Source organism: Qipengyuania sp. HL-TH1 (assembly GCF_036365825.1).
Lineage (GTDB): Bacteria > Pseudomonadota > Alphaproteobacteria > Sphingomonadales > Sphingomonadaceae > Qipengyuania > Qipengyuania profunda.
In genome coordinates this window covers 1-54,982 of the sequence record NZ_CP142674.1, presented here as the reverse complement: position 1 = coordinate 54,982, position 54,982 = coordinate 1, and the positions used below count along the sequence as shown (strand labels likewise).

Here is a 54,982-nt window from a genome sequence, read left to right as displayed (position 1 = left end):
CGGGCCACAGGTTGAGGCGGGCCCGGTTCAGTTCTATCGGATGCTTGGTTTCGTCGAGCTGTTCCACCATCCACTGCAAGGCAATATCGGAAAGCCGCGACTCGTCTTCTGGATGGCTACCCCCAACGTCCGAGTGGTTGCCGGCAAACCAGACCTGGCGAAGCCAGGGCGGATCGAGGTGATCCATGCGCTGAACGTCGGAGGAATAGCCCCAGCCTGCGATGGGGAAATGCTTGCGGTCTTCATCGATCGAGCATGCATGGCGCGCAAAGCGCACGTTCGTGTCGAGGAACCTGTCTGCGTTCTTCATGTTCCACTTGGCGCTGTGCGATCGCTTTTGGCCAGGTTTTGGCCAGTCGGTAATGGTCTTCCATTGCCGCTTCGCCATGCCGAGCCCCTTGTAGAGCAACCAGAGAGCGGGGATCGCCAGAAGAGCTGCAGCCCATGCAGACTTGATCCAGAACCCCGCGATCAGGGCGGCGCCGAGGGAAAGAAAGAAGCTGGCGAAAATGAAGGTCCGTGCGCGCGCCGTCCCGAGTGAGGCCACCGTATCGAAAACGCCGATAAAGTACGGCGCGACATTGCCCTGCTCCTCGCCATCCAGTCCTTCGCCGCAGCAATTGTATTTCGCTCGAAATCGGCGCGCCTTCTCCTCGCGCTCTTCTTCGTAGTCGCCGCGTGGTTTGCCGGCACCGTGCTCATAGACTTCGAACACGGCTTCCTCGGCGATGTCGCGCAGCGCTTTCCCGCCGCGCGGGATAGGGCCACCTTCGCGCGTTTGCGGGACCCCGCACAGGTTCAGCACATTCGCCACGCACCGCGCGGTGTAGGCGCCGCGACTGAACCCGAAGAGATAGATACGATCGCCCGGCTCGTAGTGCTTGAGGATCGCCTCGTAGCAGTCGGCAATATTGTCGCTGATACCGGTACCGAAGGCCAAACCGAATATACGCGAAAGGCGCTGACCCCATCCGCCCCCATCTTCTCCTGTGCCAAGGCCCGAATCGTAGAATGCGACCTGGTCGGCAGGGTCGATGCAATTGTCGATGGAAGGGCGCGCCGCGGCGTAGAGCTTGTAGATGTTCGACAGGCGCTGGTCGGGTTTCAGCCCACCGTATTGACCGGTGCCATCGGAAAATATCAAAATGTTCTTCGACACGGTGGTCTGCCTCGTTTGCACGTCCGACTGCACTTGCAATCGGACCTCATATGATATAGATATCTCTATCATAAGAGGTGAAGCATGACAAGCGTCCAGGACTTAGAGCGCCCACAGGTCGCCCCGATCGCCGATCGCGAGCAGGTCTCCGTGATCGTGAAAGCTGTGGTTCGTGCCGCCCAGCACTGGGATCTATCCGGTCAGGAAGGTGCGGCGCTGTTCGATGTTCCCCAAGCTACTTGGGACCGGATGAAGCAGGATGCGTTCAAGGGTCGCCTTGATCGCGACAAGGTCACGCGCGCAAGCCTCATCATCGGCATCTTCAAGGGGTTGCGGCTCTTGTTCAACGGGCCGCTTACCACCGAGTGGCCGACGCTGGCCAACAAAGGCGCGCCCTACAATGGCAGGCGGCCGGTCGATATGATGATCGCCGGCGGTATTCCCGCGATGGCGGCGGTCCGCCAGCATATCGACGCGCTGCGCGGCGGCTTGTGAGGCGGCCGTGCAGCTTGTCGAAAACACGGTCCCACGAGGATTACCGCTTGTTGAGATCGTCGAACCGGCGACAATCCGGCTGATAAGCACAGCCTATATCGAAGAGCCCGCGATGGCTCCGCTGGCGGACACGGACGCCGCACTCGCCTTTCTGGAGGAGATCGAGCGAAAGACTTCACTCCGGCAAAACGAGAATATGCCGCTGCCTTCCGAGGTGCGGCAGGACGAACTGCTGACATCTGCCTACGGTTATGGTTGGACCTATGTGAACGCGGCATTCTGTTACACGCGTCCTCAAGGCAGCCGCTTCAACGACGGCAATCGCGGTGCATGGTACGCGGCGTTCGGTGATGCGCCGAACGAGACCGCTGTGGCGGAAGTCGGTCACCATCTGACCCGCGAACTGCACAACGTCGGCCGCTATGAGAACGTCACGCGGTACCGTGAACTGATCGCAGGGTTTCTGGGACCTTTCGTGGATCTGCGCGACCAGGACGGAGCGGACTACCTCGATCCCGTTGAGGAAAGTGGCCATGCAGCGGGGCAAAAACTGGCGCGGGAACTGCGAGGCGCCGATTTCGGTGGTGTTGTCTATCCGTCGTCACGCCGGGCCGGTGGAAGCTGCCTGGCGACATTCCGCACGACACTTGTCCAGAACATCCGACAAGGAGCGACTTGGGAGCTTACCTGGGCAGGCTCGCCCGAATTCGCTGTAGCTGAGGTTTGATGAAAGCCAACCAGCGGATCGCCTCGCTCGGTCGTGACCCCCGGCTAGCTTGCTAGGTGAATTAGAAGCCGCACGATCGCATAAAGGAGCACCGGCAAAATCAGACAGCCAACCCAGTAATCGTGCAGGTTTCTCCGTTTCCGGTCATCCACTGTTGTTATCCGAAAATTTGCGGTTTGCTCGATTGGCAAAAAAATGTCGGTCGGAACGCGCGTGCCCGTTAAAGTATTGTTTTGCTGTGCAGATTGGGCTTGCTGCCAGCCACACGAAATGAGAATCTCGCTCTATCTGGCGCGGAATCCCGTTTTCCGAGGCTTTTGACAGATTGAGTCCTAGCTGCGAACCATCTGACCCTGCCGTGAGTGCCGCTAGCTTGCTAGGTGAACCAGAAGTCGCACGATCGCATAAAGGAGCACGGGCAGGACCAGGCAGCCGAGCCAGTAGTTGTGCTGGTTTCTCCGTTGACGGTTGTCCACTGTAGCTATCTGAGAACTCGTGTCTGGCTCGATTGGTAAAAAAATATCCGTCGGTGCGTGATTTATTGGTATAGCATTGATATACATAGTTTATCGTGCGCTTCCATAGCCAGAGGAACTGAGACTCTCGCGCTATCTGACGCGGAATCGCGTTTTCCAAGGCTTTTGACACTGTTCGCTCTCCGTTTGCTGGTCCTCAGCCACGCGCGAGGCGGTGACAGCCTCCCCCGGAGAGATCTCGATAATGCCAAGGGGATGGCCAAGCGTGAGGTCCGTTGCGACCTGCAGGCTCTCGGCCGTTCCCGAAGTGACGATGGTATGCCATCGGCCGGCAGGTACCGTCAGCGCGCTTTCTTCGTCTTTCCGGACGAATCCGACGAACACTTCGCGGTCGTGGGCGTCCAGCAGATGCAGCGCGATATCCTCGTCCGGCGCGGCGATCTTGAGCAACCCTGTTGGCTCCGCGCGTAGTTTCGCGAGCACGCGAAACTCGCCGGTCTTCGGCAGCCCGCTGAAATCGAGGACATCGCCGAAAGGCTGTGCGGCGAGGACATAGACGATCGCGGCAAACCCGAGCGCAGCCGCGGCGAGCATGTTCTTTCTCGAACCGGTTGCGGAGCTGGTAGGACCCAGGCGAAGCATCGAGCCGGCTTGTGCGCGATAACGGCCGGCGACCATGTCCGCCTCGTCATATTCCATGCGAGCGTGGCGATCGCGCCAGATAGGTATACCGACGGCTCCCCCGCGCCTGCGGTATCGTTCCTTCATGTATTCACGATCGTCGATGCCCATCGTCAGCTCGCCATCAGCAGGCCAAGCCCGCCCAGGATGGTCGACGACAGCCCGAAGATGGTCTTGGCGATCGACATCTTGCGCGCGGCGGCGCCGCGGCGGATCTGCTTCTTCACCTTGTCGATGCCCGTCTTCAGCCCTGCCGTTCCGTCCCAGACATCGATCATCCCCCAGGCGAGGAGGCTGGCAGCGACGATCTGCGCGAAGCCGTCGATGCCAAGGCGACCGAACCCGAACGAAATGGTCGCGCCGACCATGACCGGCAGCATGATGACTTTGGCGACGTCGAGGGCGCTCAGAATCGAGCGGTGTCGAACGGACGATGCAGAAGGAACGAGAAGGAGGGGCCGCTCACAGAGCGTGCAGGCCTTGCCGGGATAGCGCGATAGCCAGCCCGGCATGAAACCCCGGCAAAAGGGGCATTGCACTTGCGGCTCGTCGACGATCACGACCCCTCCGTTCATTCTCATGCCTTGCCTTGGCATTTCGCTTTCTTGCACTTCGCCGCGTCGTCGCACTTGGCGTCGTCGCACTTATGGTGTTTTTCCTCCTCGCAGTCGGCGCAGCGGACCGCGTCGTTGAGCGAGATGAGACGCTTCTTGGCCGCCCCGCTCTGATCGATCGCGGCCCGCACCTTCGCTTCCTTTGCGACCATGTCGAGCATCTGCCTGGCGACGTTGCTCGCTGCCGTGTTGGTGCCGTCGGCCACGGCCGACGTAACGGCTGCCTGGTGCTTCGCATGGACATCATTGCCAGCGTCTTGGGCGGCCGCGGGTACGGCCATGAATGCGCCTGCGAATGCGGCGGCGATCATCATCTTCTTCAACATCTGTCGTTTCCCTTTTCTTCTTCCGGTCGCCCGGACTGGTTGGTGCGCCGACGGCGCGTTAGGCCCCTCGCGGGGTGGTTTTTCCGAAGGGCTGTGCCTTGCGGAAAGGTTCGGGCGCGCGTGCGCCCGTCCGGCGTCAGCGCCAGAATCCGTCCCGCCGTTCGCCGTGGCGGTTGTCGTATTTCTCCTTGTCGTCGTAACCGCTCTTGCGGATGCCGACCTCGACCCGGTCGCCACCGGCGTTGCGGATGTGCAGGTCGCGCAGGTCCACCCTGTTTCGGTGAGCCCAGTCTTCGGCCGCGCGTTTGCTGCCGAATGTGCCTACGTCTTCGTAATCGAATGCCATCGTGGTCCTCCTTCAGGTTTGGGTGGCTTGCCAGGGTGATTGCGCCGGGTGCGGCAAGGCTGGTCCGAGCGCGGCTTCGATATGCCTTTCGACACTCGTTTGCGTGGGGCGTTCGCCTGCGGGAAGGCGCACGGTCGTGTATCCGGCGTGACGCGTAAGGGCGTCGCGATCGGTGTCGCTGCGGCGGTCGTGGCTGCGATCGTCGAGCTCGACGAGCAGGATGATCCGACCGGAATGCGGATCCTCGACCACGAAGTCGACGCGTTTGGAGCTGAATTTGTTGAAGGTGGTCCACCATTCCGACTTGGACAGCCCTTTGGCCGGGTTCATGATGGCGCCCATCGAGACCTGCGAATGCACCCGTGCGCCGGGCATCGCCCGTTCGATCATCAGGCAGACCCTGCGCTCGGCGGGCGTCATCAGCGGCTTTGGGCGAACCTTAAGTCGTGAAAGCTGGCGCTTCGGCAGGCCGTTCAGGATCGCGAAGGTCGCGATCACCACGCCCGCGATCACGAGGATCAGGAGAGATTGGCCGTCCATGTTCAGTCCTCGCCCGACCAGCGCGGAATGTTCCAGTAGATCATCACCGTCAGGGCGACCGCGACACCGATCATCACGCCGATTTCGATCAGCTCCCGTGGCGAGACCGTGAAGAGGCCCCACGGCCCGGTTAGGACGTTGGTCATGTCATGCTGCCTTTCCAGAATTCGTTCAGGCGCCGCGGAAAGAGCGCGTAGACGCGGTTCCTTCCGATCGGCGCGGCGAACTTCGTTGCGAGGTTTACGAAAGCGACGGCGATCGACCCGACGATGACTGCGACGAGGATGGCGAGGCCGATGGCGACGCACTCGGCCACCATCTGCTGGTTCGCGATCATCTCGCGCATGTCGGCGCACCCCTGGACCCCGTGCAGGTCCAGATCGCACACCACAAAATTGTCCCCCTCCACCATTTCGGCGACTTCCTGCAGCCCGGCCTGCTTCACGAAGTTGGTAAGGGTCGGCTGCTGCTCGAGGACGGCCATCAGGCTGTCGCTCTTCGGGTCGTTGGCGATCAGGCCATGCTGCGTCTTGTTCATTGCCAGTCTCCTATCGGGCACGTTCGATATTGCGTTCGGGAAGGTCGATCTGCGGTACCGCGCGCAGGCTTTCCTTGCCGACCGGTGGCAGGCGGTCCGCGCTTGCCTCGCCGTTCTTCAGGTGTTCGGGAACTCTCGGATTGAAGTCGGTAGCGGCGCGGTCGCTGCGCGCATTCTCGACCTGTTTCTCGCCGAGCGTTTCGAGGGCGCTGGTCTTGTCGCCGGGATTGCGGCCGATCTGTGCGAGGAGCTGGTCGCGATCGTTGGTGACGATGGTGATGTCGTCGCGCACGCGGGTCATCATCACCAGCGCCAGGCGTTGGTTCGAGAGATGCCGCGCCGACGAGTGCATCTCGCCGATCGCCATGTCGCGCGTATCACCCTGCGCCTGATGCATGTTGATCGCGTAGGCGAGACCCATGCGTTCCAGCATCTTGTCGTTTTGCTTGAGCTCGACCGTTTCGCCGTACCGGTTCTCGACCGTCACGACGCCGTCCTTGATGCCGAGGATCTTCGCCTCCTCGGATTTCATCAGCTTGCGCGCGTCGTCCTTTTCGGTCCAGCGGACCTTGTCGCCTTCGTGGATGATCTCTTTGGTCTTTTCAGAGAGACGCAAGGCGTCGCGTTTGTCGGCAGGGTCGATGCGCGTGGGATCGAAGCGCTTCAGCTTGCCGTTCTCGTCACGCAGGAGCACCCTGCCCTTCTCGTCGAGACCCTCGACATCGTATCGGCCGCGAGAAAGCCCGCCAGGCGCGTTCTGGCGTATGACTTCGAGCAGCTGCCCCTTGGCATAGGTCGATGCGTAGCGAAGTTCCTCACGGGTCGCGTGGGCCGGTCTGAGCGTATCGAGCACCATCCCCTCGCCCTTAATCGAGCCTTCGGCTCTCAGTCCGTCCTGAACCAACCTGTTGAGGGTCGCGCGCGCGTCTCTGCCGGACGAGTAGATGGCGGTGCGTTCCCGGTCCTCGCGCGAGAGATCGAGCCAGGTCTTGGCTGCTACCGCCAAGTGGTCCTTGCCCGCTTCGACCACCTTGTCGCCGAGCGAGGCGAAGCTCTCTCGGAACTTGCCCGCTCGGGCCAGGCCCGCGGCGTCCTTCATGTGTTCGGTCCGTTGGCGAAGGCTGGTGTCGAGCCTCGCCAGTGCGGGGCCGTCGGACTGGATGAGCGAGAAGCTCTTGCCCGCCTCGATCGGTTGCAACTGCGCTCTGTCGCCGATCATCACCAGCTTCTCGACGCCCAACCGATTGGCGATCGTGAGAAGATCGTTCATCGGTTTGTTGGCGACCAGCGAAGCTTCGTCGAGAACGAGGACCTTGCCCGTGAGCGCGGCTTTCGAGGCTTCGAAAGTGGGTCCGCTGCCGTGAAGCGCGGCCCGCAAATGCTGATTGACGAAGGAAGAGACGGTTTTGGCCTCGATACCCTCCTCTACCGGCTCGCCGCTCGAGGAGCGTATTTCGGTTTCGTTCCGGAGGTCGTTCACCATCTTGTTCGCGAAGGCGAGGCCGATTACGTCCCTGCCCTCCTCGCGTGCCACGCTGGCGATCGCGGAGATGAGGGTCGTCTTGCCGGCGCCGGCGACGCCTTGGATCACGACCGTGCGGTCGTCGCTCGACAATGCGAGCGTTCCGGCAGCGATCTGCTCGGCGTTGAGATCGTGCTCGCCCGATACCGCGCGCAGACGTTCCGGGGCTGCACCAGCCTCGATCATTCCCTGGCTCGCATCTCTCCCGGCCGTCACGTTTGCGAGGGTCGCCCGTTCGATCGCTGCATGTTCGGGCGTGGTGAACTTCTCGATCGCACCGTCGAGCCGTGTACTTTTGCCGGGCAGCATCTGCCCCTTATCGATCAGCACCTCCATGCGGGCTTCCACACCCTCGGCGGTCACGCCCTTGACGCCGAGATCGAGCGCCGTCTTGACCAGTTCGCCGCGTGTCCATGAAGTTTCCCGCTCTCCGATCACGCGGACGGCCGAAGCGGTCGCGAGCTCGGTGCGCAGCTGGGTGGGTGTTAGGCCCATGCGCTGCAGGCCGTTCGTGGTCAGCTCGTCGGCAGGTCTCGTATAAAGCTGGGTGGCTTCCTGTACCGCAGCGATGACGCCGCGCACCCGATCCACCGTCCCCAACGGTCCTTCTCGGGTATTCTCCGTGCGCGCGCGAGCCTGTTCCACATGCGCCTTCGCATCGAAACCCAGTCCTTCCGCGCGCTTGGCCCATTCCTGGCGGAGCGCCTGCTTGTCGTCGGGATTGAGCTTGGGATCGCGGGTGTTCTTGGTAACGCCCCGCAGGAACTCTGTTTCGCTCGCGCTTCGGCCGAGCTTATCGGCGGTCGCGAGGATATCCAGCCTTCGCTGGCTGAACGCTTCGATGACCTCGCGCGACACGCCCTGGATTTCGAACTGGCCGTGTTTGCCGGTAAGCTCGGTTCGGTAGCCGATCTTTTCGAGATTGGAGCGCAGCGCCGCGTTGTAGATCGATCCGAGGACGGAGTTGTTCTTCCAGACCTCGCCGTTCCAGAGCGCCTTCCAGTTGCCCGTCTTGTCCTGTGTCATAGCCGCGATGACGGCGTGGGTATGGTTCTGGGGGTCTAGTTTGCGACTCGTGTCGTGCTGGAAGAGCGCGTAAAGCAGCTTGCCGGTCTGGACCGCTTCGCCGTTGGAATTGCGTGAATAGTCTCGCGCTTCGGCGAAATGTTTTTCGAGATAGGCCATCGTGGCCTTCACCGCCGCCTCCTGCGCCGTGAGGACGCGCTTGTCGCCGCCGAGCTGCGCCATCAGGCTCACCGATTTCGGCATGGAGAAGGTGAGATCCACACCTGCCCTGCGCTTCTCCGCGCCGTTGACGACGGTCCCGTCGGGCAGCTTCCCATCGAGGACCCGCTCGAAGTCCTCCTTCGACACCGGACCGCTCAGACCGAGCGCTTCGGCGCCCTTCCCTCCCCATTCGCTCAGCTCGGCGGGGCCGTCACCGACATAGTAGTCGTCCTTGGCGAAGTAGTTCGCCGCGCCACTTGCGGATGAAACGGATGCGACGGACAGCATCAAGCGCGTTCCAACGCATTCTGGGGGCGTATCGCATCCGTGGCGAACATGGGGCGACTGCTGGCACCTGCGAGGAGCCATGCCGGATCCAGACCGAAGTCCTCGCACAGCCGCGCGAGGAGGCTGCTGAGCGGCTCGCTATGGCCGTTCTCGTACCCCGCGAGCGTTTGCCGGGCGATACCGAGCTCGCGCGCCATGTCATCCTGCGATCGACCGAGAGCGACGCGCGCGCAGCGCAGGCTATTTCCGATCGCCGGTCGGAAGCGGTCCGAATACGCGATGACGGAGGGGGAGAGGTTCACCGGCCCATCTCCTGCTCGTCGTCGATCGCCACCTCGTGGCGATCCTCCTTCTCGCGGCCGAATCCCTGTCGGTTCTCGCGCTCGAGAACGCTTTCCTGACCGTCGTCTCGGCCCCGGAGCTGGCGCGTCTGGGCAAGGACGTTCCGATTGGAAGCGTTGCGCTCCTCGACGTCACGCTGCGCGATTTTCTGGCGCTCGCGCTCGTCGCGCTTGCCGGTGTGCTTGAACTTCGACAGATCGTCCTGGTCGCGCTGGTCGCTGGTTCCGTTGACCACATCTTTCGCATCGGTCCTGTGCTGCAACTCCGCAGCCGTCTGCTCCACCGACCGATCGAGCGAACCCTCCACCTCCTCGCGCAGCTTCTCGGCTTCGAGCTCCGCCTGGCTGAGCACGATATCCACCCCATCGCGCCGGTCCTTGGGTACGTTGTCCGGCCCCTCACCCTCGCGACCCCCGACACCCATTTCAGCGGCTTCTTCGTCGGTCGGCACGTATTCGGCGGCGCGCATGTCGGTGACGCGCATGAAGCCCTCGGCGCGTTCGGGGTAATCCTTCCATGTGAGCCTAATGCGCGCGGCGGGAAATCCGTCGGGGAATTTGATGAAGCCGCTGAGGCTCGGCAGGTTGCCGATATCGTCCGGCATGACGAGCTCTTTGACATCGGTTCGCGGCGTGATCGTCGAGGCGTCGCGGCTGTTATTGTAGCCGTAGGAATAGGCTTCATCCATCTGGCGAACTTCGCGGCTGCCGATGAATTCGGAGCAGCGGCGCGACGTCTCCGGGTCGGCGGTTTTCAGGATGAGCTTGGTGCCGGCAAGCGATGCCAGATTGGTGGCTCCATGCTCTCCGTAGGTTTCCTCCAGTTTGTCGAAGGAGTGCATTCCGAGCACGAAGGCGCCGCCGAATGCGCGCGCCGTCTGGAGGCCGTGATCGATTGCTGGGAGGCGGTGCAAAGCATGGACTTCGTCGATCAGGAACCAAGTGCGCAGATTGCGGCTTCGACCCATCTGGAAGAGGGCGTTCACCGCCAGGTCCATCCAGAGCGTCAGCAAGGGCCGGTTGAGGACCAGATCGGGGTGCGTGGAAGTGATGAAAAGGATCGAACCCTCCTGGACGTCCTCGGTCATCCATTTTTTGATTGAGAAGCCTTCTTCGCCCGGCGGGGGTTCGGGGAGGAAACGAAAGGCGTTCGCATTGGCGATGAAGGTCGTGCGGATCGATTCCGCCATCTTCGCTGCCGATGGCGACATCATCGGTCCGGCGACTGTTCCTTCCAGTTGTGCGTGGATCGTCTTGAGATCCGACATCATCAGGAAGTAGGCGAGACCGCCGTTCGAGCGCACGCCCATCTTGAGCATCTTGACGCACATTTCGACCATGAGCGTGCGAGCGGACTTCTGCCAGAAATCGTCCTCGACAGATTGGCCGCTCGGAACGAGCGCGGTGGCGGCGCTCATGAACTCGGCGTAGTTATGGCAGTCGTTGAAAATGGACCACGCTTGGCACCGCTTGTCCATCGGGTTGAGGATCACATCGGTGGCTTCATTGTAGAAGCTTTCGACGAAGGTCCCGGTGAGGTCGAATATCACGCATCGATGGCCACGTTCGCGTGCCTGCGTGACCAGTTTTTTGAGCTCGGTGGTCTTACCAGCCCCGGTCGTTCCGATGAACATCGCGTGGCTCTGCTCGAGCCGCCAGGGATAGGGCAATCCGGCGAGCTTGTAGGGCTGATGGAGACCACGCCTGATACGTTGCTTGAGCGGTTCCTTGAGGACCGCGTTCGGATCCTCTGGCGGTGTCCGTGAAAGGCATTCCTTCTCGTGCTCGCGCCAGTTGTGCGACAGGATGGAATCCTTGAGCATCGGTCGCTCGACGAGCACCGCGCCGCGCTCGTGGCGTTCGGTAAGAATTTCCGATCCGCGCTTGCGCGAAAAGTCGACGAACCAGATGGTCAAAGGAACGCATATGAATGCCGCGCCGAGCATCGAAGAAACTGTGACCTGGATGGCGCGAGACCATGCCGCTTCGACGGCGGGATGATAGGGAACCATCGCCATCGTTCCCTGGACGATTTGGCCCGATGGAAGCGTCAGGTTTATCGCCTTCATCGGGTCCAGCGACATCCATCCCCAGACCGACGATAGGAGCTTCATCAGGACGAGATGGACTTCGTGATTCTTGAAGGTGAAGTAGCCCAGCACGAAGAGCAGAAGAACGGTCGTCCCGATCCACGTGTAGAGCGGGATCCGGATGCCCGCCCAAGTCATCAAAATTTCGTGATGGAACAGCTGTGATCCGCGCGTGAAATTGCCCGCGTTTCGCTTCACCTTTCCGCGCGCCGAAGCGTGCGTCAGAGTGATCGCCTGCTTGTTGGTCCGGATGTCGTTACGCATGGTGCTCTCGCACGTTGCGCATGGCGGCGCGGATCAGCTCGTCGCTGTCTTCGGGGTACTGCCGTTCGACAAGCAGTGAGAGCGCTAGCTGTGTATGCTCTAGGATGGTAAGCGCGCGTGGGCCGTTAAGGGCGATGCCCAGCTTGAGCATCGGCAGGCCGATATTGACGGAGGTGCGAATAGCCTCGGCACGTGTGATGCCTTGCGCTCCGGCGTAGGCATCGAGGGCTTCGAGCGCATCGGAGGAAAACCCTACGCCGATGCCTTTGTATGTACTGGCCATGCAAACTCTTTCCGAGTTGTGCATGGTTTCTCTATCGCAAGCCCCTTATATGCCGTCCGAAACGGAAAGGGAAGCGCTGACGCACCCGAAATATATTGCGGCTCCAAGCGGTTGAAAAAGCGGCACATTTGGAGCTTCCCCGCTTCCCGCCCCAAATCCGAAATATATTTCGGGGCCGGTAAATCGTTCTAACTCATTGCTATCTAACATCTTTCGATCCGAAAAGACCTACGGCGCAGCCGTGTTCGGTGTGCTAAAATAGGGACTTGGCGGTTCTTCTTCTCGGTCGCTTGTCTCGAGGAGTCGTGAGAGGAGCTGGTTATCCAGCTGGGAGTGCCGGCCATCGTGCCGCCAAGAGCCCCGAGCGTGTATAACGCTGCGGTGGCAATGCTTCTTCCTGGGTGGACAAGAGTGGACCTTCAGGTCCACGTCGATCGTCACCCGAAGGGCCGAGACTGGCATAGCCAGGCTCGGTGGAGCTTGGTGACGAAGCTGCCCTAGCGAAGCCAGGGCAGCGAGGAACCTAGCGCAATAGAGCGCGGTCCGTAGCGGCCGAGGCCGCGAAGGATGGCCCAAATAACAGACCTCCTTCCATCACGGCAAAACGCAAAAGCATCGAGCAAAAAAACGGCTCGAAAATTCATGGCGGTTGCTGCATCAAGCGAAGCATGAAATCCGTCGTGAAAGGACATGGAAATGGTATCGAAAGTGGAGCGCGAAAGAGCGGCTCTCGAAGCTGCGGAACAGGACGTTGCGGAGCGCCGGAGGAAGCTTGCGCAGATGGAAAAGGAAGAGGCCGAAAAGGAGCTGGCAAGGCTCGTGCGCAAGGTCGGTCATGCGCGTGCGGTGAGACTGTTGGAACTGGCCGTCAGCGTCAAGCCGAAGAGCGCGATCGAGGCGCTCGAAAAGATGGAGCCTGCGGTCCAGAAGCAGGCGTCCTGAGGGCGGCGCCTTAGCGCCGCCCGTTCGGGTCAGTATTCGTCGTCCATTTTGCCGGTGGCGGTGTAGACGATGTCGTCGATGAGGTGCATCGGAAGCTCGCCGTAATCGCCTTCCTCGATGAGGATGTAGCCGTCTTCGGTGCGGACCACATGGACGTCGAAGAAGGAGTGGTAGGAGCGCCGTTCCGCTTCCAGTGTCTTCTCGTCGAGCGCGATCGTGTCGGTGTCGATCTGGCGGATCGTGGCGGTGTCAGCCTCGAATGTTTCGGTGGTGTAGCACATGGTAGCCTCCTGTCGTTGGCGGCTCGTCCGCCATGCCATGAATCAGCGCTCCGGCGGTGCGCGGGTCACCGGAGCGAAGCGGAGGGGAACCGAAAATTGATCGAGTGGTGCGGAAGCCGCGTAGCGGCTTCACGGTCGGTCCATTTTCGGTTGACCCGCGTATGGCCGGAGTGCTCATGGCGATGGTGGCGGACGGGCCATCGGCGGGAGGCGGAAGTCACTTGCTGCACTGCTCGTTCGAGGCGTTGCCGTGATGCGCCAGTGCTTCGAGTATCGGGCATGAGAAAAGGGTGCCGCGGCTCATGGCCGGACACCCTTTTCCGATGCATCGATCCAGCGGGAGGCTAGTCGCCGGTCGATGAGATTGCGTGGTTCGCGAATGGCTCTTCAGGCGGGCAGCACGCCTTGCAGTATGGCGCTCCGGTGACCGGGTGCGGCTGCATGTTATGGCCCTCGCCCGAGACGCAGTTGCCGGGCAATCCTTCGTCTATTTCGGAACCGACGATCGCGCCTGTGCTGAGATCGATTCGGTCGAAATGGTCGTCGCCTTCGTGCTCGCATTCGATGCAGGTTTCATGGTCGTAGACCCCGCCGAGCTCCCAGCGCTGGTTGCTCTCGTCCCAAGCGGCCCAGGCATCCTTGCAGATCGCTTCGGAACCGCAGTTGGGGCGTCGCATCTTCAGGCGTGTCCGAGGCGTGGCGATCGCGTTCACGTTGTCGATCGCTGGGCCCACTCCAGTATGGGGGTCTGTTCGCCGCAGTCGGTGAAGGCGAGGTACGCCAGACTGTCGTAAATCGGGGTGATCTTGGCGCCGCAGAACGCGTCGTAGGTGCGATGATCCTGAAGGAGCAATCGCAAGCTTTCGAGGGTCAGCTCGCCTTCATCCGCGTCGTCGCGTCCCAGGGCGAAGAGTACCTTCGCGGCAAGGTCCGGGCCCATCATGAGATCGCGCGCAAGGGCGATATGTTCGGAGACCTCGATCGTTATCGGAGCGAGGCGCCCGAGGTGCCGGACGCGCAGCGTCCGCCCGAGGAACTGCGCCTCTTCGACGATCGAGATGATTTCGGTCCGATGGTCGAAGCAGGCGGTGAATGCGGCCATCGAGAGGGCATTGGCGTTGATCTCGAAATTGAGGGGCGCTGCCCCGAATTCCCCGGGATCGACGTCGAGCGCGGCGTTGCCAGAGTGAAGCCGCCGCGTCAGCGCGGCGAGCTCCAGCGCGGAGATTTCAGCGGGCCGTGAATGAAGCTGGGTCTGTGTGTCCTTGATGCGGAAGGTGACGATCATCTCTGCCTCCTGTGATGAACTCGTCTCTCCCCTTCCCCCTCCCCTTTGATGCGAGGCCTGTTCGGTGAAGGCAGGCGGTGTCCATCGGCGCATCCCGTCGAGGATTGATGCGGCGCAAAGCCTGCCCCGGCATGGGGCCGGATTCCGAGCAGGAAAGCATCGGCGATGCGCGGACGAACGGATGTTCGTCAGCGAGCCGGAGGGACTGCTGCAAGTGCGCGCGGCACACCGAGCGTTGCTAGGGCGGACGCATGTCCGCCAGCACGCGAGTGAGTGCCAGCGCCTGGCGGAACGTCGACCATATGGAAGCGGGCGTCGTCGCCCGCTCCCAGCTACCCGTCAGCGCAGGACAGGCATGGCCGCGATGCCTACGGACGCGAAGGCGTCCGGGCGAGCCAGCCATGCCGGCGGGGCCAAGGCGGACCGAGCGTGGCGCACGCGACCGAAAGGTCGCCAGCGAGCAAGGGACCGCCGCGGCCGTGGCACTGCGGTTCGTCTTGGTGCTACGCGATCGCGAGCTGTGATGTGTGGGCTGCGGCTACCGTCAATCGAGCCTGCGGTTCATGAAGGCCATCAAGCCGTAGGCTGCGGTGATGCCGGCGGTGACTGCGAGGATCGTCAGCCATGCGAACGGGATGCGATTGAGGAAAGGACACGGCGGGACGTAGCGTAGCACTATCCCGGCAAGGAACCCGACGAAGAGGTATTTGAGAAGTGGGCGCTCGAACTTGGGCAAGGCGAAGTAAAAAAGGGGGCCGAAGCCCCCCGCGGTCAGACCGCTGCTATATAGCCGCCCGTGGCCGAGCCTATCGCGATGATGACTCCGATGAGCCCGAGGACCCAGCGATTGGTGGCGACATCGGTCCGAAGCGACTTTACTTCGGCAATCAGCTCTGCATTGGCTTCGGTGATTTTCATCGCAATGTACTCCTCCAGTTCGGAGACGACCTTCTCTGCGTTCTCGCCCGAGACTTTAGCCTCTTTCAGCGCTTTGAACAATGTGATTTGGACGCCCATCTTAACCTCCATGTGTTGATGGTGGTTCCCGCCGGTCACGGGCGTCCAGCGGGTCAAGGATCGCCGCAGGCGACCGCGCAAGCGGGCCGTGGGGGAGCCGATTTTGCGTAGCAAAATTGGGGGAACCGCGGATCCTTGAGGCGCGCCAGTGCGCCCGTGACAGACTGGGACATCGACGAGACGAGCCCTCCCCGGTCCTGTGACGCGCCAAGACGGGCGACGGGGGCTCGATGCCCCCCGAGCCCGTTCTGCCGAGACGAAAAAGGAAGGGAGGCTCCGGCGACTGCCGGAGCCTCCCGAGAGGCTCACCCGAAGGTGGAAGCGCCGACCCGCTGCGTTTGCGGCCGCTGATCGGCAATGCGGCGGATGTGAACCGGCACCCCAGCCTGACGGAGCCGCTGTGCGAGGTTCGCTTGGATGCCGGAGCCTTCGCCGACGATCGCTTCCACCGGGCCGAGCTTGACCATGTTCTCGTTGCGCAGGAACGGAGCGCGGTTGCCGTGACGCCCGTCGGGCATGAAGAGGATCGTCTGCACGCCGTTCTTCTGGGCCCATGCGTTCGCCATTGCATCGACGCCCTTGCGCATTCCGGTCGTTCCGAGAACCATGTTCGGGATGCGGGACTTGATGTCGTCGAGGATGTCCCAGATCATCTCGAAGTCGTACCATTCCTTCATGCCGCCCGAGGTGACGACGAGCGGACCTTCGGGCTGGAACTGTGCCCTGCGGTCCTTCGCGCGTGCTGCCAGGAAGTCGCGAGCCTGGATCTGCGAGGCGGTTACGCCGTTCTTGCTCACCTGCGAGCCGCGAGTTGCCGTGAACGGACGTCCGGTCTCGACCCGGTAGACGTCGGCTGCATGGTCGCGCATCGCCTCCAGGGCTTCGCGGCATCCCTGCAGCGTCTGGACGAGCATCTGCGTTTCTTCGAGCTCGACGGCGTAGATCTCGGAAGGATCGAAGTGACGGGCAAGTTCGCCGAGCTTCTTCGCCGCATCGTCCTCGCGTCCCTCGGCCAGGCGGGCGGTCATGTGAAAGGAGTTGACCATCCCCCAGGCGAGCTGCTGGGCGAATTCCTCCATCCGGGTGTCCTTCAGGACGTCGAAGATCGTTCCGATAGCCATCTCGACGGCGCGCCGCGCCATGTCGGGATCCGGCATTTCGGCCGCCATCGGTTCGTCGACGACGCTGAGCTTCGCCATGTCGCTCTGTTCGAGGAAAGCGCCGTCGTAGGCGGCGGTGACTTCGGAACGGGTGTCTGCCAGTTCCATGCGGGCGTTCGCGAGATCGGCGAAAGAGTTGAACTTCTGCATTGGTAGCCTCCATTGGTTTTGATCGCGTCATCGCGTGATGACGGGGTCCAATGGTGCGCAGCGGACAAGCGAGGTCAGGGACGTTAACCGGGAAGCCGGCACGTCAGGGCCGGACCCCGGTTAACGCCTACGGGCCGTGGGGGAGCCGATTTTTTCCCGTCTGCTGAAAGCAGACAAATGCCGGGAAAAAATTGGGGGAACCGCGGATCCTTGACCGGATCCTTGCCGCAAGTATCCTTCGGACCCCATCACACGAGGATGCAATCAAACACACCCTCCCCCTCCCCTTTCCTTCGAGAATATCGGGCTCCCGCAGGAGCCGCGGCAAGACAGGCCGGCGCGTCTCGCGCGCGCGGCAACGCCAGGGGTCGTTGCCCTCGCGCGGCCGCCCGGACGCGAGCGGTGGGACCGAGAGCCCGCGGGGCCAATCAAAAAGGCGGAGGCCCGACCGAAGGCCAGAGCGGCGTTGATGGGATGTCCTGAATCTGCTGGGTAGGCGGCGGGCATTATCTCGTCGGCCGAAGGTCGAGCCGATGCAGACAGCCCCGCTCTTCAGGCCGCAGCGCGATAGCGCGGTACGCGGTTATCCCGCCAGGCGATCGTCACCCGAATGGGCCGAGACCCGTTAGGGGCTCGGTGGAGCTTGGCGACGCAGCGAGCCCTAGCGAAGCCAGGGCCGCAAGGAGCCTTAGCGCAATAGAGCCCGGTCCCGGCCGAAGGACGGGAGGCGGTACCCATTTGTTCACGGCTTTGCTGTAAGTCGTCTCAATGACTCAGAAACACGCTACGCAAACCATCAAGGAAGGTCTCGCCGACGCGCTCGACGAATTGGAGGACCCTGACAGAAACGGGAAAAAACCGACTTTGAACGGCCAATGGCTTGGAGCATTGGGCGAGCACTTGGTCGCGAAAGCATATCGCGCCACTCATGCAGGCCATCGCGTCGAACAGTACGATCTCGAATTCGGTGCGGAAAACATCGAGGTCAAATCGACCCAGGCCGATAGGATTACAAACCGTTCGTTGGCGAAGAAGCGCTGCAGCCATGTCGCCTATGTCCGGTTCGAAGCGGTGGGTACCGATCTTTGGGTCAGAGAGATGTACATTCGTCCGCGTGGCAAGCCGGGCGATCGGCCGAACGATCCGGAAAACCCTCGTGTCAGCGAAAAGGATCGCAGGGATCTACTTCCGTCGCCAGACGGTTTTATGATTGATTTGAGGAAGCTCTCCGAGGATCCTTGGGGCTAACTGAAAAAGGGGAGCAGCGCATCGCGCTGCCCCCGCACGATCACACCGGATCGTCGAAATAGACCGTCTCGACGACGCGGCTCTCTTGCCACTCGGTCAGGTCGAATTCGTCGACGACCTGGAAGCGATCTCCGATCGCGACGATGTGCTGATCGCTTTCGCATCCATTCGCCTCGCCGCTGATTGCGGAATCGATGGTGGTGCAGCTGAACATGATAAGCCTCCTTGGGTGTCATGATTGACCCCGAAGGCCCGACATGCGGCAGCACGCGCGTCAGGGACGCCGCCATAGCGGCGCCGCGATAGCGGGCCGCAGGATCCTCGACGCATAGCGTGACCCGCATGGCATAATGGGACTTCTGGTGGAAAGGCCCCTTACTCTCGCCATGCGATCGTCACCCGAATGGGCCGAGACCCGTCAGGGGCTCGGTGGAGCTTGGCGACGCAGCGCGCCCTCGCGAAGCCAGGGCCGCAAGGAGTTTAGCGCAATAGAGCGCGATCCCGTCCGCAGGGCGGGAGGCGGCATGTGCCGCTGGCTTTTCACGCCGCCTTGGCGACGGCTTGCATAATGGGGACCATCTTCTGGTAGATCTGCTCTTCGTTATCTTCGGTCTCGTTGATGACTAAGAGTGTGAGGTCGTCAATGCCTTCCTGTGAGAGCTCTAATCCATGGGACTGAGCCAGGTCTCGCACACGCGCTTCGGCGCGTGCAGTTCGATCTCGTTGCGTAGGAGTAATGTCTTTGAGTGGCTTAGGGCCGGGTCCGCAAAGCACCCATTCGGGGGATATGTTACAGACGAGCCGCAAGCACGCAAACATCTTCGCAGGGGGGAATTTCTTCCACTTTCCCAGGCTATAACCGAAGATTTGTTGAATCCCGATGCTTCGGCGAATTCTTCTTGTGTCAAACCCGCTGCTTTGCGTGCGTCACGAAGGCGACGCCCAACCGCTTCGAGTGAAAAGCCGGGCACTGTGGTTGTAGTACGCCTCATGCACTGTGTTCCTCGATGCTCAAGTTACCCGATCAGGGCTCCCAGACATAGGGCACGTAGTCGTCCGGTTTGACAACATAATAGCGTGCAGAGGTCGGTCCTCCGTGCAGTGTGTTCATTTGCTGGGCTTTTTCCTCGGCCGCAGCTTGGCTGAGATCGGTTGAGACCACGCGGTCGCTTACATTGTCCCGGCCGAAGTTGTCGATCGCGATCACTTGCATGGCAAAAACTCCCGTCAAGCCGCTTTTGGAAGCATAGCGGCGATCTCGGCGCGTTGTGCTTCCAATGTCGAGAGGTGATGGACGTAGATCGGGCCGAAAGCGATTGTTTCGGCCAGGTCCTCGTCGGTTTCGAGGATATCGAATGCGGTGTTGCGATCCAGTGCCTCGAGATCGATGGTCTCGAGCATGATTTCGCGGCGGGCGGCAAAGCGATTGAGCTCGCTGAGCTTACGTTCCGCGCGCGCGGCGTCGCGCTCGGCGAAAAGGCCGAAGTCCTTCATGGCAATTCTCCTGGGTGAGATGGTGAAAGGACGGCGCTTGCGCGCCGCCCATCGGTGTCGGTCAGATGAACTCGACGTTTTCGGCGATGATCTCGCAGCCGTACCGGTCGTTGCCGTCGGCATCCTGCCAGCGCGAGTAGTGGAGCCGGCCGGTGATCGCGAGCTGGTCGCCCTTCGCCTTGTGGTCCCGAAGCGGGAGACCCATGCCGTTGAAGACGGTGATCTTGTGGAATTCGGCGTCGGTCTTCGTGTAGCCGGTCTCCGGATCCTTCTGGACGCGGCCGTCGCGGATGACGGGGCGCTCGGTGACCAGAAGCAGCTCGGTGACCTTGGTCTTGCTGCCGTCGCGGGCGATCGGATCCTTGGCCAGTCGGCCGACGAGGTTGACGGTGTTCATTTCAAAAGCCTCCTTCTGAGCCGACGGCTTGTCCGCCGGTGCCCTTATCGAGCCCCGGAAGGAGGGGTGGGACACCGCGCATTCGTGCGCGGGAAACCTCGAAAATCGAGGTGGTGCGGGCAGCTCGCGAAGCGAGCAACACGGCTCGTATTTTCGCAGGTTGGCCCTAAGCCCGACCGGAGGGGCAGGGGCACTGGACGGCGGACACGCACTCGGCTTGGAGGTGCTGGGAAGACTTGAACACCGTTCTCGTTTGTGGCGGAGGCCCGAAAATCGGCGGGAGTCAGACCATGTCAGCTGCTTGGCGCCGGCCCCGTCTCAGGGCTTGTGAAGTGCCGGGATCGACGCAGCCACGATGCGCCGCTGTCCGCGATCGTCGTCAAGGCTATACCGTCGGGACAGGAGGGTGCCTGAGGAACCGGATGAACCACGGCGGTGGTGTGTTGAAGACCGCTTTCTCAGGGTGCGCGGAAGACGATCGTGGGGGTCCTCCCGACCATTGCGGTGCCGATCGCCGCGGTGAGCTTCTTCGATGCCGGGTTGGCTCGCATGAGGGAACCATCGGGCTGCGGGACGATGTCGGGGCCGGACCATTGGAAGACGTTGACTTCCTCGATCACGACGTCACAGTCGTCGGGAAGCCCCAGCGCTGCACGCTCACGCGGATGAACGGGAACGCGCGCTCCGGTCGAGGACCTGGAGATCGCCATGACCGAGACGATGTAGAGCCCGTCTATCGGTTTCACGCCGTAAATGTAGCAGGGCCGCGTCTTGGTGGCGTTTTCCTGGCCCTTGGCGTCCTCGCGGGCCCAGAGGTACCCGTAATCGATGATGGCGCCAGGCTCAGGCGGTCGCGGTTTCGCGTTCTGCCCGCTTGCGGTTTTGCTTGGGATGATGGGCGCCCGCGCCGGCGTCTTCCTCGTAGCTGTCCGGGGCGTCAGGGTGGAACGCCGGCGGCGCGGTGGTGATTTCTCCGATGACATCCTTCAGCTGCTCCGATTTCAGGGCACGCGCGAACAGCTTTCGAAGCGAGTTGTACTCGTCGACCGGCACCATGACGACGCGGACTTCTCCGTGGCGTTCGAGACCGATGGGTCTGCGGATTGCCTCGTCGTAATAGTAGCCGACCTTCTTCGAGAAAGCGGTCGTGGTGACGGTTTCTCCGTAGGCTTGTTTCATGTTCGTCTCCGCTTTCATCATCGCCAAGTTACCAATGGGCCAGGCCCGTCGTCGTCGTCATTACCGTCATGCGGATAACGATCCATATAATCCGGATAGTCCGGATTTTCAAGAGAGATCAGAGAGATCGATGCACGCGGCAAAGCCGATGGCGTTCGGGTCTGGCAACAGCACCGCGGTGATATCGTGAACGCTCCACACGGTGAGATCCTCCCCGACGGCGAGGGATAGACAGCGATGCGTCTCGATGAGAAGCGCATTCCAGAGCTGTGCGTCCGCGATCGAGCTTCCGTTGATTGCGGAGATGCAATCGAGTTCTCCTTCGCGAACGCGCCCGATAATGATGAAATTCGGCAGGCGCTGTGTCCTGGGTTGCTGGGGCACGGTCTGGTTCCTTCGATTGCCTGCCGTATACCCACCCTCTTTCCTTTGTCGGTGGCGCAGGAGCTGGCGGCAGTAAAAAGGCCCGCCCGCGGGGGATCGCGCGGACGGACCTCGTGAGGGGCCGATGCGGGAGGGGTCGCACCGGCCCGGGGGACGCTGTCGTCAGGCGTCGGCGGTCTCCTTCGCCTTGGCCTTGGTCTTCGGCGAGGGAGCGGTGCTCTCGCCCAGGCCGTCGCCGCCGGTGGTCGAACCGGCCTGCTCGGGCTCGCCGCCGGTTGCGTTCAGCGGCGGCAGGGTGTCTTCGCCTTCGCTGGCCATGCCAGGGAGCGTGCGCTTGCGCTGCGGACGGCGCCAGGCGACGTTGTAGGAGCCGTCGTCCTGGCGGAACATGGCGACGTCGATCGGCTTGTCGAGGCTGGGATCGTCGATCCGACCCGAGAGGAACACCTCGCCGGTGTCGTTCGACGAGTATTCCCACAGCGCGCCGACCTTCACCCAGCTGCGGCGGTCGGCCGAGAGCGCCATCACGTCGAAGGCGGGGGCGCGCTCGTTGGTCGAGACGAACTCGCGCAGGGCGATGGTGGCGGCGAATGCCATGGTGACGATGCGGCCGATGTGAACGCCGTCGGCATTGGCCTTGAGGGTACCGATGTTCATGGGAAGTCTCCTGATGCTCTGTCCGAACCCCTTGTCCGGACCACTTCCCTTCATCCCTCCCTCCCCCCGGGCGCAGCCCGGCAGCGCGCAAACGCGCGCAATCCGCACGAAGCCCCGGCAGGGGCCGTGCGTCAGGTGTTCAGGATTGATCCTTGTCGAACCGGGGTACGGCTATCTTGCGCCCTCGAGCGCATGACCCAGCGTGATCGTCTGACCCGAGGTCGAGACCTGGTAAAGCTCTCCCCTGCGTGCTTGAATGGTCGCCATATGGGATCGGATCTGGCTTTCCAGATCGGCAGGGCAGTCGGGTTCGATATCGGCACGAAGGTCGGAAAAGAACAGGATGGCGAGGCGTTTCCAGTCCCCATGTTCTTCGCGCGTGCGGTCGGCATAGCCTATGCCCGTCGCCAGCGTGGCCACGAAGATGCGATCGTCGAGTTTCATGGGACTCTCCGTTGGGTTTGCAGGAATGTGGGTCGGTTTAGTCGTTCGAACCGAAATTGGTCGCTTCGGGGTTAGACGTCCTGAAGCTCCTCGATGATCTGCTGCGCGTGAACGGCGGGAGCGATCCATGCCTTGTATTTCGGCTTCCACGCGGCGCGGCCGTTCACGGTGTCGGCGACGAGATCGGCCTGGCGCGAGCGCGGAGGCGTCCAGATCGAAACGTCACCGTTGTCAAAGTGTGTGAGCCACACCTTGCCGTGACTGGTGTCGATGGTTTCCTTGGTCGGCATCGCCATTTGCTGCGCCCCGGTCATCACCGCGTCAAGCTTCCGGCGCGCGCCGCGCTTTGCGCAGATGACGAGCCGCAATAGCGGCGTCCTGCCGGGCGAGCTTTGCCTGCAGGGCGCCGATCTCGTTGCGATGCGCCGTTCGAGCTCCGCCCAGATGATGCTGGTAGCGTCGCTCGTGACGGGGCGTCCAGCTGGTCGAATGCCGGCCGAAGGTATACGGCAGGAGGTCGCAGGCTGTCACTTTGCGTTCGGCCTCGGCTGCGAGGCGGTCGCCGATTTCGCCGAGGAGGTGGCGCGTTTCGTCGCGCCGGGCTTGCATCCGGACAAGTTCGGGATCGCTCACTGCGGCCACCGCGGCATTGTCGTCCATTCCGGTTCGTCGGCTGCGATCACCGGGGCGGCCTTTTCAGCCTCGCTTGGCGTGAACACGGTGGCGTCGGCCAATCTTCCGAAGCCGGTTTCCTTGTTCCAGAACGAAAGCCCGTGCTTCGGGTCGCGCGTCGCCAGGACGAGCGAGCGCGCATCCTCGTCTTCGAGCTGCTTGAGGGCGGAGTGCAGGCCTTCCTGGGTTCCCCGGAAGACGACGGCGTCGTCGGTGATGAGGACGAAACCGCCGCCGAATTCGTCGGGGCGAAGCTTGCTGCATCCGTAGGCATAGCAGAACCCCGTCGGTAGGGCGCTCGGGCACGTGGCCTGGACGATGTTGGCCAGAGTCTCTGGGTCGATCTGGTCGCCGCTGACGACAATGCGTTGCCGCCCGTCGTCGGTCATTCCTGCGCAGGAGATCTCGAAACCCGGTATCGGGTAGGCGGGATCGCTGAACAGCGAGCGGTATGCTTCGAACGGGTCCGCGTCGGAGCCGGGGAAGGCGTTCTTGAAGCGCGCGGAGCGGTTCTCGAATTGTTCGCGCCATTCAATGTCGGGCACGAGCGATAGATCGAGGTCGGTGACTTCGCGCAGGAATACGACGTCGCGCGGGTCGGCTTCGAGCACGAAGGACGTCTTGGTGTAGTGGTCGGCCATTTCGGGTTTCCTCAGGCGAGTGCCGTTGCGGCGATGTCGGGGAAAGCGGCGCGCAGGTTGCCGTTCAACGTCTGGAACTCGGCCGGGAAGAAGTCGCCGGCAGGCAGGGGGCGCGTTGTGTTGATGGCGCCGCGGATGGCGTCGGTGCAGAACTTGGCGATCGCGGTCGCGTTCTCGAGCTGAGGCGCAGAGGGCGGTGCGAAGCCAGCGTGGAACCATCGCTCGATTCCCGTCTCCAGCTGTTCTATGTATGCTGCGTGCGAGCCGTCATCCCTAACGGGATCGACGAGTGCTTCCAGCGTGCGGTAAGTGCCGAAATCATGGCGGTTCGCGCAGGAACGCAGCTCGATGCCTTCGGGAGGTTCGCCGAGCAGTGCGATTAGGGCGGCGCGATAGAGCGCGACCTCAGCTCGATTGACATTTGCGAAGTTCGGAGTGTGTCCGATCTGTGCGCAGTCCTCGCCCCACGGCGCACCGCCCAGATCGATCGTGTATGTCTGCTGGTTCATCATCGGCCTCCTCTTGATCGTCGTTCGTCCACCCTCTTTCCTTTGTCGGTGGCGCAGGAGCTGGCGGCAGTAAAAAGGCCCGCCCGCGGGGGATCGCGCGGACGGACCTCGTGAGGGGCCGATGCGGGAGGGGTCGCACCGGCCCGGGGGACGCTGTCGTCAGGCGTCGGCGGTCTCCTTCGCCTTGGCCTTGGTCTTCGGCGAGGGAGCGGTGCTCTCGCCCAGGCCGTCGCCGCCGGTGGTCGAACCGGCCTGCTCGGGCTCGCCGCCGGTTGCGTTCAGCGGCGGCAGGGTGTCTTCGCCTTCGCTGGCCATGCCGGGGAGCGTGCGCTTGCGCTGCGGACGGCGCCAGGCGACGTTGTAGGAGCCGTCGTCCTGGCGGAACATGGCGACGTCGATCGGCTTGTCGAGGCTGGGATCGTCGATCCGGCCCGAGAGGAACACCTCGCCGGTGTCGTTCGACGAGTATTCCCACAGCGCGCCGACCTTCACCCAGCTGCGGCGGTCGGCCGAGAGCGCCATCACGTCGAAGGCGGGGGCGCGCTCGTTGGTCGAGACGAACTCGCGCAGGGCGATGGTGGCGGCGAATGCCATGGTGACGATGCGGCCGATGTGAACGCCGTCGGCATTGGCCTTGAGGGTACCGATGTTCATGGGAAGTCTCCTGATGCTCTGTCCGAACCCCTTGTCCGGACCACTTCCCTTCATCCCTCCCTCCCCCCGGGCGCAGCCCGGCAGCGCGCAAACGCGCGCAATCCGCACGAAGCCCCGGCAGGGGCCGTGCGTCGTCGGCTTGTGTGGATTTTCAGGCCTGGTCGCGCTTGTCGCGAGCTTCGAGCCGCGCGAGGAAGGCCTTCGCTTCTGTCTGGTTGGGCCCGTCGATCGTCGCGAGCGTCTTCATCCGGTCGATTTCGAGACTGGCGGCGATCTCTGCGGGAATGTCGCAGTAGGGCTCGAGCAATCTTATGGCGTCGACGGGCCGCGGGAGTTCGGCCTCGGCGGTGCCTTCCCAGAGAATCGGGACTTCTTCGTCTTCATCGTCCGGATCGGCGGCGAAGACTTGGGCGAAGAACGTGCGAAGGGGGCGGTCCCACCCGATCCATGCGGATGTCGCGGCAACGCCGTCGCGCAGCTGCAGCTGGTGGCGGCTCATGCCGGCGATCTCGCGCGGCGATGGTCGCAGTGGCGCTTTGCCCCTTCCGTGCTGTCGATTGCGCGGCGTACCTTCTCCAGCGCGCGCGGGCAGTTCGCCTTGCGCCATTCCCCTCGGGCCGCGCGCAAATGTCGCAGCGCGGTATCGACGGCCGTTTTGGTCGCCGCGTCTGCTGTCCTGATGGTCATGGCTTAATAATCCTCCGGTTTCATGAGCGTGATCGCACGCCGCGTCTCGGCTGCATTCGCCGGATCTTCGGAACCGTACTCGAATGCAGGGTCGTAGTAGTCGATTTTCATCATCACGCGGATTCCGTCGACCTCGAACCAGGCCATGTCTCTCTCGGGGGAATCGTCCGAAAAGGTGCAGCTACGCATCGCTTTCATGACACGCGCTTGCGCCAGGATGTCGTTGCGGCGGCTCCCGTCGCTGAGGCTGTCGAGCAGATTGAGCGTGAAGATGGTGCGGGCTGTCCGATCGAGGCCGAGCCTCGCGCGATCGTTGAGCTCGGCTATGCGTTCCGTGTTCGAAGCCGCCGGTGCGAGCGTATCAGGCATGATGGGTCTCCTTGCTGTGAAAGCGGTCGAGCCAGCTCGACATTGGTTCGCGTGTTTCCAGGGGCTGCTGCGCGGCCCTTTCCTGAAAGGCGACGAGGTCCGGAGGCGCGGTCTCGATGATCCTGTCGATCTCGGCGGAGTCGAGAAGGCCTTCGTCGCGGATGAAATCCGTCATCCGTCCCGGTCTTGTCCGGGTCGATTTTCGCCAAAGGCCTTCGACGGTCTTCAGGCGGGGGGCCGCCCGCGCTTCGATGAGTACGATCGTTCGCAGCCATTCGGTCGATAGGCTGCGAACCTCGTCGGGTTTCATGGCCGTGCAGAACACGCACGACGATTTCGGTGGCACGGGGAGACCGGCCTCGATGATCCGGTTGGCGCAGGCGGTGCGATCCCAACCCCATTCCCGAAGCGGATATCGGTTGTCGAACAGCGGATCGTCGATCGTCTTTGCGTGCGCGTATCGCTGCCCGTCTCGCGGCGAGGCGTCATAGCCGATGTAGCGGATGACTTTTTTGCCCTGCACCCATGCCTCGATCGCGGGTTGCCAGGCCTTGATGAAGGCCTCCTGCGGCGCCGCCTTGTATTTGAGCGAGCAGCTATGCCGGCCGAAGGCGATCGAGGGCAGGCATCCATTGGTCAGAAGCGATTCCGTGAGGTCGCGGTAGGGCGGCCAGTTCTTGAAACGCTTGGCCTCGTAGCGCACGACCTCGTAGGCGATGGAGCGCTCCGCCATCCATCGGCGCATGATTTCCTGAAATGCGTAGGTCTCTGTCTTCTCGGCTCCGGTGTCGGCGGTCAAAACGAGATCGGGCGCCTCGCCGCGACTTTCCAGCTCGACCAGCAAGGCCGTGCTGTCGACGCCGACCCCGTAGCACAGCACGCGCGGCGAGCTCATGTCGCCTGCTCTTGATCGCAGACCGTCACATCGATCGGGCTGTCGTGCGTGAAGGCGATCGTCACCTTCTTGCCTTTGGGCAGGGTCCACATGATGCGTGCGATCGCGTCGCGGAATTGGGACGCGATGGCGGCGTCCTCGCCGATGAGGATGCGGTAGGCGAGTTCGCGAGCGTCGCGGAGAAACCGGTCGTGCTGCGTGTCCCAGCTATCGGCGTCTGAATCGTTCCAGGCGGAAAAGCAGGCATTGTCGAGGAGAGCGACCAGCCCTTCGGGCTGGAGGGCGTCCGAGGCGACGTAGGCGATCGTCACGTCCTCGATTCCGTCGGAGCAGCATCCGTCAGGGAAGGTGAGAACGATATCGGCCTCGACGCGCTCCCGGGCGGCACCATCACATCCCTGGTCATCGATTGCGTATTCGAGATGAATTTCCTGCGCGATGGTAACGGCAGCGAGGGGCGGATCGGCGGCGATGGCGTCCACGGTGTGGATCGCGGCATCGGTGCGAACGACGAAGTTCGGATCGCGCATTTCGCGTAGCGCGTCGTACCAGCTGTAGCCTTCGAAGCGGGAATTGCGGTCGACGAGCTTGGAACGGATGGGCGTGCCGCGAAGCGCGCGTGCGATTATCTGGCCGAAATGCGCTTCGTGCGCGTCCATGAGAAATTCATCGCCGGTGATGGTCCGGCGCTCGCCGGCCTCGGTCCCGGTGTCATTGTCGGCGATGTCGGGCTCCCATGCGGTGAGAGCGGCTTCGGCCTCGGCAAGCGGGATTCCTAGTGAAGCCGCCCTGCTGTAGCTCTCGAAGCTGAGGCTGTGCGATTTCTGTGCGGCGATCGCGCGATAGCAGGCGACCTCGCAGGCAGCCTTGAGGGTCGTCAAACCGGCGTTTTCGACGAATTCCTTGCGCGCCGGCAGGACGAGCTGCAGTTCGGGCGTATGCCCGATATCGATGCGGGCATGGATCTCCTGTCTGCCGACCTGCGCCACCTCGAAAAGGCGAGTGAAGACGGTGACGCCGTGGAAGTTCACGGTTGGGGTCCGGTGATAAGGCCGGCCATGAAAGATGCCGATCCGGCTGCCGTTCCAGTCCTCGACATGGATGGCGCCGCTCAGGAAGTCCTTTCGAGGCATGTCCCTGCCGGCGAACCGGACGGGGATCGGAAAATACTGCGAGGCTTCCCTGACGGCGTTCTCGACCGATCCTTCGCAAGCGCCCGGCAGGAGGAACGAGATCGAAGTTCCCTTCCGCCGTTCGGAGCGATCCACGGCGATCTCCACGTCTCCGGTCCATGCATCGGCGGGGATTGCGATCCGCCAGGCAGAACCTGTCGAATCCGATCGGGACTCGATCACGGTCGCCTTGCCGGCAAGGCTGAAGACGCCCATCCCCGCGGGATCCTCGGCGCTGGCGACCTGGGCGTCCCAACGCGATGCGCCGAGCGCGAGAACGCGAGCCGGATCGTCAATCCCGCAACCGTCGTCGTCGATGGTAATTCGCAAGCCGTTTTCTCGAGGCGTCGCGTCGACGTTGACGGCGCTCGCGCCGGCCCTGCGGGCGTTCTGCAGCAGCTCGTTCAGGATGTCGCTCAGCGAGCCGTTGAAGAGTCGTGTGACCTTCCCGATCGTGTCGGGGCTCACGCTTGCGCGAATGGGTTCGTACTTCACCGGGTTCCTCCTTGTCTGATTGATTCCCGGCATTCCCCCCCCTCCCCCTTCATCGAGCGCCAGAATGGTCTCGATCGATGGCGCGGGCGTCGTCCTGGGGCGGCGGCCGAAATGGAGTCCGTGCTTCGTCGCGAATTTCGAGACGGACATGGGCTTTCGGCCCAAGGCCCCTGCGAGATCGGCGATGGCGATTTCGTTCTCGTAGGCGACCTGGAGTGCGCGCAGTTCGTCATCGGACCAGGGCCGGATGTAGCCGTGGACGAGACCCAGCACGTTTGCGCGGGTCGAGATCGCCAGTTTGGAACGCCCCAGAAATCTGGCCAGCGCCGCGTTCGACATGGTCCCGTAATGCGCCTTCAGGCTGGCTATATCGGCGTCAGTCCAGTCGGGGCCGCCCCGGAACCCGTTTTTCGCGCTGTGGCTTCCCGTGAGACCTAGATGCTCCGCGCGCCACTTGATCGAATGCCGCGTTCGTCCGAGCCGTGTTCTTAGCGGTGTGAGGCTTGCTCCTGTCGCGTAGGCCTTGCGGAGTAGCGCATCTTCCTCTGGCAACCATGCCCGGCCCCAGCCCCTGGTATAGCCGGCGGCGCGGATCTTCGGGCCGAAGCCGGCCTTGCTCCTGCGGGGGAAGCCCTCGTTCACCATGATCTCGATCGCGTCGCGATAGGCAATGCCGGTGTCGAGGAGTTCGAGGGCGCGACAGATTTCCGGTTCGGTCCATCCCGCGGGGTTGCTGGGGTGTTTCAGTCCGAGTTTGGAGGCGCGCGAAGCCGTTCCGCTAACGGGCCGGCCGATGATCGCCGCGATCTGGGAGACGTCGGTCGCGCGCGTGTATCCGGCGCGGAGCTGGGCATCCTCCCATTCGGTCCATTCGGGCGGTTGCGGTTCCGTCAGTTCGAGGATCTGTGCCCGGACATAGACCGCGCTGCAGCTTCGTCCGAGGTCGCGGGCTATCGTGGCGGTCGCCTCGTTGCCGTAGCGCCGTGCGAGTTCGGCATCGTCAAGGTCGGTCCATTCCCTGGTGGAATTTCGCCGCAAACCGAGAGCGTGGATTTTCGACCTGACCGAATGCAGGGGTCGGTCAAGACGCTCGGAGATGGCCTGGAGGGGTTCGTCGGCGCCGAACAGGTCTTTCAGCGCGTCCGTTTCCTGCGGTGTCCAGGCATCGTGCCTGAAAGGCATTTCGCGCAGCGGCTGCGCCGCGTGCCCAGAAGTGCCAGGCACGAAGGGGGCCAGTTCAACGACATCGAAGTCGTCATGCGAGAGCGACAAGGTCGACATTGGCGTTCTTCTGCCGCAGCCGGGCCGAGAGGCGCGCTATGCGCGTGTCGTCGCGGTGGGTGGTCTCGATCGCGCCGATCGCCGACAGCGTGTCGAGAGCATCGTGGATGTCCTCGCGCTCGCGTCCCGTATGGGCCGACAGGTCGGTACAGGTCGTCGCGTTAGGAGAGATCTTCGCCAGTGCCTGAACGGTGGTTATCGCGAGAGTCGCGGCGGGATCGAGGAGGAAGGCATCGAGAGCCCTCGTCCCCTTGAGCGTCAGCCTGCTCTTCTCGGGTTGCGCCAACGTGCGCATCGCGTCGAGTGCCAGAAGGCTTTCGGCCTCCTCGGCGCTGTGATCGGCCGAGCCGACGAGTTGCGGTGTTGCGCCGGTATGCCTTGTGATGGTCGGATCGATCTTCGCGAGCGTGGCGCTGGCCTCCAGGGCCGGTCCCATCGCATAGAATTCGCCGGGCGCAAGCGTGCGAAGCTTGTCCGCGTCCTTGGCCGAGAAGCCGAGGAAATCCGCCGCGCGTTTCACGTCCCTGTCGAACACGTTCAGGCCGACAAGGAAGTTCAGGAGTTCGCTGGTCACGGATGCGCTGAGTTTGGCGAGCCGCTGCGTCGCGACGATGGTCGCGAGACCTCTCTTCCGCCCGCGCGAACACAAGTCGGTTAGGGTGGCGACACCAAGGCGGCGGGTTTCGGCGTCCTGCGCTCGCCCGGCAAGGTGGGGCGCTAGGAGATGTCCCTCGTCGATGCAGACCAGCATTGTGTTCGACCACAGGTCGCTAGGGGTGCTCATCAGTCCCGCGAAGAACGCCGCGGCCTTGATGATGCGCTGCTCCGGATCGAGGTCGGACAGATCGATGTGAAGCGGAATGCGATGTTCGCGCGCGCGCAGCGCCGCGGCGCCGAGACCTTCTGCGGTGATCTCGGTTCCCTTGATCGTGGTCGCGCCGATATGCGCAGCGAGGTTCCCGAACTCGGCCTCCGGATCGACGATGACCGTCGTCATGAACTCGAAAGCTTCTTCGATAATCCGCCTCAGGGTCGCGCTCTTTCCGGCGCCGCTGGTTCCCTGGATCAGCAATCGACCCGCAAGGAGGCGGTCTAGATCGAGTTCGAGCGTGCCCGCGTAATGTCGGCCAATCGGGACGCGGTTTGCGTTGTGGGAAGGTGTTTCCATGATTGTCTCCATGATGTCGTATCAGGCCGCCTTGGCGGCATGGAGTTCGGCGAAGCGCTCGCGGATCATCGCCGGTCCCGGCCAGTGGTCTGTGAGGCCGTGGGTCGAGGTCAGCTCGCTTCGGACGCGATGAATCGTTCTGGCTTCCTCGAGATCGGGAACCCGGGGCGGCCAGCCCTTTGTGAACCGCAGGTCGGGCGGCAATCCAGTCTCTAAATCGCGCCTTCGATCGCCCATTCGCTTGGCGTTCGCTACGTCTGTGGACAGCTGTGGGCCGAGCAGGTGCGGACTGACGTCTGCGAGCCAGCGTCCAGGTTGGAAGGAGAAGCCGGAACGGGCTTCGATCCCGACGATCGCGCGATAGGCGGGGTGGTTTCCTTCGCAGGTGGAGGAGACCGCGAGGTTGTTCAGTCCGGCGAGCACGCAATAGCTGCAGCTGAGCCGGTCCGCGCCGCGGCCATAGGCCTCGTGAAGCGGAATGGCGCGCATAGCGTGATAGGCGAAGACGTCGCGTGCGGACCATTCGACGATCGGATGCCAAGTCAACATGGTTGTTCCGGCCCTGTTGCCGACGGGGGCGAAGCGAAGGTCGGGCTTGCTGATCGGCGCTTTGGCCCTGGCGGGACTTTCCTCGCGCCGGATTCCGACGATCGAAATGATGGTTTCGCCTGCGAAGCGTTTCCTGAGCTCGGCGCCGATCGGCTGAACCTTGGCCTCGCCTGTGCAGAAGCGGAGCTTGGCAGAGGAGAAGGGTGAGACGAGCTGGTAGGTCTCCAGGTTTTCGTAGCGGCGAAGCGAACTCTGCCAGCGTTGCTCCCATCGTTGGATCAGACCTCCGGCCTTGCGCCTGACAATGGAGAGGTCGACTCCGAGCATGGCTGCGATCGTCTCGACGAAGCCTGGAGTGGATGGCCATTCGATCAGCCCGAGATCGGCATGAATGGCGTGACGGCGATCACGCGGGTGTCCGATCCGGTCGAGATGCGCTTCGACGGCGAAGGCGGCCGCGCTCGAATCCTTTCCGCCCGAGAGGCTGTAGACGACGTGCGCGCCGGAGCGCAGCGCGGATGCGATTGTGTCGTCGCTCGCGACGGCCATTCCCTGCGAGTTCATGTCAGCCTCTTCGGCCGAAGCTCTGCCGGGGGATCGATGATCTCATGGGGAACCGAAGCCAGCACAGTGACTTCGCCGCGTTGAGAATAGGCCTGCTTGTCGACCAGCGCGCAGACTTCGTCGTCGCCGTAGGTCGGACGCCCGAGATGATTTACCGACACGAGCCGGCGTGCGATCACGCCGACCTTTCCTTCCGGAACCCATTCGGCCCAGTCTCCCCAGGCACTCGTCGTACAGTATTCGCCTATCGCGGCTTCGTAGGCGGCGCGCGTGCGCAGGACGTGGGACTCGTTCGGTGGGACGGTTTCTCCGGTATGTGCGGCGTAACGATCGGGGTGCCAGCACCGGGCCGTGTCGCGGACGAGTTGCAGGAAATCTGCAGTGCAGGTTTTCTGCACTGCAAGCTCCCGCTCGAAGGCGAGGTAGACTAGGGCCCAGTTCGCGTCTTCTTCGTATACGGGAGCGTCGAGCCGCAGGGCATCGGGCATTGCGGTCTGCCGGGCGTCAGAGAGGAGGAGCCCGCCGTGGCTGGCGGTCATTACAGACCAGATGCCGGGAGCCAGCTGATCGGCCTGCTGGACCGGTCCCCAAGGCGAGGTTTCCGGGCGGGGCGTGGATGCAAACAGGGACATGAGCGAAACCTCCTTTTGGTTCGCTTAATCCCCTCCCCCTCCCCCTCTCAGCTTATGATTTGTCTCGCGTGATCGGCGATGACGTCCGCTGTTATGTCGCTCAGCGGCAGTGCGACGACCGGGCCGATTTCGAGGAGCCGGTCGTGCTCAATCCCGCGAAGTTCCAGATATCCGCTGTCGGCGGACTGGAGAACCTGCAGGGCGAAGGTGATCTGTCGCCCCGATGCCTGATGCTTCACTGCAACGAGGAAATCGGGCCTCGCCGATCCGTGTTCGGTTTCGATGTCGAACAAGATCTTTTTCACCGCCATGCGGATGCCGTCACGTCGGAGGGTGTATTGCGCTTTCTGGAGTCCCCGGAGAACGTCCCGGTCGTGGTCGCGCTCCGTCGGGACGAACTGGTTGCCGGTGAAGACAGGCTGTGCATAGGCCCGCAAGGCGCGGTAGCCTTCACGCTTGCTGTGTTCGCCGACGACAGCGAGGACGAGGAAGGGTGGCTGGACCTCGGCGCGGATGATGCCTGTATGCTGGATGCGGTTGCGGATCTCCACGGTGCCGAGGCCGGTCACGATCTCGCTGCTGGTCACTTGGTTGGCTTCGAGAAGGAGAAACGCTTGCGGCGCGAATTCCTCGGGCCAGTCCTTCTCCGCTTCGCGCAGGCGGGCGTGGACGACGTGCTTTTCGTATTCGATGGCCGTCGTGTAGAAATGGTTCATGAGCCGGACGCCGGGAGCGATGTTGAACTGTCCGGCGACCTCGCGCAGGCGCCGCATCTCGGCGCTTATGGAGCCGTCGCGTGGACCCTCTGGCGGGAGCTCGCGCAGGACGTTTGAGCGCGCACGCTCAAGCAGCAGCCAGAGCAGTTTGCCGAGCCGCGGAATGGCGACGCCGCGAGACCTGTCGTCGGGCTCGCTTGCATCGGGCTTTTGGGCAAGTTTTTCTGGCGCTTTCTGGTGAGCGATGAACAGGCCTTTGGGCTGTTCAATCTCGTAGAGAGCGTCGCTGCCGGTTTCGCGGATACGCTGCGGTGCCTGCGGCATGTAGAACGGGCATTTGGGATTGTGCCCCGGGCGAGCCGTCAGGCGGCGCAGATAATAGGTTTCCTGGAAACTGAGATATGCTGGGCTCATGATGGGTGGCGAACGGTCCTGCGCCAGGCAGTCGCACGCGAGCCACTTGCCGTTCTCGCGCGAGGTGACGACGAGAGATACGGACGCTCTGTGGTCCGCATCGTCGCCCTTCCCTGTATACCAGCGTATCAGCGCGTCCTTGAGACCGTCGCTGATCGCGACGCGACCCGTCAGGCCGCTGGTGTCCTTGGGTATGAGCCACATGATCTAAACCGGTTGACGGGCCTCTTTGTTCACTCTATGTTCATCGCTTAGAGGAGTTTTGCGTGATGAACAAGGCATTCGCGGTTGGTCGGTTCGATCTGGATATCGCGCTGCGCGATGCATCGCTCGACGAGCTCAATCGCGCCACACGGCGGTCGCTGGCGAACGCCTCGATCGGCGTCGAGGCTTTCGACGCGTACCATTCGGCTCGTGAGCTCTTCGAAACGCTCGAGGCGGTGCATGAAGGTCAGCGCGGAGCGAAGCGGAAGCTCACCCAGGTCCTTTCCTGCGAATGCGATGATTATCAGCGCTGCCTCTATTACACGCTTGCCGGGCGCGGCGTGCTGCAGATGCTGGACGATCTCGAATGGCTGATCGACCTCCTGAAGGCGCGTTGCGAGATCTCCGCTTCCTTGTTCCGCTCGGGCACCTTGCCCTCGGTACAGATCAACCCCTACGTGTCGGCCGAACCCGACGGGCCAGTTCCGCCGCGCGAAGGCGATTTCGAGCAGGGAGCTTCCTGGTTTCTCGATCCCGCCCTGGGCGGCGAGATCGGCGAGTAGTCAGAGCAGTATCACCTGCAATTCGAAAGTTGCCGGGTCATGGCCACGCGAGGGTGTGACGCGCAGGGGCTGCAGCGGACAATCGGTGCGCATGACGGCGTGATCTTCCCCGGTAGCTTCCGATAGCCGGAGCGCCAGCCTCTCGGCGTTGCTTCGGCCGCACAGTCGATGGCGCCGGGGATCGAGGCGATCTTGTTCCATTTCGGAGACTTCCGTTTCAGGCGGCGGGGAAGAAGGTCTTCGCGACCTTCGGTTCGCGGACGATCTCGAACCGCCGTTCGAGAAGGCGGGAAATCTTGAAGCGACCGCGTCCGTCGGCAAGGGTCAGGACGGTTTTCTGTCCATCCCTCCGAATCCGGAATTCGCGGTGCTCGCTGCCGTCTGTGAATTTCATGGGCTCGGGGAAGCGGATGAGATCGCCATCGGCGATGCGCCGTTCCCTGAGCGCCAGCATCCGGTAGCAGCGCCTGCGCCAATCGAGCGCGAAGGGATGCGAGGTCGTCGTCAAGAGCGCGAGGACGCTCCGCGGGCAGCTCGCTTCGCAGGGACCCATGTCCTCGTCCATGTCCTTATAGCCGAAGATGTGGCCATCGCTGGCGCGCGGATTCCAGCGGACCAGACAGATGATCGCGGTCACGTAGATCCGCTTGCCGTTCTCGTCGTAGCGTTCGGCCGCGGCATAGTAGGTGCTTCCCGAATAGACGCTCTTGAGCACGCGAAGTCCCTGGAAGGGCGTATCGCCTTCAGCTTTGCGCTCGTAGGTGAGCTGGGCGTCGAGATAGGCCTTGGGGGTCTCGTGCCCACCCATGGCCATGCGTGTCATCGTAAGCCATCCCATGTCGTGTTCCTTCAGATGAGTCCGGCCTGTGCCGGCGCGGGAAGCTTGAGTTCTCGGGCGATCCGCTTGGCGAGGCCGGGTATGTCGCGCAGCACTGTGATGGGTGCCTTGCGCAGCGTCGCGCCAGGTGGTTTCCAGTGCGGATTACGCCAGGCGACGCCCGGCTCCCCGAAGCGTTCGGGCGAGATCCGGACGAACAGGCCCTTCGATTCCAGCGTGTGGTCTCCGGCGAGAGATTCTTGCGGCGTCGTGTATCCGAGCCGATAGTCGCTGTGGGCAATTCCCAGCTCGAATGCGATCATGCGCAGGGTACGGGAGCCTTCGCGCCGGTAGTGCCGGAGCTCCTCCTGCCGATAGTCGAGACCTCGGCGCACCAGCGCCACGATCGCGGGCGAATGCTTGAGATCGCTGAGCCGGTCGATGCATCGCTGCCGCAGCTCGGCATCCTCGTGGCGCCGACCTGTCTGCTCCCCGTCGGCAATTCGCGAGAGGTGCCGGGTGAGCAGAAGCACGGCGGGGCAGTCCGCCGCCGGGAGGCCTGCGAGGCGGGCGTCGTCTATCGCCTCGTTCAGCGCGCGAACCGCAGTCTCGTATGTGGTCAACCCATCGGGGTCGAGCGCGCGGCGATAGCGGTAGTCGATGTCGCAGGTCATGGGATTTCCCTTCCATTGCAGATGCAATGGCCCCCTCCCCCTCCCCTCAATGCAGCGCTTTGGAATGCGCCGTCAGGGAGCTCCCCGGTATGGGCTCGTAGACGATCGGCTTCAGAAATGCCTCTGGAGCGACCTGTTCGAGGATTCGTCCAATCGCGGAGAACGAGACCCCCGGACCCTCGGTCGAGATCACGACCAGGGACCCGCCCTGTTCCTGTCCGGAAACGGTCCACCCTACAGGTCCATTGCCAAGCAGGCTGTCTAGGACGTCACCGGGTTCCCTGGCCGGGAAGTTGAGTACCATTCTCTCCCTGAGTGCTGGTCCGATGAGAACCCGCTCGCCATCGACGAGGTCGGTCGCGTACTGGTGGAGCTGCGCGAGGCGCACGACCGCTTCCAGACCCGGCTCAAGCGTAAGCCTGAAGTGCAGCCGCCTCATGGCCCGCCTCCTCTGCTTCGCTGTCGTAGCCTGAGAATTCGGCAAGAAAGGAGAAGGCCTGGTCGGCCTTCGCGGCGGCGGTGATGATCGCGCTCTTGTCCGACTTCAGGATGTCGAGCCAATGGCCGATATAGCTGGCGTGACTTTCGTGGAGATCGGCCGGAAGCCCGAGTTCGTAGCAGATCCGTGCCGAGATCTGCTCGGCTACGAGTTCCTCGAACGCATAGCCCTTGTCGCCGAAGCGCTTACCGAACGTGCGCGCGAGCCTGTTGGGATGTCCCGTCCAGTGTCCGGTTTCGTGAGCGAGGGTTGCGGCGAGGCCGTCCTCGTTCACGAAGCTGTGGCGGTGCGGCATCTGAATGAAGTCGCCGCCCGGAGAATAGAACGCCCGGTCACCGCCATAGCGAACCTCGCTCGGAATGGGCGCGAAGAACGCCGCGATCGCCGCCGCCTTCTGCGACGGGGTCGGCGGCGCTTCGGGTACGGGGTCGGGGTAGAAATGGACCGGCAACCCGTCGATTTGCGAGACGTTGAACACTGAATAGGCGCGCATGAAGCGGATCGTGCGCGAGGATTCCTCGCCGGTGGAGCGATCGACCTCGGTTTTCTTGGTCGTGTTGAAATAGATGCTCGGTTCGGCGCTCTCGCCGCGGCGAACCTGCCCGCCGAGCTCCTGAGCTTGCCGATATGTCATCCAATAGCGCGATTGATATCCCATCGCGTCCGCAACGGCCCACAGGTACAGGCGGTTGATGCCGGTGTATGGCACGCCGTTGGCGCGCAGCGGCGCACCGCCGGCGCCTGTCTTCTTCCATGGGCGCCGCCAGGGCAGCGTGCCCTCCTCGATCTTTCTGATGATGAGGTTCGTGATGTCCTGCGCGACGTCGCGCTTGGGGGAGCGTTTCATGAAGTGTCTCCGGCCATGAAAAAGACCCGGCCGCTCGAGTGGAGCGACCGGGCCAGTGCATCAGGAGGTTGCCGACGCCCTCAGGCGTCCACCGCCGCTTCTTCGTCGACGTCTTCGGGTTCCTCGGCAGTTTTGCCGTCGTCCGTATCGGCGAGGTCGTCATCGCCGTCCGGCTCGATCGGCGCCTCGCCTTGATCGAGATCACCGGTGGAGATCTCGAACTTCATCGCTTCGGGCAACCACGCGAGAGCGCGTTCCTTGACATCCTCTTCGACGATCGCGTCGCCGGAGAAGAGTTTCTCGCACGTCTTGGAAAGATCGGCTTTCTTGGATGCCGCGTACCGTGCCGCCAGTTCGGAGCCGCCGATATCGGTGAGGGCCGCGAGGCAGGACGTCTTGTTGATGCGGTCGAAGAGGTTCTCCGAAGTCGGGCGCCACATTGCGGCGACGTCGACGTCGAGAATGCTGCCGAGGACCGAGTGGATCGGATGATACTCCGAATTGTAGCCCTTCTTCGCTTCCAGCGAGACGGCGACCACGTAGGAGAGCCATGCGGCCTTGGCCTCGTCGTCGAGTTCGCGGAAGGCGAGGAATCGCTGGGCGACCTCCTTGGGCTCATGCCACGCCTTGTCGAGCGCATCTTCGGCCGCGGCGAGGATCCCTTCGGCCGCCGACTGCGGGATATCGCCGTAGGCGGGGTCCTGCGGCTTGCCGGCCTTCAGCGAGGTGCCCTTGCTCTCGTAGCTGCGATCGTCGCACAAGGCGAAGATGGCGTAGTCGAGCGCGAGACCCGGGTCGCCGAGGAGCGAGGCGGCGAGGATGTTCCGGCGTTGGACGGACAGTTCGTCGAACAGCTTCGCGCTGATCGGCTTCTCACCGCCCGGCGCGACTGCTTCGGGAGTCGACGGGCGTCCGGCCTGACTGCTCGTGCCGCCGCGGGTCGGCGCGTCCTCGCTGGTGGCGGTGACGTTGCCGTCCTCGTCCTGCTCGAAGCTGAGCCGTTTCTCGCTGTAGTAGTCGCTCTCCAGCACCATCTCGCCCTTGTTGGTGAGGATGAGGAAGCGACCGGCCTCGCCGCGCCATTCCTCGGGCAGCTCGCGCACGGGGTTGTTGAGATCTTCGCGTTCGTTCGAGAGCGTGTCGTATTCGATCTCGAGCTTGTCGAGATCCACCCCGTCCTCATCTTGGGCGCTTTCGTCCTCGAATATGGCGTTGATGTCGTCCATGCGCGCGTCGATTTCGTCGATCCGCGTGCGGGCTTCCTCGGAGAGTGGTGCCGGTGGGAGGCGAACCGGGTTGACGCCGAGTTCGCTGCGAGCGCTCCACGAATTGGTGGCCGCCACGGGGTTGATCCAGGCGAGCCCCGTTTCTGCAGCGAGCCGTTCGGCTTCGGCTTCCATCTTGGTGGCGGCAAGCTGGTGGGCGATTTCGACATCGATCCAGCGATCGTCGGCCGCTTCGCTGAAGAGGTCGCGCTCGATCTTGCCACCCGCAGCCACATAGGCGTCCTCGCCGACGAGAAGCGCGATGGGATCGTTGCCGCGCAGCGAGCCATCGGCGATCATCCGGCGGATTGCGTCCGCGCTGGGGTTCCACGCATGACGCATCTGCTCGAAGACGCGCAGCTGCACCTCATGCTGATCGGTTGCGGCATAGGCCTTGGCGAGGTCGAGCGTGATATCGCCGGCGGCCAGCGCTTCGAAGATCGGTCCGGCCAGGTTGGCGAGGCGGAGGCGGCCGTCGACGAAACGCTGTGTGAGACCGAAGCGCTTTGCGACCGCGGCGGTGTCGCCGTCTTCCTTGATGAAATGCTGGAAGGCCTGGCATTCCTCGGCCGGCGTCATCTGCAGGCGCTGGAAGTTCTCGGCCAGCGACACTTCGCTCGCATTGTGTTCGCGGCGATCTATTACGAGGCAGGGAACCTCGAAATCTGCGTCCATCGCGCCGCGTTCGACGATCCGGTGCATGGCGCGCATCCGCTTGCCGCCTCCGATCACCTCGAAGCGACCGCGCTTCTTTGCTTTTGCGACGATGAGGTTCTGCAGGACGCCGCGGGCCTCGATATCGAAGGACAGGCGTTCCTCGAACTCCGGATTGGGTCGCTTGCAGACATTGTCCTCGCTCTGGTCGAGCTTGCTGAGCTGGATGAGTTGCATTGTCGTATCTCCTGATGGTCGACCGGCTATTCACCGGACACCATTCACCCTCCCCCTCCCCTTTCCTCGGTTCGAAGGTGCTCGTGCTCGTTGTCAGGAATTCTGGAAACCGAGCAGCGACTTGACGACGGGCTCCGGATTGTCCGCCGGGACGAAAACCCTGGTGCGGTAGGCGATGATCTCGGTGAAGCAGCCGATGCTCTTCAGCCATTCGATCTGGTCGGCAGGCGCTCCAGCTATTTCGATGCGAAGATCGCCAGCGACGCGAGAGCGCTTCAGCACCGCGCCGAACGGCTGCTCGATCGTGATGCTGCGGTTCTCACGCAGTGCTTTGACGACCGCTTCGTCCGTGAGCTTCACGCTCGAGTTCACGCCGAAGGCTTTCAGCACGTCGGCGACGTCGGTGTCGTAGACGATGCGTCCGAGCCAGCTGCGACCTTCGAGATCCACGATCCGGTTCACTTCGAGATAATCGCGCGGAAGGTTCGACCAGATGGGTAGCAGCAGGCCCGTGGCGAGATGGACCGTCTCGGTGTGCAGGCGGGATGCGCTGTCTTCGGATTCAGCCTCCCACAGCTTCGCGAAGCGGGGTTCGGCGCATTCTACCCACGCGGATTCTTCGAGGTCTCGCAGTTGGTGGTATTCCCGCCGCAAAGGCCGGTGAAGGATCACGCGCTGGATGAGCTCGCCCTTCTCGGTCATGAAGTGGCGCGATGGTTCGCAGAGCGCGGCCTTGTCGCTCTTCGTGTTACGCATGAGGATGCAGCCATCGGACCATTCACGCCGCTCGAGCACCCTTTCCAGCGTGGTCGGCTGATACCGGGTTGTCAGATCGATGCGCAGCAGGTGCGAGGTTGCTCCGGTTCGTTCGTCGGTTCGGAGCACGATATCCTCGGCGACGCTGGCGCTTTCGACCTGGATGGTCTCGACCCCGACATCCAGCGTGCCGGCATCCCGGGCCGCGGATACGCGGGCTTCCACCAGAGCTAGGAACTCATCGAAGATCGCGTTCTGCATGGCGATCGGCAATGCCAGTATGCGGTTGAGCCAGCGCTGGATCGGAGGAAGGTCCTCTTCCAGTATTCCGTCGGCCGACGCGATCTTGAGACCGCTCCGCTTCTGGAAGTCGAGCAGCGTCGCGCTGGATAGCTTGCCCTCGGCCAGCAGTCCGAACCATGTCACGAGCGCCGCCTTGGCGTATTCGCTTTCGAGGTTGTCCGCGGGATCGAACAGGTTCTGCCCGCCCGTCTGGCGCTGGCCCCGGGTCAGGGCGCCCAGACTGTCGAGCCGGCGAGCGATTGTGCTGGTAAAGCGCAGCTCGCCCTTGCAGTTCGTGGTGACCGGACGAAAGAGCGGCGTTTCGGCCTGGTGCGTCCGGTGCGTTCGGCCCAGCCCCTGAATCGCGCGGTCGGCGCGCCAGCCCGGCTCCAGGAGGAAGTGAACGCGCTGGCGCTGATTTTTGGCATCGAGGCTGGCGTGATACGAACGACCCGTGCCGCCGGCGTCGCTGAACACGAGGATGTTCTTGCGCCCATCCATGAAGTGATCGGTTTCGGATTGGTTCGTGCGCGCCGAGCGTGTTTCGAGCTTCTGGCTGCCGTCTCCTTGGGTGATGAGTCGCTTCGTCCGTCCTGTCACTTCGGCGACCTTCTCGGTGCCATAATGTTCGATGATACCGTCGAGCGCGGGCTTGATGGGTGGCAGTGCGCAGAGGTGCTCGATGAGACGCTGCTTTTTCTCGATCGTCGCGGCATTGTGGACCGGGCGTCCCTCGTCGTCGAACATCGGCATCGAGCGTTCCTCGCCAGTGTCGTCGACGAAGACCTGCATCTGCTGTGTGGGGAATGCGCGCTCGAGATAGTCGATGACGTTTTCGCGCGGACTCAGGTCAAGGTCGAGTTCGGCCCGCTCTTCTGGCGATAGGCTATCGAGGCGGCGATCGAGAATGCTTTCTGCGGTAGACACGAGCTGGACGACGATGGCCTTGTCCTGGTCGACATGGTCGTTGATCGCCGCGATCAAGGTCGGCAGCTTCATTGAAAGCAGCACCTGGTTGAAGAAGCGCTGCTTGGCACCTTCGAAGCGCGAGCGCGCCGCAGCCTTCGCGCCGCTGTTCAGGGTATCGCCATCGAGGTCGTCGACGACGTTGGTAAGTGCCAATGCTTCTTCCATGTTCTGATGGATGATCGCCCAGGCGTCAGCGTAGGTGTCGTAGATGCCGATTTGCTGGTCTGTCAGATCGTGCTTCAGCACTTCGTATTCGACACCGGCGAAGCTGAGTGCGCGAGCCTGATAAAGACCCAAAGCCTTCAGATCGCGCGAGACGAGTTCCATCGCGGCTATTCCGCCCGAACGGATCTGGCTGATGAAGTCCTCGCGGTTGGAGAAGGCAGTGCCGGGACCCCACAGGCCGAGACGAACGGCATAGGCCAGATTGTTCACGTCCGATGCTCCGGTGGCAGAGGCGTAAAGGACGCGGGCATCCGGGAGGTGGTTCTGAAGGAGAACACCTGCGATACCCTGCAGCGACCCTGCCTTGGCACCGCGGGCGCCCTCCCCGCCGGCGACGCCGCCCATTTCATGGCTCTCGTCGAATGCGATGACGCCTTCGAAGTCGGTGCCTGCCCAGTCGAGGAGTTGCTTCAGGCGGGTTGCGTCCTGACGCTGGCTGCGCAGCGTCGGGTAGGTGACGAAAACGATGCCGTCGCGAAAAGGAAGTTCGTCATCGATCTTCCAGCTCGAAAGCGGTTGGATGTCCGCCGGAAGCCCGCCGATCGCGGACCAGTCGCGTCGGGCGTCTTCGAGAAGGCTTTCGTTCTTGGAGACCCAGATTGCCTGACGACGGCCCGCGAGCCAGTTGTCGAGGATGCAAGCAGCAACCTGCCGCCCCTTCCCCGCCCCGGTGCCATCGCCTAGGAAATAGCCCTTGCGATAGGCTCTGCCGTCTTCGGACAGCGAAAGCCCTACGCCTTCATCGGACGGGGTGAACTTGCCGGGGAGGAATTGCGTCCAGGCATTGCCGGCATAGATGATCGTCTCGAGCTGTGCCTCGGAGAGCTGCGCGTCTGTCAGGATGCGATCGTGCAGACGCGGGACATAGTCCGGCACCGGGGCCGGGATCGAACCCATCGCGACGCTCTCGACCAGAGGCGTCGGGTGTTCGCGCGAGCCTTCGATATCGATGCGACTGGGCCGATAGGGAACGTAGACCCCTGATTGCGTACCGAGCGCGCGCGGCGCCTCGAGCTTGCCATATTCGACGGGGACGATCTCGCGGACCGAGATCTTGCGTTCGACCCGCGGCGTCGTCCGCGGCTTGGCGCGCATCGACTTGAAGAGGCTGGTCGCCTTCGGCTTGGGCTGCGGGGGCACCGACGTGCGCTCGGAGAGAGCCGTCGCTCGCTTCACGATGGGAAGACAGTCTGCAAGTTCGCGGACGGTATCGCGCGCGATGATCGATGGTTTCGAGTTCCCTGGTGTCTTGTCGATCACCATCAAGCGCACGGCCACGCTGGTGCCCTGCTTGTGATAGCATTTCGCGAGCCTGGCGGAGGTCTGTACGGTGCAGTTCGTAAAGGTCTCTTCGTAGATCCGGATCATCTTGGCGCTGGTGGTGAACCAGTCGGGCATGATCGCCACGACCCGGCCGCCGGGACTGAGCTTCGAGAGCGCGGCCCGCAGATGGCGGACAGCGGCGTATTCATCGACGCCCCTGCCCTGCGAGCGCGAGAACGGCGGGTTCATGAGGATCAGCGTCGGCCGAAGTTCGGGCGCGGCCAGCGAGGTCAGCATGGCGCCGTCGAAGCCGGTGATGGTCGCACCAGCGAAAAGGAGTTTCAGCTTCTCGCGCCGGCGCAGATCGAGCTCGTTGAGGTGCAGTTCCTCGACGCTCGGCAACATGCTGACGAGAGAGCCGTGGCCGGCACTCGGCTCGAGGACGATATCCCCGCTCCGAGGCTGCGCGGCGATCATCGCCAAGGCTGCAAGGTCTGCCGGGGTCGAAAACTGCTGGAAGCGGATTTGATCCTCGCTTCTGACGGTCTGGGTCGGCAGGGAGTCGACCAGGTCGGAGATCGAGGAAATGTCGGTGCGCTCAACGGGCCCGAGTCGGGTCAGGTGAAGTGCAAGTCCTGCTTCCAGTAGGTCGTAAGCATCGCGCTGGGTCCATGTCCCGTTTGCCGATGTGCAGCCGTGCAGCCCTTCCATCGTCTCGAAGAGCTTCTTTTTCGAAAGACGGGCATTGCCGATGTCAGCAGCCACGGTTTCGATAGCGCCTTTGAGGCGCTGTTCGGAAATGTCGAATAGGTCGGTCACGGTCTGCTCCTGATGCTGATCCGCAACCAATCCTCCCCCCCCCTCCTCTGTTCTTCGAAGCCCTATGTGCCGGCGTTTTCGTTGACCTCCGCCCAGTCGGCGGCGGCTCGTGGAGGCGGATCGCGAAGAACGCGGCGATCCGTAGTCTCGTGCGCCGCGACGGCTGCAAGCGCCGCCAGCCTTCCTGCCCGGTTGTTGTCCTCGGCAATTACGAGAGTTGCCACCCCGTCCGGGATGCGGACCAGAGGCAATCGCTCGGCCCCCAGCGTGCTCCAGCACGGCGTGCCTTTCAGCTTCGTATAGGCGGCGGCATCCTCCATGCTTTCCGCCAGAGCGAGTGTGGTGCCCTTCATGATTGGCGACCAGGCCGCCATGCCCGGTCGTCCGAGCATGTATTTACCCTTATGTGACAGTCCTCCCGGACCGAGCGCGATGCGCTGGATGGCCTTGATCTTCGTCCCTTCCCGCACGGCCACAATCAGGGCCGGCCTGAACACGGCATTCGGCTTGCGGCCGAACGGGCATCGTGCGTGATAGCGCAAATCTCCCAAGGACTGAGGAAGGTTGCGTGATCGCAGATAGGCTTCTGCAAGCGTTCCTTTGATTTCGGTAGCCTGGTCCCAGATGCGCCGCGCATTCTGCGTCGATGCACCCGTTCGATACTCGGGCGTTGGCGAATTGAAGACCGGTCTGGTTCGTGAGAGTTCGCGAAGAACGTCTTCACTGCGACACCCGGCGAAGCAATGGACCAGTAGTCCGCGATTACCCTGCCGGATGGAAAGCGACGCCTTTTCGTCGGCATGGGCGGGACAGCGGCACATGGCATACGAACCGTGCCACCGCCCCTTCAAGCCGGCGACGAGATCAATGGTTTCCTTGGTAGGCTTGAGAGCGGTAAGCATGTGACATCAACCTTAAATCCATCCGCTCTCCCCCCTCCCCCTCCTCGGTCTAGGCGGCACTGAGGGGTTCGATATGGCAGGCCGGCCAGTCAGGATAATGTTGGATTACATGACCCATTCCGCCCTGCGGCCGAGCATGCCTCTCAGGCGACCGATATCGGAGCCGAGTTGATCTCGGATGCTTGCTGTCGCGAGGGCACTGAGTGTCTTTCGGCTCTGCTTATCGATCCGGTCGAGGCCTAGGTCTCGCATTTGATCCGGAGAAGCAATCGCATCGATGCGCAGATAATTCGAACCGAGCAGCGCGCGGCTTTCATTGAGAGCCAACCGTTGTTGCGCATCGAGAGTTAGTTCGAAAAGCCGCTTGGCACCTGTCACGTAGCCCGTTCCGGATGGCGGGCGGATGCGCCGGCCTGCAATGGTTTCGACCGTGCCAAGACTGAGGACATGGATATCCTCTCTGCGAAAGCCCGCTTGAAGGCCATCCGAAATGGCCAAGAGATCGGGCGCATTGGCAATGAGCCCGCCATCTACAAAATTCTCATCGCCGATAGCGTGTTCGGGGAAATAGGTCGGTGCGGCCGAAGTGGCGAGAGCGGCATCAACAAGCGTCAGGTTTTGATCGCTGGACGATGTGCGGAACACCGCCGCGTCATCGGTAGTCGCATTAACGCTGGGAATGAGGAGCGATGGGCCTGCGTCGGTCATTGTGAGTTTCTCGCCGGGGTCATTGAGAATCGTCTTGATTGTCTCTCTCAGGCCGTCATTCGAATATCGGTGGCGAAAAGCCGGTAGCGACAGGCGCGGAATCTTTAGACCCAATATCCGATTGGTCTTGGGAAAGATTGCGCTGCCGTGTTTTTCGAAAGACAGCCGCAATGAATGGGCTGGGATCCCCGCGGCCAAACCGATTGCAAGGATACCGCCGATCGAGGTTCCGGCGATCAGATCAAAGCATTCGCGAAGTTGTTTTCCGGCCCGTCGTTCGAGCTCTTCGAGCAGGATTGCGGTGTATAGCCCGCGATATCCTCCTCCGGACAGGCATAGCGCCTGATATCGCCCGCCAGCTTCGAATGGCCCGCCCTCGGGCATGACCAATTGATCTTCTGGATCCTGTCCTTTGGTCACGGATGTTCGACCAATAGCCGGGCGATCTTCTCGTGATAGGGCTGCGGAGCCTCTACAAGAGTACCGCTTCGCGCCAGCGCGGTCGCCACGACCATGCGACCGGTCGCCCCTAGCGGCACTTCGCGCTCGGGGTGACCTGAATTGCGAACGATGTATGGCAAGTCGGCGTCCGCTAGCTCGGCCCAGATGCGCGCGGCCTCGCCTTCGAATGGCACCACGCCCTCATGCTCGCGGTTCTTGCCAGTGACGGTGGCCTCAATGCGCCGCAAAGCGCGCATCAGTTTCTCTCTCTCGGATGCCGACGAGAGCTTGCCGATATAGCGCTGAGCCTGCCCGATCGAAACGACGCTAATTTCCACCGATCCTGCCGGTGCGGTAGTCATCCATTGCGTGCCGGGAGATTGTTTGCCGAGGATGTCCAACAGGACTTGCGTCGAGAGCAGATACAGCACGCTGGCCGCTAAGCCTCTTCAGCCATCACTGCAGTTCCAAAGACAAGGCCCTCATCGTCGAGGGGATCCTGATCTTCCACCATTGCCACCTCGAGCGCTTCGAAACCCGACATTTCAAGCTGGTCGGCAAAGCTCATACTCTGGTGAACCGATTCAATGAGAGCGGCGAGACTATCGAGTGAAACCAAGACGTTTTGTGATCCGGCGGTTGCGACCAGTTGAACGCCCCCCTCGCTAACCTCGCGGTTGATGGCGCTGAACCGATCCCTGAATGCCCGGACCGCAAGAGGCTCGCCACCCGAAAGTCGACTTAAGGTCCCCATCAATGCGTCTTTGAGACGTGCGCTGTCTCGTACAGGCAGATCGCGAATAGCGGCAATCAGATCTATATTTGTCACGGCTATCTCCTTGGGAGAGGAAATAGCGCCGTGGCCACGCTTTGTCAATATGTGTGGCCACGAAGACGGGAGTCAGCAGGGCTTTCGGCGCTTGGCGTAGGAGGTCACGAAGCTTTCCCAAACTCTCAACCATTCCTTTTCTGTGCGCTTGCGCGAGACGTCGGGGAAGCCGCGTCGAAACTCCCCGGCCATCAAGTCGACATCCCAAGGCGCCCCTTTGTCCCGGCCGATTCTCAGGAACGCCTCTTCGCGTTTGCCATACTGAAGTGAGCCGCTCGGAAAAGCTAGCAAGTCTTCGACCGTCTGCTTTGCCGTATTCGCGCCTTTGGTCTTGGCCCCCTCCCCTCCCCGCTTCTTGCGAGGCTCCACGCCAACAAGGCGCAAGTGCGTGCCGACAAGTTTTTTCTCGAGCGGGGCGGGTGATGGATGAAGCACAACCTTGCGACCAGACACATCGATGTTGGCATTGGGGTAGACCGAAGAGACCAGTTGCATCGTCTCGCGGACGGTCTGCCTGAATCGCTTGCTGTCCGCTGCGTTGCCCAGATGCTTCGCAAGTTGATCCCAGGATATCGCCTGTCCGCGACCGGCGGTAACCCGCGGCAAGCGGTAGGCAAGATAAGTGTAGAGGTCGAGCGCCGTAGGCGTGCCCTTCAACTCGCGGATTGCGACCTCATTAAGCGGGACCGCGTGCTCTACCAGATGTTGGTAGAAGACTTCGGACATACGAATTTCGCGCGCGAAGGCACCGTCTTTGTCGAGCGAGCCCGCATATTCGTTGGAGATCTTTACGTCACGCACAGCGAAGGCGTTCTGGTCAGTTTCTCCTCCGTCCCAGCGAATTTGCCATTCGCAGGCGAGTAGGCGATCGACCTGTTGTTTCATGAGATTGGCCGTACCGCGGGGACCATACGAAATTGTCTGATAGCCGAGCCGCCGCATCCAGTCGGTGAAATTTCGACCAAGGAACACGTCGCGCGAACGCTGCTGCACTGCCTGAGAAAGAATATAGATAAGTGCGACGCGCGGGTAAGAGCCAAAGGGTACGCCAAGGCTCTTCATCACACGCTTGCCATCGACGTCCTGGAGAACCGGCCGGGGATTGATCGCCAATGCATAGCGTCCGTCTTCACGAATGATCGGCTCGAATTCGTTTTTCGGGCGCTTGGTCGGAAGAGACATCGCGCACAGCGCGGAATGCAAGAACGCGGGAACCGGTTCCTCGTCCTGTACTCGCAGAAATGCGTCAAGCGTCAGCTGCGTACCGGCATACTCTGCGAGCTCACGCACCTCGTCGGCCCCGCCGGAAAGCATGGCGAGTGCGTATTGGTGCCCGAGCGGTGTCCTGTCATCCTGCGTCATCGTCCCCTTCCCCGATTCGCCGGGTTGTGGTGCTGCGATCAACAACAGGGTTGGATGGGCAAATCAACCCTTTTGGCGATTTTTGCGCAATTCTGGCGGTCAAACCTGCAAATCCACCGATGATCTCGGGTCCGTTCGGCGTTCGCAGCGATCTTTCCGAAACGAAATCACAAAATGAAAACGATTTGCGAATCGGATTCGGAGAAGGAGATTCTTATTAAGTAGGTATGTGCTCCGAGATCATCGGTTCGAAAGCACCGAGATCATTGTATTTTGGCACCTAGGTCATCGGTTGCGCTCGCAGATCATCGGTACTTGTCCACAAGTACCCCACCCTGCCCTACCCGCGGGTTTGTGCCGCCGGAAGAGCTCGCAGATCATCGGTCATTCGCAAACCCGATGCTAGTTCCGGCCCAAATGGCTCGGAGATCATCGGTAAGGTTGTAGGTATTTTGGCCAAGTCGTTGCCGAAATCTTCAACTGGGTCTATTTCTTTCCGAGACTTCCAACGAGGACAGCAGATGGCGACCCAAATTTCTGACACAGCGAGCTCGGAGAACACGGCGACCGATGATCTCCGTTCCCTTCACCGTAAGTCGTTGGCGATCCTTAAACGGCTGCAGACGCACGCTATGGATCCCGAGACCGGTGAAAAAGCTGGCCCCACCTATTCCATCTCTAAGGCTGCCGAACTGGTCGATCGGACCGCCTCGGCGATACGCGAGGCCGAACGCGATGGCCGGCTGCCTGAACGCGAGCGAACACCTTCGGGTCATCGCCTGCCCTATAATCTTGCCGAGCTCGATCACATGCGGGAGGTCTTCGACACCCGGCCTTGGCGAGAGCCTGAGGATATGCCGGCCATCATTTCGGTATCGAACTTCAAGGGCGGTGTCGGCAAATCCACGATTGCCGTGCATCTGGCCCAGCATTTTTCAATAAAGGGTTATCGAACGCTGCTGGTGGATTGTGACAGCCAGGCAAGTTCGACCATGATGTTCGGTTACCGGCCCGATATTGATCTCGGCGAGAATGATACTCTTTACGGACACTTCCATGACCCGGAATTGCTCGGTGTGCGTTCGATCATCCGCAAGACGCATTTTCATGGCCTCGATCTGCTTCCGTCAAACCTGAAGCTGTACAATCTGGAATATGAAATCGCGGCGCATCTCGCGCAGACCCGAAGCTTCGACGTAATCGATCTTATCTCGCAAGCTATCGGTGAAGTGGTGCACGACTATGACGTTGTGATCATGGACCCACCGCCAGCCTTGGGCATGGTTTCCATGGCAGTCTTGCAGGCCGCAAACGCGATGGTGATTCCAATGCCGCCGAGCGTGATCGACTTCTCGTCGACGGTCTCCTTCGTCGACATGGCCCGAACCACGATGGAGCAACTTGAGCAGCTTGGGGGTAGGGCGCGCCCCGCCTATAATTTTATCCGCGTCGTTGCGAGCCGCGTCGACGAGAACAAGTCGATGCATCGCGAATTGCTGGCTATGATGCGTGATGTTTTTGGCGGCTCGATGCTCACATCGATCATGCCGACCAGCGCGGAAATCGACAATGCGAGCTCTCGTCTGAAAACAGTTTTCGAGCTCGATCGACCGGTGACTTCGCGTGACGTGCACATGCGCTGCCTCAAATATCTCACCGCGGTTTGCGACGACATTGAGCATGATGTTGTCGCGTCTTGGGCGAGTCGGTCCGGGGAGGGCGCGATCTGATGTTGCCACGTGGCAAATTGCGAGGAATAGATTGTATAACAAGGGGTTGTTGTTACCCTCCCACAAATCGAAACGGATTGTCTTCGGTGCTTTTGCGCGCGGAAATCGATCAATTGCGGGCCAGCGTTGCCACGTGGCAACAAGCTCCCCGCGCGGCGATAAAGTAAGGAGATTAAGCCATGGCAAAGGGCAACAAAGGGTTCAGCTCATTGCTAACCGACTCGCTCGACGAAGAGATCGAAGAGGGGGGGGCGGCCCCTGCGCGGAGCATCATGGCGAGCCGGAGTGAGGCGCTCAACCGACTGGCATCGGGCAAGGTTGTGACCGATCGAACGGAATTCGTCGATCCCGGCCGCTGCAGGCCCTGGCGGCTGCACAACCGTGATCTCGATCATCTTACCGAAGAAAGCTGCCGTGACCTCATCGGCGCCTTTCTTTCTGCCAAGAAGCAGCGCATCCCAGCTATTGTGCGCCGGTTGCGTGATGATCCGGACCACGACTACGAGATCATCGCCGGGGTGCGCCGCTGGTGGACCGTGCAATGGTTGCGCGAGCACAACCACCCTGAGTTTGACTATTTGGTCACGGTCCAGCAGCTCACTGACGAAGAGGCTTTCCGGGTCTCCGATGTCGAGAACCGCTCGCGCAAGGACATCACCGATTGGGAGCGGGCGCACGAATATGAAGCTGCGCTGGAGGAGTTCTACGAGGGCTCGCTCACCCAGATGGCCGAGCACCTCAATATCTCAAAATCTTGGCTAAGCCGGATGCTCAATGTCGCGCGTCTCCCCAGCGAAATCGTTTCGGCCTTCTCCGACCGGCACGACATCACTGTCCGGATAGCGCGCGATCTCAAGCCACTGGCAAATGATCAGCGCGCGCGAAAAGCAATGGAGGCCGAGGCGGTCGCCATAGTCGCGGATAGGGAAGGGGGGGCGGAACCACTGAGCGGCCCCGAAACCGCCAAGCGCCTCCTCAAGGCCACGGTGGCTCCCGCCAAACCTGCGAGGAAAGAGAAGGCGGAGACGATCAAATCCAAAGAAGGTCGGCCAATGCTAACGGTGAACCGGCCTGCAAAGGGGGAGGGTGTGACGATAAAAGTGCTCCCAGGTTCCGGAGCAGGCAAGGACGAGTTGATCTTGGCGATCGGGAAGGTTCTTTAGCTAGGCCGGGAACTCTGGACGTTCTGCAGAAGCGTATCGATCTCTTCCATTTCCTTGTCGAAGTCCGCCAGCACCGTATCGAGCTCCTCGGTTCGTCGGGGAGGGGAGGGCGGTCGGCCGCGCGGGGGGAGGCCATACCCAGAGCGATCCCCATATCTGGCGTGACGTAAAGACGCCAGCTGTTCCGGCCCGAAACCTCAACGAGAAGGCGGTGTGCGGCAGCACGCGCAAGCAGCTTTCCCGCACCCGAGAGCGTAATCTCGAATGTGTCCGCAATCAGCCGCGCCGTCACCAGCGGCTGCGAAAGGACAAGTTTGCCCAGATCACGCAAGAGTCCCGGGCGGCTTTCCTCTGCAAGTACAGCAGCAAAGTTCAGGCGCCAGCCCTCAAGCCGATCGAGACGCTCCAGGCCGTCGGCGGCAGTGCTGCGCAACGCCTTCAGCAGCCGCTTGAGCTGGCGCTCTCGCGGGCCGCGCAGGGTCCGTAGCGAGAGGTCGCCTATGACGAGGCAAGGTAGAGCGCTTGCGACCACATTCATGCTGGCCAGCAGCTGGGGAAAGCAGAGCCACGGACGAGGCGAGGGGTCCTGGCGCGTCCAGATGTCGAGCAAGGTCAGCGCACGGATGAGGGGAGGGGCCTTGCTCCAGGTGTCCGGCGGGTCGAAGCTGAAGGGCAGGCCCTCGCGCCAGTGACGCACAGTCGCCCGATCAAAAGAATGCTTCCACTCACCAAATGCATCGAACGGTCGGCCCGCCGTGGCAACGGAGGGGCGCCCGGCTATCGGAACTCCCGTTGCTTGAGAAAATACGTCGATTTCATCGATCTCGTATCGCTGCAGTTGCAGCGCCGTGCTATAGCCCTTCCAGACCGTCCGATTTCGCCATGGCTGAGCGACAGGACTGGCGGAAATCCGCGCATCCAGCCTGCCGATAGCTGCCATAGCTTCGCCGAACAGGCCCGCCAATCCGGCCGTCCAGGCGATCGAGGAGAGGGGAAGTGCCGGCCGGCTCATGGCACGAAAGTAGACTGAAACGCACACGCGAGTCCACAATGCAGAATGACTAGTGTTGATAAGGCCTGCTTATCAACACTATGCAATTGCGGCTGTCGCGCGTAAACAGATCGCATGCGACAAGACGATCCAATTTCTAAGGTCATGCGAGATTTGCAGGGCGGCACGCTTGCATCGCTCGCCGCAGGCAAAGACAGCTCTTCGCAACTGATCGAGCGAGCAATGCGCGGCCACAGCCAGTATGAGAAATTGATCGCGCGGCAGCCCGATTTTGTCGAACAGGCGCTCGCCCACCAGAAAACCTATCAGGATCTGATCGACCGGCACCCGGCTTTTTTTGACACCGCGCGTCAGCGTGCTGAAGAACTGAGCCTCATGGCCTCGAACGGCACGTTCGATCTTGTCTCTGATCGCCTTGGCGCGATCGCGCACTCCGCCTCGCTTGCCGAGCGGATGGCGAGCGGGTCGGTCGCGGGGGATACCTTCGCTTCCCTCGTGGCGGGGCGCGGGTTGCTCGACGACACCGTGGCCGACATTCTCGCCAAGCGCGATGCACTGGCTCCGGTCATGGAAAGGCTGCAAGGGGTGTCGACGACGACAGAGGCCTTCGCACGCCAGCTTGCCGGGCTCTCGCAAGCAGCTGATGCATTGGCCGGGATCGTGCCGTCTCGTGCTCGTCTGGCAACCGATCACCCTGATTTGTTTCCTGAACTGCGTGTACCGACCATGGCCGAGGTTGCGCAGATCGACTTCGCGGCGATCGCAGGTGTCCGACATGCCCAAGTGGACTTTGCGGAACGGTTACGAACCGAGGTGCTCGCGATTGAGACGCCCTGGGTGCGGGCTGACCGGCCGGAACTCGCGCTGGAAGGCTATGCGGCCTTTCGCGGCCTAACCGATCTTGTGGCGCGCGCGGCTCCGGGGACTCCACGGGTGGCCGAAAGGGTGCGCGAGGAGTTCGGTGACTACCGCAAGTCCAAGCCGGAGGAGGACGTCGCCGAAGACGCGATGCTCGCGCGCGGGCTCCGCCTGGCACGCGGGTTCGACAGGCGTCTCTCCAGTTTGCCGATGGCTCTGGTGGGCTCGATTTTTATGCCTTTCGGAATGACTGTGGAAGCACCGCCTGATGCAGATGAAGACGAACTCGATCTGGTTGTCGCCACTATGGCGCGCCAGCTTGAACGCAAGCTTCGCGCCTTCATCGCTGCGGCAATGGTGCGTTCTGTCGGCCCGAAATGGATCCGTCAGCGTGTTCATTCGAATGTGCGCGAGGAATGGGAGCGCCGGCGCCAAGTCGATGTCGATATGGGACGGGCACCCGGCGAGTTGTTCGACTACGCCGATTTCGGCGACTATCGTGCAATCATCGAACGCAATGATAACTGGCAGGAGATCTTCAAGCCGATTTTCAAAAACAAGGTGTCGATCGGCGAGACGCTTTCGCGGCTCGCGACGATACGAAATCCGGTCGCGCATGTTCGACCGCTTACAGTGGAGGACCTCCTCATCCTGCGCGTAGAGGGCCGACGGATTTATGTCTGGATTGGCGAAATGGTACCTTGAGCGCAATGGGCAGCTTGGCGGCATCGGATAACAGCCAGTCACTGGTCGTTGCGGAGGTCCGCGCGTTGGCCGGACCTGCAGCGGCGCTCGATCCTCGGCTGATCGACGCGGCTGTCCGGGCCTGGTCCGACAACACGAAGCGCGCGTTTGTTTCCGATCTCACGCTCTGGGCAGAATGGTGCCGCCAGCGACACATTGCACCGGACAACGCAACTCCAGAACTTGTTGCTGCGTGGATTCGCGTTCTCGGTCGAACCGCAGACGGTGATGAGGTCAAACTGCAACGCGAATGGAAACAGCGGAGCCCGGCAACGATTGCCCGCTATCTCGTTCATATCGGCATGGCATACCGTATGGGCGGCCTGACTGATCCAACCGCGGAGCCTCTGGTCAAGCTCGAGCTGAAGGCGATGCGCCGTGCTCGCGGGACCCGACAACGCCAGGCTCGGGGCATCCGCTTCAAGGGTGAAGTGGCAGACCTCGATGGTCCGGCCTCGGGTGTCTGTCTTGCGCACCTTATCAAGGCCTGCCGCCGTGACTGGCTAGGGTTGCGCGATGCTGCCTTGATCCGCACGGCCTATGATACCGCGTGCCGCCGTTCGGAATTGGTATCGATCCGTGTCGACCATATCGAAGGCGACGGGGCAGGGGGAGGGGCGCTCTACATCCCTTCTTCGAAAACCGATGCGGAAGGTCAGGGCGCCTATGCCTACCTATCACCGGCAACGATGAAGGCCATCCGAGATTGGAAGAAAGATGGCGATATTCGCGAAGGCCCCCTGTTCCGCCGCGTGGAATGTCACGCAGATGGTTCCGTACGGTGCGTGGGCAATGCTGCGCTCCATCCCAATTCGATTACGCTGATCTATCGGCGCCTCATTCGCGATGCATATGCCAAGGGTCTGTTGGGAGAGATAAGCGAAACACGCTTCGAGAAACTGCTGAAAGAGATCTCGTCCCATTCGATCAGGGTCGGCGTGGCGCAGGACAATTTTGCGGCAGGGGAGGGGTTGCCTGCAATCATGCAGGCCTATCGCTGGCGCGACCCGGCCACGGTCATGCGATATGGCGCAAGACTTGCCACACAAAGCGGCGCGGCGGCGCGACTTGCGAAGCGCTTTACCTCATAGGCAAGCTTACCTCTTGACTGCTTGAATTCGCGTACCGTTATTTAAGGTCAGACACAGCGGCGGCTTTGCGCCCTCCTTCCGGCTGTTCGGCC

At 62.2% G+C, this 54,982-nt stretch carries 63 protein-coding genes (1 of these 63 cut by a window edge); 10 read left to right on the top strand and 53 right to left on the bottom strand.

The features are described from left to right. A protein-coding gene (locus VWN43_RS00310) for a phospholipase effector Tle1 domain-containing protein (RefSeq protein ID WP_320179809.1) crosses the window boundary here: on the bottom strand, positions 1–1,159 show its 5' portion. The gene continues 314 nt to the left of window position 1, outside the view; the window shows 1,159 of its 1,473 coding nt (coding positions 1–1,159); the start codon lies at positions 1,157–1,159; the stop codon falls past the left edge of the window. Positions 1,160–1,243: 84 nt separating this feature from the next. On the opposite strand from VWN43_RS00310, the gene VWN43_RS00305 reads away from it, so the two are divergent. Together VWN43_RS00305 and VWN43_RS00300 are read left to right on the top strand one after the other, a co-directional pair. Continuing rightward, positions 1,244–1,654 carry an antitoxin Xre-like helix-turn-helix domain-containing protein gene (locus VWN43_RS00305; RefSeq protein WP_320179808.1) on the top strand — a complete coding sequence of 137 codons (411 nt, stop codon included), beginning with the start codon at positions 1,244–1,246 and terminating at the stop codon, positions 1,652–1,654. A gap of 7 nt (positions 1,655–1,661) precedes the next feature. Further along, positions 1,662–2,381, top strand: a complete 720-nt coding sequence (locus tag VWN43_RS00300) for an RES family NAD+ phosphorylase (RefSeq protein ID WP_320179807.1) — start codon at positions 1,662–1,664, stop codon at positions 2,379–2,381. 608 nt (positions 2,382–2,989) lie between these two features. On the opposite strand, the gene VWN43_RS00295 is transcribed toward VWN43_RS00300, so the two are convergent. The 11 genes from VWN43_RS00295 to VWN43_RS00245 all read right to left on the bottom strand — a co-directional run bounded on the left by VWN43_RS00295 (position 2,990) and on the right by VWN43_RS00245 (position 11,917). Then, the gene (locus VWN43_RS00295) at positions 2,990–3,649 is read right to left on the bottom strand and encodes a hypothetical protein (protein WP_320179806.1); all 660 of its coding nucleotides are present in this window, start codon (positions 3,647–3,649) and stop codon (positions 2,990–2,992) included. Positions 3,650–3,651: 2 nt separating this feature from the next. After that, positions 3,652–4,098: a hypothetical protein gene (locus tag VWN43_RS00290; protein WP_305959962.1), complete on the bottom strand. Its 447-nt coding sequence runs from the start codon at positions 4,096–4,098 to the stop codon at positions 3,652–3,654. A 17-nt stretch (positions 4,099–4,115) separates the two neighbouring features. Further along, entirely contained in the window at positions 4,116–4,478 is a 363-nt protein-coding gene (locus VWN43_RS00285) for a hypothetical protein (RefSeq protein WP_320179805.1), read from the bottom strand. 136 nt (positions 4,479–4,614) lie between these two features. Continuing rightward, complete coding sequence (locus VWN43_RS00280) at positions 4,615–4,824, bottom strand: hypothetical protein (RefSeq protein ID WP_119587680.1); 210 nt, start codon at positions 4,822–4,824, stop codon at positions 4,615–4,617. Between the two features lie 12 nt (positions 4,825–4,836). Then, positions 4,837–5,364: a DUF2726 domain-containing protein gene (locus tag VWN43_RS00275; protein ID WP_320179804.1), complete on the bottom strand. Its 528-nt coding sequence runs from the start codon at positions 5,362–5,364 to the stop codon at positions 4,837–4,839. A gap of 2 nt (positions 5,365–5,366) precedes the next feature. Next, entirely contained in the window at positions 5,367–5,510 is a 144-nt protein-coding gene (locus tag VWN43_RS00270) for a hypothetical protein (RefSeq protein ID WP_305959958.1), read from the bottom strand. Then, entirely contained in the window at positions 5,507–5,902 is a 396-nt protein-coding gene (locus tag VWN43_RS00265; RefSeq protein WP_320179803.1) for a hypothetical protein, read from the bottom strand. The genes VWN43_RS00270 and VWN43_RS00265 overlap by 4 nt, the downstream gene beginning before the upstream one ends. Positions 5,903–5,912: 10 nt before the next feature. After that, a complete protein-coding gene (mobF, locus tag VWN43_RS00260) occupies positions 5,913–8,939 on the bottom strand; it encodes a MobF family relaxase (RefSeq protein WP_320179802.1) in 3,027 nt (1,008 codons plus the stop codon). Next, complete coding sequence (locus VWN43_RS00255) at positions 8,939–9,241, bottom strand: helix-turn-helix domain-containing protein (protein WP_320179801.1); 303 nt, start codon at positions 9,239–9,241, stop codon at positions 8,939–8,941. The genes mobF and VWN43_RS00255 overlap by 1 nt, the downstream gene beginning before the upstream one ends. After that, positions 9,238–11,634, bottom strand: a complete 2,397-nt coding sequence (locus VWN43_RS00250) for a type IV secretion system DNA-binding domain-containing protein (protein WP_320179800.1) — start codon at positions 11,632–11,634, stop codon at positions 9,238–9,240. Before VWN43_RS00250 ends, VWN43_RS00255 begins: the two co-directional genes overlap by 4 nt. Further along, on the bottom strand, positions 11,627–11,917 hold the full coding sequence (locus tag VWN43_RS00245; protein WP_320179799.1) for a hypothetical protein: 291 nt from the start codon (positions 11,915–11,917) through the stop codon (positions 11,627–11,629). Before VWN43_RS00245 ends, VWN43_RS00250 begins: the two co-directional genes overlap by 8 nt. Before the next feature lie 696 nt (positions 11,918–12,613). Here VWN43_RS00245 and VWN43_RS00240 point away from each other — a divergent pair. Next, on the top strand, positions 12,614–12,859 hold the full coding sequence (locus VWN43_RS00240; protein ID WP_320179798.1) for a hypothetical protein: 246 nt from the start codon (positions 12,614–12,616) through the stop codon (positions 12,857–12,859). Positions 12,860–12,888: 29 nt separating this feature from the next. On the opposite strand, the gene VWN43_RS00235 is transcribed toward VWN43_RS00240, so the two are convergent. From VWN43_RS00235 to VWN43_RS00210, 6 genes are all read right to left on the bottom strand, one after another. Continuing rightward, positions 12,889–13,140, bottom strand: coding sequence for a hypothetical protein (locus tag VWN43_RS00235; protein WP_233548431.1), 252 nt, complete (start codon positions 13,138–13,140; stop codon positions 12,889–12,891). Between the two features lie 344 nt (positions 13,141–13,484). Next, the gene (locus VWN43_RS00230; protein WP_330767209.1) at positions 13,485–13,817 is read right to left on the bottom strand and encodes a hypothetical protein; all 333 of its coding nucleotides are present in this window, start codon (positions 13,815–13,817) and stop codon (positions 13,485–13,487) included. Between the two features lie 32 nt (positions 13,818–13,849). Beyond that, entirely contained in the window at positions 13,850–14,428 is a 579-nt protein-coding gene (locus VWN43_RS00225) for a hypothetical protein (protein WP_320179796.1), read from the bottom strand. A 544-nt stretch (positions 14,429–14,972) separates the two neighbouring features. Next, a complete protein-coding gene (locus tag VWN43_RS00220; protein ID WP_320179795.1) occupies positions 14,973–15,164 on the bottom strand; it encodes a hypothetical protein in 192 nt (63 codons plus the stop codon). 35 nt (positions 15,165–15,199) lie between these two features. Continuing rightward, the gene (locus tag VWN43_RS00215) at positions 15,200–15,445 is read right to left on the bottom strand and encodes a hypothetical protein (RefSeq protein ID WP_119587687.1); all 246 of its coding nucleotides are present in this window, start codon (positions 15,443–15,445) and stop codon (positions 15,200–15,202) included. A 305-nt stretch (positions 15,446–15,750) separates the two neighbouring features. After that, positions 15,751–16,755: a DUF2493 domain-containing protein gene (locus VWN43_RS00210; RefSeq protein WP_320179794.1), complete on the bottom strand. Its 1,005-nt coding sequence runs from the start codon at positions 16,753–16,755 to the stop codon at positions 15,751–15,753. 768 nt (positions 16,756–17,523) lie between these two features. Here VWN43_RS00210 and VWN43_RS00205 point away from each other — a divergent pair. Next, complete coding sequence (locus tag VWN43_RS00205; protein ID WP_320179793.1) at positions 17,524–18,003, top strand: DUF6998 domain-containing protein; 480 nt, start codon at positions 17,524–17,526, stop codon at positions 18,001–18,003. 40 nt (positions 18,004–18,043) lie between these two features. Here the strand turns inward: VWN43_RS00205 and VWN43_RS00200 are convergent, their stop codons facing one another. The 24 genes from VWN43_RS00200 to VWN43_RS00090 form a co-directional block, all read right to left on the bottom strand. Beyond that, the gene (locus VWN43_RS00200; RefSeq protein ID WP_320179792.1) at positions 18,044–18,217 is read right to left on the bottom strand and encodes a hypothetical protein; all 174 of its coding nucleotides are present in this window, start codon (positions 18,215–18,217) and stop codon (positions 18,044–18,046) included. 448 nt (positions 18,218–18,665) lie between these two features. Beyond that, entirely contained in the window at positions 18,666–18,995 is a 330-nt protein-coding gene (locus VWN43_RS16305; RefSeq protein WP_420493551.1) for a helix-turn-helix domain-containing protein, read from the bottom strand. 32 nt (positions 18,996–19,027) lie between these two features. Further along, entirely contained in the window at positions 19,028–19,216 is a 189-nt protein-coding gene (locus VWN43_RS00195) for a hypothetical protein (protein WP_320179790.1), read from the bottom strand. Between the two features lie 14 nt (positions 19,217–19,230). After that, on the bottom strand, positions 19,231–19,497 hold the full coding sequence (locus VWN43_RS00190; RefSeq protein ID WP_320179789.1) for a hypothetical protein: 267 nt from the start codon (positions 19,495–19,497) through the stop codon (positions 19,231–19,233). A 61-nt stretch (positions 19,498–19,558) separates the two neighbouring features. Further along, positions 19,559–19,894, bottom strand: a complete 336-nt coding sequence (locus tag VWN43_RS00185) for a single-stranded DNA-binding protein (RefSeq protein ID WP_305959943.1) — start codon at positions 19,892–19,894, stop codon at positions 19,559–19,561. A 458-nt stretch (positions 19,895–20,352) separates the two neighbouring features. After that, positions 20,353–20,640, bottom strand: a complete 288-nt coding sequence (locus VWN43_RS00180; protein ID WP_320179788.1) for a hypothetical protein — start codon at positions 20,638–20,640, stop codon at positions 20,353–20,355. 97 nt (positions 20,641–20,737) lie between these two features. Then, positions 20,738–21,073, bottom strand: a complete 336-nt coding sequence (locus tag VWN43_RS00175; protein WP_320179787.1) for a type II toxin-antitoxin system Phd/YefM family antitoxin — start codon at positions 21,071–21,073, stop codon at positions 20,738–20,740. Between the two features lie 108 nt (positions 21,074–21,181). Continuing rightward, on the bottom strand, positions 21,182–21,457 hold the full coding sequence (locus VWN43_RS00170) for a hypothetical protein (RefSeq protein WP_320179786.1): 276 nt from the start codon (positions 21,455–21,457) through the stop codon (positions 21,182–21,184). A gap of 162 nt (positions 21,458–21,619) precedes the next feature. Further along, a complete protein-coding gene (locus tag VWN43_RS00165; protein ID WP_305959939.1) occupies positions 21,620–22,114 on the bottom strand; it encodes a DUF736 domain-containing protein in 495 nt (164 codons plus the stop codon). Positions 22,115–22,285: 171 nt separating this feature from the next. Beyond that, a complete protein-coding gene (locus VWN43_RS00160) occupies positions 22,286–22,558 on the bottom strand; it encodes a hypothetical protein (RefSeq protein ID WP_320179785.1) in 273 nt (90 codons plus the stop codon). A 71-nt stretch (positions 22,559–22,629) separates the two neighbouring features. Continuing rightward, on the bottom strand, positions 22,630–22,872 hold the full coding sequence (locus VWN43_RS00155; RefSeq protein ID WP_320179892.1) for a hypothetical protein: 243 nt from the start codon (positions 22,870–22,872) through the stop codon (positions 22,630–22,632). Positions 22,873–22,879: 7 nt separating this feature from the next. Next, on the bottom strand, positions 22,880–23,218 hold the full coding sequence (locus VWN43_RS00150) for a hypothetical protein (protein ID WP_320179891.1): 339 nt from the start codon (positions 23,216–23,218) through the stop codon (positions 22,880–22,882). Beyond that, positions 23,188–23,871, bottom strand: coding sequence for a hypothetical protein (locus tag VWN43_RS00145; RefSeq protein ID WP_320179890.1), 684 nt, complete (start codon positions 23,869–23,871; stop codon positions 23,188–23,190). The genes VWN43_RS00150 and VWN43_RS00145 overlap by 31 nt, the downstream gene beginning before the upstream one ends. A gap of 11 nt (positions 23,872–23,882) precedes the next feature. Further along, the gene (locus VWN43_RS00140; RefSeq protein ID WP_320179889.1) at positions 23,883–24,380 is read right to left on the bottom strand and encodes a hypothetical protein; all 498 of its coding nucleotides are present in this window, start codon (positions 24,378–24,380) and stop codon (positions 23,883–23,885) included. A gap of 159 nt (positions 24,381–24,539) precedes the next feature. Next, complete coding sequence (locus tag VWN43_RS00135; protein ID WP_305959939.1) at positions 24,540–25,034, bottom strand: DUF736 domain-containing protein; 495 nt, start codon at positions 25,032–25,034, stop codon at positions 24,540–24,542. Between the two features lie 151 nt (positions 25,035–25,185). Further along, positions 25,186–25,533 carry a hypothetical protein gene (locus tag VWN43_RS00130; RefSeq protein ID WP_320179888.1) on the bottom strand — a complete coding sequence of 116 codons (348 nt, stop codon included), beginning with the start codon at positions 25,531–25,533 and terminating at the stop codon, positions 25,186–25,188. Next, positions 25,530–25,721 (bottom strand): hypothetical protein, encoded by a 192-nt coding sequence (locus VWN43_RS00125; RefSeq protein WP_320179887.1) that lies wholly within the window; start codon positions 25,719–25,721, stop codon positions 25,530–25,532. The genes VWN43_RS00130 and VWN43_RS00125 overlap by 4 nt, the downstream gene beginning before the upstream one ends. A gap of 3 nt (positions 25,722–25,724) precedes the next feature. Then, positions 25,725–26,090: a DUF3768 domain-containing protein gene (locus VWN43_RS00120; protein WP_320179886.1), complete on the bottom strand. Its 366-nt coding sequence runs from the start codon at positions 26,088–26,090 to the stop codon at positions 25,725–25,727. Beyond that, positions 26,083–26,985 carry an adenine nucleotide alpha hydrolase family protein gene (locus VWN43_RS00115; RefSeq protein ID WP_320179885.1) on the bottom strand — a complete coding sequence of 301 codons (903 nt, stop codon included), beginning with the start codon at positions 26,983–26,985 and terminating at the stop codon, positions 26,083–26,085. Before VWN43_RS00115 ends, VWN43_RS00120 begins: the two co-directional genes overlap by 8 nt. Continuing rightward, complete coding sequence (locus tag VWN43_RS00110; protein ID WP_320179884.1) at positions 26,982–29,933, bottom strand: ATP-binding protein; 2,952 nt, start codon at positions 29,931–29,933, stop codon at positions 26,982–26,984. The genes VWN43_RS00115 and VWN43_RS00110 overlap by 4 nt, the downstream gene beginning before the upstream one ends. Then, entirely contained in the window at positions 29,908–31,113 is a 1,206-nt protein-coding gene (locus VWN43_RS00105; protein ID WP_320179883.1) for a helicase HerA domain-containing protein, read from the bottom strand. Before VWN43_RS00105 ends, VWN43_RS00110 begins: the two co-directional genes overlap by 26 nt. 9 nt (positions 31,114–31,122) lie before the next feature. Next, a complete protein-coding gene (locus VWN43_RS00100) occupies positions 31,123–32,214 on the bottom strand; it encodes a phosphoadenosine phosphosulfate reductase family protein (protein WP_320179882.1) in 1,092 nt (363 codons plus the stop codon). Then, positions 32,211–32,846: a DUF7007 domain-containing protein gene (locus VWN43_RS00095; protein WP_320179881.1), complete on the bottom strand. Its 636-nt coding sequence runs from the start codon at positions 32,844–32,846 to the stop codon at positions 32,211–32,213. The genes VWN43_RS00100 and VWN43_RS00095 overlap by 4 nt, the downstream gene beginning before the upstream one ends. A gap of 47 nt (positions 32,847–32,893) precedes the next feature. Next, positions 32,894–34,180: a hypothetical protein gene (locus VWN43_RS00090; protein WP_320179880.1), complete on the bottom strand. Its 1,287-nt coding sequence runs from the start codon at positions 34,178–34,180 to the stop codon at positions 32,894–32,896. Positions 34,181–34,245: 65 nt separating this feature from the next. Between VWN43_RS00090 and VWN43_RS00085 the strand changes: the two genes are divergently transcribed. Next, the gene (locus VWN43_RS00085) at positions 34,246–34,743 is read left to right on the top strand and encodes a hypothetical protein (protein WP_305959930.1); all 498 of its coding nucleotides are present in this window, start codon (positions 34,246–34,248) and stop codon (positions 34,741–34,743) included. A gap of 217 nt (positions 34,744–34,960) precedes the next feature. Here the strand turns inward: VWN43_RS00085 and VWN43_RS00080 are convergent, their stop codons facing one another. The 11 genes from VWN43_RS00080 to VWN43_RS00030 form a co-directional block, all read right to left on the bottom strand. Beyond that, positions 34,961–35,581, bottom strand: a complete 621-nt coding sequence (locus tag VWN43_RS00080) for a DUF6927 domain-containing protein (protein ID WP_320179879.1) — start codon at positions 35,579–35,581, stop codon at positions 34,961–34,963. A gap of 11 nt (positions 35,582–35,592) precedes the next feature. After that, entirely contained in the window at positions 35,593–36,234 is a 642-nt protein-coding gene (locus VWN43_RS00075) for a hypothetical protein (protein ID WP_320179878.1), read from the bottom strand. Positions 36,235–36,280: 46 nt separating this feature from the next. Continuing rightward, positions 36,281–36,673, bottom strand: coding sequence for a hypothetical protein (locus VWN43_RS00070; RefSeq protein ID WP_320179877.1), 393 nt, complete (start codon positions 36,671–36,673; stop codon positions 36,281–36,283). Further along, positions 36,642–37,580, bottom strand: a complete 939-nt coding sequence (locus VWN43_RS00065; RefSeq protein WP_320179876.1) for an ArdC family protein — start codon at positions 37,578–37,580, stop codon at positions 36,642–36,644. Before VWN43_RS00065 ends, VWN43_RS00070 begins: the two co-directional genes overlap by 32 nt. 80 nt (positions 37,581–37,660) lie before the next feature. After that, positions 37,661–39,736: a ParB/RepB/Spo0J family partition protein gene (locus VWN43_RS00060; protein ID WP_320179875.1), complete on the bottom strand. Its 2,076-nt coding sequence runs from the start codon at positions 39,734–39,736 to the stop codon at positions 37,661–37,663. 93 nt (positions 39,737–39,829) lie between these two features. Next, a complete protein-coding gene (locus VWN43_RS00055; protein WP_420493516.1) occupies positions 39,830–44,050 on the bottom strand; it encodes a strawberry notch-like NTP hydrolase domain-containing protein in 4,221 nt (1,406 codons plus the stop codon). Positions 44,051–44,112: 62 nt separating this feature from the next. Continuing rightward, entirely contained in the window at positions 44,113–44,952 is an 840-nt protein-coding gene (locus VWN43_RS00050; RefSeq protein ID WP_320179874.1) for a DUF7146 domain-containing protein, read from the bottom strand. 105 nt (positions 44,953–45,057) lie between these two features. Continuing rightward, a complete protein-coding gene (locus VWN43_RS00045; RefSeq protein WP_320179873.1) occupies positions 45,058–46,080 on the bottom strand; it encodes a CBASS cGAMP-activated phospholipase in 1,023 nt (340 codons plus the stop codon). Next, entirely contained in the window at positions 46,077–46,502 is a 426-nt protein-coding gene (locus VWN43_RS00040; protein ID WP_320179872.1) for a type II toxin-antitoxin system VapC family toxin, read from the bottom strand. The genes VWN43_RS00045 and VWN43_RS00040 overlap by 4 nt, the downstream gene beginning before the upstream one ends. A gap of 38 nt (positions 46,503–46,540) precedes the next feature. Continuing rightward, entirely contained in the window at positions 46,541–46,930 is a 390-nt protein-coding gene (locus tag VWN43_RS00035) for a hypothetical protein (RefSeq protein ID WP_119587701.1), read from the bottom strand. Between the two features lie 72 nt (positions 46,931–47,002). Continuing rightward, positions 47,003–48,292 (bottom strand): replication protein RepA, encoded by a 1,290-nt coding sequence (locus VWN43_RS00030; protein WP_330767196.1) that lies wholly within the window; start codon positions 48,290–48,292, stop codon positions 47,003–47,005. Positions 48,293–48,813: 521 nt separating this feature from the next. Here VWN43_RS00030 and VWN43_RS00025 point away from each other — a divergent pair. The 5 genes from VWN43_RS00025 (at position 48,814) to VWN43_RS00005 (ending at position 54,890) form a co-directional block, all read left to right on the top strand. Next, positions 48,814–50,022 (top strand): AAA family ATPase, encoded by a 1,209-nt coding sequence (locus VWN43_RS00025; protein ID WP_119587703.1) that lies wholly within the window; start codon positions 48,814–48,816, stop codon positions 50,020–50,022. A 179-nt stretch (positions 50,023–50,201) separates the two neighbouring features. After that, positions 50,202–51,185, top strand: a complete 984-nt coding sequence (locus tag VWN43_RS00020) for a ParB/RepB/Spo0J family partition protein (protein WP_320179871.1) — start codon at positions 50,202–50,204, stop codon at positions 51,183–51,185. A gap of 211 nt (positions 51,186–51,396) precedes the next feature. Continuing rightward, on the top strand, positions 51,397–51,672 hold the full coding sequence (locus VWN43_RS00015) for a hypothetical protein (RefSeq protein WP_330767193.1): 276 nt from the start codon (positions 51,397–51,399) through the stop codon (positions 51,670–51,672). 639 nt (positions 51,673–52,311) lie between these two features. After that, the gene (locus VWN43_RS00010; protein ID WP_320179869.1) at positions 52,312–53,760 is read left to right on the top strand and encodes a Swt1 family HEPN domain-containing protein; all 1,449 of its coding nucleotides are present in this window, start codon (positions 52,312–52,314) and stop codon (positions 53,758–53,760) included. A gap of 5 nt (positions 53,761–53,765) precedes the next feature. Beyond that, positions 53,766–54,890 carry a tyrosine-type recombinase/integrase gene (locus VWN43_RS00005; protein ID WP_305960066.1) on the top strand — a complete coding sequence of 375 codons (1,125 nt, stop codon included), beginning with the start codon at positions 53,766–53,768 and terminating at the stop codon, positions 54,888–54,890. The last annotated feature ends 92 nt before the right edge of the window (positions 54,891–54,982 follow it).

Coding starts and splice junctions, on each gene's coding strand:
- VWN43_RS00130 (WP_320179888.1), bottom strand. CDS start 25,533: ATGAGCCGCCACCAGCTGCAGCTGCGCGACGGCGTTGCCGCGACATCC.
- VWN43_RS00010 (WP_320179869.1), top strand. CDS start 52,312: ATGCGACAAGACGATCCAATTTCTAAGGTCATGCGAGATTTGCAGGGC.
- VWN43_RS00145 (WP_320179890.1), bottom strand. CDS start 23,871: ATGGCCGACCACTACACCAAGACGTCCTTCGTGCTCGAAGCCGACCCG.
- VWN43_RS00070 (WP_320179877.1), bottom strand. CDS start 36,673: ATGAGGCGGCTGCACTTCAGGCTTACGCTTGAGCCGGGTCTGGAAGCG.
- VWN43_RS00225 (WP_320179796.1), bottom strand. CDS start 14,428: ATGATCGTCACCTTCCGCATCAAGGACACACAGACCCAGCTTCATTCA.
- VWN43_RS00025 (WP_119587703.1), top strand. CDS start 48,814: ATGGCGACCCAAATTTCTGACACAGCGAGCTCGGAGAACACGGCGACC.
- VWN43_RS00185 (WP_305959943.1), bottom strand. CDS start 19,894: ATGAACACCGTCAACCTCGTCGGCCGACTGGCCAAGGATCCGATCGCC.
- VWN43_RS00245 (WP_320179799.1), bottom strand. CDS start 11,917: ATGGCCAGTACATACAAAGGCATCGGCGTAGGGTTTTCCTCCGATGCG.
- VWN43_RS00230 (WP_330767209.1), bottom strand. CDS start 13,817: ATGCGACGCCCCAACTGCGGTTCCGAAGCGATCTGCAAGGATGCCTGG.
- VWN43_RS00105 (WP_320179883.1), bottom strand. CDS start 31,113: ATGGAGACAATCATGGAAACACCTTCCCACAACGCAAACCGCGTCCCG.
- VWN43_RS00240 (WP_320179798.1), top strand. CDS start 12,614: ATGGTATCGAAAGTGGAGCGCGAAAGAGCGGCTCTCGAAGCTGCGGAA.
- VWN43_RS00190 (WP_320179789.1), bottom strand. CDS start 19,497: ATGAAGGACTTCGGCCTTTTCGCCGAGCGCGACGCCGCGCGCGCGGAA.
- VWN43_RS00210 (WP_320179794.1), bottom strand. CDS start 16,755: ATGCAGAAGTTCAACTCTTTCGCCGATCTCGCGAACGCCCGCATGGAA.
- VWN43_RS00305 (WP_320179808.1), top strand. CDS start 1,244: ATGACAAGCGTCCAGGACTTAGAGCGCCCACAGGTCGCCCCGATCGCC.
- VWN43_RS00075 (WP_320179878.1), bottom strand. CDS start 36,234: ATGACCTGCGACATCGACTACCGCTATCGCCGCGCGCTCGACCCCGAT.
- VWN43_RS00110 (WP_320179884.1), bottom strand. CDS start 29,933: ATGTCGACCTTGTCGCTCTCGCATGACGACTTCGATGTCGTTGAACTG.
- VWN43_RS00095 (WP_320179881.1), bottom strand. CDS start 32,846: ATGTCCCTGTTTGCATCCACGCCCCGCCCGGAAACCTCGCCTTGGGGA.
- VWN43_RS00005 (WP_305960066.1), top strand. CDS start 53,766: ATGGGCAGCTTGGCGGCATCGGATAACAGCCAGTCACTGGTCGTTGCG.
- VWN43_RS00120 (WP_320179886.1), bottom strand. CDS start 26,090: ATGCCTGATACGCTCGCACCGGCGGCTTCGAACACGGAACGCATAGCC.
- VWN43_RS00085 (WP_305959930.1), top strand. CDS start 34,246: ATGAACAAGGCATTCGCGGTTGGTCGGTTCGATCTGGATATCGCGCTG.
- VWN43_RS00165 (WP_305959939.1), bottom strand. CDS start 22,114: ATGAACATCGGTACCCTCAAGGCCAATGCCGACGGCGTTCACATCGGC.
- VWN43_RS00205 (WP_320179793.1), top strand. CDS start 17,524: ATGACTCAGAAACACGCTACGCAAACCATCAAGGAAGGTCTCGCCGAC.
- VWN43_RS00135 (WP_305959939.1), bottom strand. CDS start 25,034: ATGAACATCGGTACCCTCAAGGCCAATGCCGACGGCGTTCACATCGGC.
- mobF (WP_320179802.1), bottom strand. CDS start 8,939: ATGCTGTCCGTCGCATCCGTTTCATCCGCAAGTGGCGCGGCGAACTAC.
- VWN43_RS00250 (WP_320179800.1), bottom strand. CDS start 11,634: ATGCGTAACGACATCCGGACCAACAAGCAGGCGATCACTCTGACGCAC.
- VWN43_RS00295 (WP_320179806.1), bottom strand. CDS start 3,649: ATGGGCATCGACGATCGTGAATACATGAAGGAACGATACCGCAGGCGC.
- VWN43_RS00160 (WP_320179785.1), bottom strand. CDS start 22,558: ATGAAACTCGACGATCGCATCTTCGTGGCCACGCTGGCGACGGGCATA.
- VWN43_RS00275 (WP_320179804.1), bottom strand. CDS start 5,364: ATGGACGGCCAATCTCTCCTGATCCTCGTGATCGCGGGCGTGGTGATC.
- VWN43_RS00125 (WP_320179887.1), bottom strand. CDS start 25,721: ATGACCATCAGGACAGCAGACGCGGCGACCAAAACGGCCGTCGATACC.
- VWN43_RS00280 (WP_119587680.1), bottom strand. CDS start 4,824: ATGGCATTCGATTACGAAGACGTAGGCACATTCGGCAGCAAACGCGCG.
- VWN43_RS00175 (WP_320179787.1), bottom strand. CDS start 21,073: ATGAAACAAGCCTACGGAGAAACCGTCACCACGACCGCTTTCTCGAAG.
- VWN43_RS00150 (WP_320179891.1), bottom strand. CDS start 23,218: ATGGACGACAATGCCGCGGTGGCCGCAGTGAGCGATCCCGAACTTGTC.
- VWN43_RS00140 (WP_320179889.1), bottom strand. CDS start 24,380: ATGAACCAGCAGACATACACGATCGATCTGGGCGGTGCGCCGTGGGGC.
- VWN43_RS00270 (WP_305959958.1), bottom strand. CDS start 5,510: ATGACCAACGTCCTAACCGGGCCGTGGGGCCTCTTCACGGTCTCGCCA.
- VWN43_RS00020 (WP_320179871.1), top strand. CDS start 50,202: ATGGCAAAGGGCAACAAAGGGTTCAGCTCATTGCTAACCGACTCGCTC.
- VWN43_RS00115 (WP_320179885.1), bottom strand. CDS start 26,985: ATGAGCTCGCCGCGCGTGCTGTGCTACGGGGTCGGCGTCGACAGCACG.
- VWN43_RS00050 (WP_320179874.1), bottom strand. CDS start 44,952: ATGCTTACCGCTCTCAAGCCTACCAAGGAAACCATTGATCTCGTCGCC.
- VWN43_RS00100 (WP_320179882.1), bottom strand. CDS start 32,214: ATGAACTCGCAGGGAATGGCCGTCGCGAGCGACGACACAATCGCATCC.
- VWN43_RS00155 (WP_320179892.1), bottom strand. CDS start 22,872: ATGACCGGGGCGCAGCAAATGGCGATGCCGACCAAGGAAACCATCGAC.
- VWN43_RS00265 (WP_320179803.1), bottom strand. CDS start 5,902: ATGAACAAGACGCAGCATGGCCTGATCGCCAACGACCCGAAGAGCGAC.
- VWN43_RS00080 (WP_320179879.1), bottom strand. CDS start 35,581: ATGGGATGGCTTACGATGACACGCATGGCCATGGGTGGGCACGAGACC.
- VWN43_RS00200 (WP_320179792.1), bottom strand. CDS start 18,217: ATGTTCAGCTGCACCACCATCGATTCCGCAATCAGCGGCGAGGCGAAT.
- VWN43_RS00215 (WP_119587687.1), bottom strand. CDS start 15,445: ATGGGCGTCCAAATCACATTGTTCAAAGCGCTGAAAGAGGCTAAAGTC.
- VWN43_RS16305 (WP_420493551.1), bottom strand. CDS start 18,995: ATGAGGCGTACTACAACCACAGTGCCCGGCTTTTCACTCGAAGCGGTT.
- VWN43_RS00235 (WP_233548431.1), bottom strand. CDS start 13,140: ATGTGCTACACCACCGAAACATTCGAGGCTGACACCGCCACGATCCGC.
- VWN43_RS00065 (WP_320179876.1), bottom strand. CDS start 37,580: ATGAAACGCTCCCCCAAGCGCGACGTCGCGCAGGACATCACGAACCTC.
- VWN43_RS00030 (WP_330767196.1), bottom strand. CDS start 48,292: ATGACGCAGGATGACAGGACACCGCTCGGGCACCAATACGCACTCGCC.
- VWN43_RS00090 (WP_320179880.1), bottom strand. CDS start 34,180: ATGTGGCTCATACCCAAGGACACCAGCGGCCTGACGGGTCGCGTCGCG.
- VWN43_RS00285 (WP_320179805.1), bottom strand. CDS start 4,478: ATGTTGAAGAAGATGATGATCGCCGCCGCATTCGCAGGCGCATTCATG.
- VWN43_RS00195 (WP_320179790.1), bottom strand. CDS start 19,216: ATGCAAGTGATCGCGATCGACAACTTCGGCCGGGACAATGTAAGCGAC.
- VWN43_RS00060 (WP_320179875.1), bottom strand. CDS start 39,736: ATGCAACTCATCCAGCTCAGCAAGCTCGACCAGAGCGAGGACAATGTC.